This is a genomic window from Streptomyces sp. NPDC046557 (genome assembly GCF_040645975.1).
Classification (GTDB): domain Bacteria; phylum Actinomycetota; class Actinomycetes; order Streptomycetales; family Streptomycetaceae; genus Streptomyces.
Genome location: NZ_JBEYZH010000021.1, coordinates 56,256 through 100,947, shown reverse-complemented (window position 1 = coordinate 100,947; position 44,692 = coordinate 56,256). Strand labels below are relative to the sequence as shown.

Genomic DNA, 44,692 nt, shown 5'->3' with positions numbered 1-44,692 from the left:
GCTGCTCAAACACCTCATGCACACACCACTCCACCGGCACCTCGACCGACGAAGCCCACTCCCCCACCAACACACCACGATCCTCAGCCGGAAGAACGTCGGCGAGGGCCACCGGCCTGGTTGGGTCGGCGGTCACCGACTCCAGCAGCCGCAAGAACTGCCGACCGAGGCGCTCGATCGTCCCGGAGTCGAACAGAGCGGTCGCGTACCGCAGGTGTCCGCTCAGCGCGCCACCAGCGCTCTCCAGCAGCTCCAGGGTCAGGTCGAACTTGCTGGTGTGCGCTCCCGTGAGCACCTCGACGTCGAGACCGGGCAGGTCGAAGGCCGTGGCGCGGTCCTGCTGCAGGATGAAGTCAACCTGGAACAGCGGCGTCCGCGAGAGGTCGCGATCCGGCTGGAGCTCGTCGACCAGCAAGGCGAAAGGCGCCGCCTGGTGATCGAACGCGCTCATCAGGGTCGCGCCGGTACCGGCGATCAGTTCCTCGAACGAGGCGTTCGGGGCCCACTGCCCGCGGATGACGAGCGTGTTGATGCCGTAGCCGATGAGCTGCTGGAGCTCCGGACGGCCACGCCCGGAGACAGTCACGCCGACCGGGATGTCGGTGGAGCGGGTGTGCCGGGAGAGAAGGGCCTGGTAAGCGGTCAGGAGAACTGTGAACAGGGTGGTGTTGTGGCGCTTGGCGAGATCCCGCACGCGGTCGGCGAGGTCGGCCGGGACGGTGAGGGGCGTCAGGTCGCCCGCCCAGGAGCGCTCGACGGGACGCGGCCGGTCGGTCGGCAGCTCCAGGCTGGGCAGGTCGGCGAGCTGCTCGCGCCAGTACGCGAGGTGCTGCTCCATGACGTCGCCACTGAAGTGGCGGTTCTGCCATGCCGCATAGTCGGCGTACTGCACCGTAAGCGGTGCCAGCCGCACATCTGTGCCGGATGCGAAGGCCCGGTAGAGGGTGCTGAGCTCTTCAGCGAAAAGGCGCATCGACCAGGCATCGCAAGCGATGTGGTGGAAGGTGACCGTCAGGATGTGCTCCTGGTCGTCGCACTTCAGCAGCATGGCGCGAACGGGCCACTCCTGCTCCAGGTCGATGGAGACGGACACCTCCTTCTCGACGAGGCCACGCGCGTGGTCATCCCGTTCGGCCGGCGGCGTCGCGCTGAGATCAACGAGCGGCATTTCCAGGTGCCGGGGCGCGTCGACGACCTGGACGAGTCCGCTCTCCTCCAGGACGTAGCGACTGCGCAGGACCTCGTGGCGGCCGAGGATGTGCTCCAGGGACCGGCGCAGGACCTCGGCGTCCAGCGGCCCGCGCATCCTGAGCACCAGCGGCACGAGGTACTCGGGGCTGTCCGGCTGCATGCGGTTGAGGAGCCACATCTGCTGCTGCCCGAACGAGGTCCGCAGCGGCTTGTCGCGGTCAGCCGAGGGAAACGCGGCGCGGCCGGTTCCGGCCTTGTTCTTCCCGGTGCCACTCAGCCGGCGGCGTAGCAGTTCCGCGCGCAGCTCGTCCGTGATCTGGTCCCCACGGTGCCCGTTACCGTTGGCGCTCATGCTCCCTGCTCCCCCATCAGCTGCGCTTCGTTGAAAAGTTCGGTGTCGGACATCTGCTCGATCTCCGCCCTGACGTGGGCTTCGACCGCAGCGGCCAGCTGCTTGACCGTGGCGTGCTCGAAGATCGCCCGGACGGAGATGTCGATGTCGAATTCGTCCTGGATCCGTGAGGTCATCCGGATCGCCAGGATCGAGTGCCCGCCCAGCTCGAAGAAGCTGTCGTCGGGGTTGATCTGCTCCACCCCGAGGAGCTCCGCCCAGATGGCGCTGATGCGTTCCTCGATCGGGTCCGCGGGCGCCCGGTGTTCACTCGCCCCGCCCGGTTCCGGCAACGCGCGGTAGTCGGTCTTCCCGTTGGCGGTGAGCGGGATGCGGTCCAAAGCGACGAAGGCCGAGGGCACCATGTACTCGGGGAGGACGGCGGTCAGCTGCTCGCGCAGGTGCCTCGCCTCGATGGCCTTCCCGTCGGCCGGCACCACATAGGCCACGAGCGTCTTGTCACCGCTGCTCAGGACGCGTACCACCACGACCGCCTCGCGCACCTCGGCTTGCGCAGTGAGGACGGACTCGATCTCACCGAGCTCAACGCGGTAGCCGCGGATCTTCACCTGACTGTCCATGCGGCCGAGGAAGTCGATGCTTCCGTCGGGCAGGCGTACGGCCAGGTCCCCAGTGCGGTAGAGCCTCGATCCGGGAGGTCCGAACGGATCGGGAACGAACTTCTCAGCGGTCAGCCCGGGCCTGTGCAGGTAGCCGCGGGCCACCCCGGTACCGCCGACACACAGCTCACCGACCGTGCCGACCGGAACCAGCTGTCCCGCGGGGTCGAGGATGTGCGCGGTGGTGTTGGGCAGGGGTCCGCCCAACGGGACCGACTTGGTGTACGGGGCGGTGACCGGCTGGATGGTCGATCCGATCGAGCACTCGGTGGGACCGTACTCGTTGACCAGCCGGCCCGGGCCCAGGACATCGAGCCAGTGGTTGGCGAGCCGGGCCGGCAACGCCTCACCGGCGACCACGATCCAGTGCGCCAGCCCGGATTGCTGTTCCGGCGTGAGCTGATGCGCCAACAGGTCCAGGTGACCGGGGGTCAGCTTGAGGAAGCTGAACGGACCCGCTGCCAGCAGGGCCGGGCCGAGGTCGGCGAGGTCGATGTCCGAGGGCAGCACGTGCACGGGCCGGCCGGCGATCAGCGGGGTGTAGAGGTTCGTCGCGGGCAGGTCGAACGCGACCGAGGAGAAGAGTGCGGCTCCGCCGTCAGCATCACCGACGAGGTCCTCGGCGGCCCAGGCCAGATGGTTGGCCAGCCCTCGGTGCGTCACCATGACGCCCTTCGGCTTGCCCGTGGAACCCGACGTGTAGATGACGTAAGCCAGTTGCTCAGGGTCGATGGAGCGGCCCGGCGAGGTGCCGGGTTGGGCGTCGATCGCCTCCTTGTCGCGGTCCAGCCGGACCTGCTCGCACCCGGTCGCGTCGGCAACGGCGACCTGCGCAGTCGCCGAGTCGGTGATCAGGACACGAGCCGCGCTGTCCGAGAGGACATGTGCCAGCCGATCAGCCGGGTTGGCGGGGTCCATCGGGACGTACGCCGCACCGGTCTTCCACACGGCGAGCAGAGCAGTGACCAGGTCGACCCCCCGCTCCAGGCAGACGCCGACCAGGTCGTCCGGGCCCACGCCCGTCGCGCTGAGGAAGTGGGCCAGCTTGTTGGCCCGGAGGTCCAGCTCTCCGTAGGTGAGCCGACGGTCGTCCGTGATCAGCGCGGGAGCATCGGGTGCGGCGATCGCGCGTGCCTCAATGAGCTCGCTCACCGAAGTGTCGGGCCAGTCCGAGGCGGTGGCGTTCCATTCGCCGAGCAGCCGCTCGCGCTCCGGCGCCGGCATGATGTCGACGTCGGAGAGCCGGGCCCCGGGGTCGGCGACCGCCGATTCGAGCAGGCGGACCAGCTGGCCAGTCAGCCGCTCAACAGTGGTGTGGTCGAACAGAGCGGTGGCGTATTCGAGGGCGCCCACCCAGGTGCCGTCGGCCTCCGGGCGGATATAGAGGGTGAGATCAGTCTTGGACACCCGCCGGGCGTCCCGGAGGAGCTCGATGTCGCTCAGCTGCGGAAGCCCGGCCACCATGGACTCGTCGTGGAAGTTGAACGCCACCTGGTAAAGCGGGGTCCGGGACAGGTCCCGCTGAGGCCTGAGTTCGTCGACCAGCTGGTCGAAGGGGAGCTCCTGATGCGCGAAGGCGTCCCGGGTGACGTCCCGGACCCGCTCCAGCGCGGTGGCGAAGGGCAGGTCGCCGTCCAGGGTGCAGCGGAGCACGAGGGAGTTGAGGAAGAACCCGACGATCGGCTCGACCTCGGGCCTGGACCGCCCGGCCACGGGTGTTCCGATGGGTACGTCCCACTGCCCGCTGTAGCGGGCGATCAGGGTGCTGAAGGCGGTGAGCAGTGTCGTGAAGGGGGTGGCCTGATGCTGCTTGCCCAGCAGGGTGAGGGCGGAGGCCAGCCGGGCGGGGACGGTGAAGGCGACCGCACCACCGCTCGCGTCACGCCTGTCCGGGCGGGGCCGGTCGGTGGGCAGTTCGAGCGTGGGAACCCCGTCGAGCTCCTTGCGCCAGAACTCCAGTTCGCCCGTGAGCTGCGCACTCGTGCTCGACAGCCGCTGGCAGGCGGCGTAGTCGGCGTACTGGACGGACAGTGCGGGCAGTTCTGGAGTCCGGCCTTCGTGGAAGGCCGCGCAGAGCTGCCTCAGCTCGCGCTCCAGCAGCATCGTGGACCATCCGTCGCAGGCGATGTGGTGGATGGTCACGAGGAGCACCTGCTCCTCGCCGGCCACCCGGCCCAGCAGCGCCCGCCATACTCGGCCCGCGGCCAGATCGAACCCGGCCTGGAACTGTTCGGCGCAGTGGGCCGGAAGTTCCTCGCGCGAGCAATCGACGACGCGCAGCTCGACCGGGGTCGGCTGCTCCACCATCTGCGCCGGCTCTCCGTCGACGGTGACGTACCTGGTCCGGAGCGCCTCGTGCCGGACGGCCAGGGCATCCAAGCTCCGCTGGACCACTTCGGTGCCGAGGTGGGCGGGCAGACGCACCAGGAGCGGGGAGACCCACTCCGGGCTGTTGGGATCCATCCGGTCGATGACCCACAGCCGGCGCTGGCCCGAGGAGAGCGGCAGCGGCTCGTCGCGCGGGACCGGCACGAGCGGCGGGTGGGCGTCCGAGTCCTCCGAAAGCAGCGCCGCCTGCTCCCTGACCGTCACCGCCATGAACAGGTCGGCCAGCTGGACCTGCTTGCCAGTGCTCCGGTGTAGGCGGTCCGCGAGCTGAGTCAGGATCAGCGAATAGCCGCCCAGCTGGAAGAAGTTGTCGTCTACGCCGACGCGGTCCACCTCGAGGAGCTCGGACCAGACCCGGGCGACGGCGAGTTCGGCGTCCGTCACCGGTGCCACATAGGGCGGTCGCACGAGCACGCCGGCCACGCCCGGCGCGGGCGCGCCCTCGGAGGATACTGACCCGGCGCCCGCGTAGGGCTGCCCGGCGGCGGAAGGTCCGTCGATCGGGCCGAGGTACTCCAGCGAGCCGTTGTTCCGCCAGCGGACCAGATCACCGGTACGCAGCATCCGGCTGCCCGCCGGGCCGTAGGGGTCGGGAAGGAGCCGGTCGGCGGTCAGCGCCGGGCGCCGGTGGTAGCCGAGTGGCACCCCGGTTCCGGCAAGGTGGAGTTCTCCGGGAACACCGGGCGGGAGGGAGTCGCCGTATTCGTCCAGCACGAGGAGCCGCACCTGCTCGATGGGACGTCCCAGCAGTCGGTCCTGGTCGTCCTGGGCAGGGTCCACCTGCCGGGCCGAGGCCACGGTGAGGCCCCGGGTCGAGCCGTAGGTGTTCCACAGCTGTGCCCCGCCGGGCAGTACCGGCTGTCCGCCGGACCCGTCGGGGAGCGCATTATCGTGGCAGACCACCTCGCGCACCGAGGAACAGTCGTTCCAGTTCGGGTGACCCGAATACAGGCGGAGCTGCCTCGGGGTGACCGGAAGCACTGTGATGCGGTGCTCGGCGACGGTCCCGAGGACGACGGCCGCCTCGTCCTCGGCGGCCTGCGGAGCGACGACCACCGTGCCGCCGACGGCCAGCACGGCGAAGGCCGCCCAGCACCAGGTGTGCCCGTCTGCCTCGTCCGAGACCAGCACCCGGTCGGCGGCGGTCAGGCCGAGGCGCTGGATCGCCCAGGCGGCCTGGTTGCCGAGGGCCGCGTGGCCCACCACCAATGCGGTATCGCTGCCCGCGTAGTCGATGACCGCGGGCCGGTCTTCGGCCTCCCCGTGGTCCGGTGCCGCTACGTCGGAACCGACGGCCGCAGCCGGGAACGTCCGGGGATCCGTGTCCATGAGCACCTGGCGCACCCCGCCCGGTGGCAGGTCGAGCCCCTCGTGCGTGAGGATCAGCTCAGCCCCCGCGTCCTGCAGAGCCCATTCCAGCCGCCCCTCGGACGCACCGGGGTCCAGGGGGACCAGGGCCGCACCCGTCTTCCATACGGCGAGTGCGGCTGCCACGAGGCCGGCCCTGTGGGGGATGCAGGCGGCTACCCGGCCCTCTGGTCCGACCCCGAGCCCGGACAGGTGGCGTGCCAGTCGGTCGGACTGCTCGTCCAGCTGCCGGTAGGTCGTGACATGCGGGCCGTCCACAATGGCGGGCAGATCCGGGTCCTGGGTAACGCGCTTGCTGAAAAGGTGATGCAGAGGCGGACGCCGGACCACAGGTGCTCCTCGCGGATAGGTAGCCGTTGGAAGGTCGTGCGAACGGTCTCGCCTGGCCGATCGGCACACGACATGCCTCACACCACACAGCGGTCCCCGTACTGACCAAGATCCTTCGGCGCCTGTCTACAAGCGTCCTATATTGAGCCAACCCGGCACATCATCCATCGCGTCCTCTCGTGCCCTGAGGGGCCCGGACCCGTGTCCCGGGTCCGGGGCGCCCCGTCGTGGGCACAGCAGGCTCCGTCCCTCAAACGCGCTCGATGGCACCGGCTCGGAGCGGGACGACCTCGGCCAGCTCGTCGTCCGCTTCCTTCAGCCCGAACCGGTCGTGCAGGCGGCGCAGCGGAGCCGGAGCCCACCAGGCCGTACGTCCGAGGAGCGCCATGGTCGCCGGGACGAGCAGCATGCGCACGATGGTCGCGTCGAACAGGACGGCCAGGCTGAGTCCCAGGCCGATCTGCAGCACCGGGGAGTATCCGCCGAGCATGAAGGCGCCGAAGACGATCAAGATCAGCAGAGCGGCACAACTGACGATCCGGCCGCTCCGCTGGAGGCCCGTCACGACGGCCTCGCGAGAGTCCTCTCCGGCCAGCCAAGCCTCGCGCACCCGGGCCAGGATGAAGATCTCGTAGTCCATGGCGAGGCCGAAGGCGACTCCCACGATCAGCGGCGGGGCGACGAGGTTGAGCGCACCCAGCCCCTCGCTCCCGAACATCCCCGCCCCGTGGCCGTCCTGGAAGACCCAGGTGACCACTCCGAGCGAAGCACCGAGGCTGAGAGCTGTGGTGAGGATGGTCTTGACCGAGATGAGCAGCGAACCGGTGAAGGCGAACAGCAGCGCCAGGAGGCCTCCGACGACGATCAGAGTTGCCCACGGCAGGCCGGACATCAGCATCGCCTGGTAGTCCACCACTCGGGCGGCGGGACCGGACACAAGGAAGTCCAGATCGCCGCGATCAGCCCGGATGCGCTCGACCAGAGCCAGGGCGGTGGAGCCGTCGCTGGTCCCGGCCGGAGTCAGCTTCACCAGCGAACCACCTGAGGGCGACGGGCTGACCGAGGAGGAAAGCACTGCGGAGTCGTGCCGGATGCGCTCGGTGAAGGTGTCGTACTCCGGGCCGTGCCCCTGGACGAGGACGAGGACCGGGTCAGCCTGGGTTCCGACGGGGAAGTGCGCCGCGACGATCTCGAAGAACTGCCGAGACTCGCTCGACTTGGGCAGCGACCGTGCGTCACCGCTCGACGACTTCATGCCGAGTGCGGGAGCGGCCAGGAAGGCGAGCACAGCGGTGGTGGCCAGGGCCGTGATGACGGGGCGGGCCGTCGCGACTCGCGCGATCCGGCCGAAGGCCGAGCCGGCGCGCGGATTGGCGGGCTTGGCGGAGACCCGGTGCCCGAAGCGGGTGAGCAGCGCCGGCAGCAGGGTGAGGGCGGCGGCCATGTCGATGAACACCACCGCGGCGGTTGCCAGACCGATGCTGCGCAGGGCGGGGTTGTTGAAGACCGTGAGCCCAGCCAGGCAGACGGCGACGGTCAGGGCGGAGAAGGCGACCGTACGACCACCCCGCAGGACGGTCCGTCGGACGGCATCGTCCAGTTCCCCTCCCTTGGCCCGTTCCTCGCGGAAGCGGCTGACCATCAGCAGGGCGTAGTCGATGGCGAGCCCCAGTCCGAGCATGGTCGTCACTTGGAGCGCGTTGGAGTTGATGTCCGTCACGAAGCTGAGTCCGTACAGCACGAGGAGGCTGCCGCTGATGCCGCAGAAGGCGACGGCCAGGGGCAGGAACGCCGCGGTGACACCTGCGAACACCAGACCGAGGAGGAGCACCACCACCGGGAGCGAGTAGAGCTCCGCATTGGTGACGTCATTGTTTCCTGCGGCGTTCATCTCCTGGTTGACCAGCGGGCCTCCGCTGACCAGGACCTGAGGTGCGTCAATCGCCTTCAGCCGGTCCACGGACTGCTGAATCGCCTTGTCCGCGGCGTCGCCGTCCATGCCGTAGGGAAAGCCCACGTGGATGGTCAACGCCCTGCCGTCCGGCGCGACGGCCTGGGGCACCTGATAGGGATCGACGACGCTTCCGACGCCGTTGATCGCCTTGATATCGGTAACGGCCGAGGCGACCTGGCTCCGCAGAGTCGGCGAGTCCACGGATTCACCCGCGATGACGGCGGTGATGACATCATCCGGGCGGTAGAGCTCGTCGATGGCCTTGCCGCCCCGGTTGGACTCGCTTCCCGGAGCGGAGCTCCCACCACCGTTCATGCGGTTGAGCACCCCGCTGCCGATGGTGATCCCGATCAGCAGGATGGCGATCCAGCACAGGATGACCGCTATCGGGCGGCGGACGGTGAGGTTAGCCATGCCCCGGAGGACCGAGGGAGGACTGGATGCACGGGACATGTGCGCTCCTGATGTCGTTGAGTGGATTGGACATCAGAATTGCCTGCCGCCCGCGGCAACGGATCGCCGTCCAGAGGGATCTTTGTCTCTCCCCCGAGGGAGGGACTTCGGCGAATGGAGCCCCCCAGGAAACGACAGCAAAACGAACGGCGCCGACATGCCTGGGTATTCGTGACATGCCGAGCCGAACTCTGTCGGATGAAGGGGTGGCCTCTCAGGCTTCGCCCGGAATCACCGCTCCGGCTTCGTATGCGAAGGCAACGGCGCGCACTCGGTCCCGAAGGCCCAGCTTGCTGAGCAAATTGCTCACATGGCTCTTGACCGTATGGTCACTCACCTGCAGCTCTGCCGCGATTTCCCCGTTGGAGAGCCCTCGCGCGATCAGCCGCAGAATCTCCTGCTCCCGCTCGGTGAGCGTCCTGAGCCGCCGCGCGGCGGCCCGCGACTGAATCGCGGCAGGGGCATCGCCCGTGCCGTTCCTGCGCATGGTGAACTCGGCGATAAGGCGACGAGTGACCGAGGGTGCCAGCAGTGCCTCGCCGGCGGCAACCATCCGCACCGCGTGGATGAGGTCGTCCCTGCGCACGTCCTTCAGCAGGAAACCGCTGGCCCCCAGGTACAGCGCTTCATAGACATAGTCATCAATGTCGAACGTGGTCAGCATGACCACCTTGCAGTCGCTCTCAGCACACACCAAACGGGCGGCTTCGAGCCCGTCCATCACCGGCATGCGCACGTCCAGCAGCAACACGTCCGGCTTGTGGAGACGCACCGCTTCGACCGCCTCCGCACCGTCGGAGGCCTCCGCCACTACATCGATGTCCGGCTGAGCGTCCAGGATCATGCTGAACCCTGCTCTGACCAACTGTTGGTCGTCCGCTACGACGACGCTGATTCCCACAACGGATCTCCTTCTCCCTGCCCCGCCACTACCGCACGGGCAACTGTGCGGTGACTGTGAAGCCGCGGCCGTCCGTGCCGGGTCCGGTCGTGGCGCTGCCCCCACAGGAAGTCGCCCGCTCCCGTATCCCGATCAGACCACGGCCGCTCCTCACCCCGAGCGTCGATCCTAGGGGTCGGCGCCGTCCCGTACCGTCGTCCGCAATCACCAGGGTCAGCTCATCGGCGGTACGGGTCAGTCGCACCGTGACCGTCGCCGCCGTGGAGTGTTTCAGCACGTTCGTCAGCGCCTCCTGCGCAATCCGGTAGAGCGCAGCGTCCACGTCGGCGGGCAGGGTGCCGCTCGGATTGTTGTCCGTCAGTTCCACGGCGATGCCCGCCTGTCGGACTCCGTCGACCAGCTGGGGCAGCATGTGTGCACCGGGCTGCGGAGCGCGCTTCATCTCGTGCCCGTCCTCTTTGAGCACCCCCAGCATGCGCCGCAGTTGGGCCATCGCGTCCCGCCCCGACTCCGCGATGGCCTCGAACGCCGCAGTCGCGCGAGCCGGATCGCTGATGACCACCACCGGTCCGGCCTCCGCCTGGATCACCATCAGGGAGACCGCGTGGGCGAGGATGTCGTGCATGTCCCGGGCGATCCGCGCTCGCTCCTCCACGGTCGCCCGCGCCGCCTCAGTGGCGGCCTGACGCTCCAGCTGCCGCGAGCGCTCGGCTTCCCTCCGGACGAGGTTGCGCAGCTCCCGGACCACCGAGCCGAAGGCGAAGGAGCCGACAGTCAGCAGAACGTTGACCAGCATTCCGTTGACCGAGTGGGTGAACAGAATGTTCGCGACGACCATGGCTGACAGAGCGAGCCAGCGCTGCCAGTCCCGGGCCAGCGCGGCCACCGTGTAGATGCTGAGCACTGTGTACAGCGGGATCACCGGCTGGGCCGTGTGGGCCACCAGCGACATCAGCAGTGACGGAGCGGCCGACAGGAGGAAACTGGCGAAGGGCATCCGGCGGCGCCAGATGAGCGGAAGCCCGGTGGCGATGCCCAACAGATAGACCCACCAGTTCCAGCCCATGCTGTCCTGGGCGACGAACCACATCGAGGTCGCGACCGAAATCACGGCCAGCAAGGTGTCCAGTGCGCGGAGGTCGACTCCCTGGAGGCAGCGCTGCAGCGAATCGCCGAACGCAACGGCACGCGTCTGAAGTCTGGACAGTCTCTCCGGAGACTCGAACATGTCCCCGCGCCGCCCCTGCTGGTCTTCGCGCGCCAGCCAGGTCAGAGGCCACTGGGCAGCACGGCGCCCAGCGTGGTCACGCATTCGAGACCGTCACGCTACCCGTGTCGGTCTTCGCGATGATCTTACTGCTGGAGTCAGCCGCCTGGGGCACCTCTACGTGAACGTCACCACTCTCGGATCGCGCGTCCACTGCGTACTGACCGGCCGGCACGGCGATGCGCACGTCTCCCGTCGAGACCTTGGCAGAGACCGAGGACGGGCTCTTGACGAAGCCAGCAGTCACGTCGCCGGTGTCTGTGGTGAGCTGGACCTGCGGCGAGGAGAGGTCGGTTGCCTCGATCCTGCCTGTGCCGGTACGGGCCCCGATCCCCCCGGTCAGCTTGGAGAGGTTGATGTCCCCCGTCTCGCTGGTGACCTGCACGGCCGTCCCTGCCGGGACCTGCACCGTGTAGTCGACCCCGCACTTCGAGTCGGGGCACGTATAGCTCAGGGTGTACGTGCCGTCCACCAGGGAGTGCGAGGCCACGGGCTCGGCGGTCTGGTAGGAGTGCTTCTCCGTGACGCTGACAGAAGTGGCCTCACCGCTCACCTTGATGTCGCCGACAGTGCCCTTGATCACGAGGGTGCGCACAGGAGCGGTCTCTTCGTAGTTCACCGTCTTCGTCTTGTGCTCCTCTGCCGAGGAGCAGGCCGATAGCCCCACCATGGACAGTCCACACGCGGCGACAGTGATCAGCAGGCGGCGGTTCAGTTGGCGCATCTCGGTTCCTTCGTGAGAGGGGTCTTGACATCACAGAGCATGGCTTTCGCACCCTCGGCACCGCATCCCTCGCGAGAGGGGAGTCCTGGTCTCCCCCGCGCGGGGGAGACCAAGCTCCCCCGCATGGGGGAGAAGAGAGACTCCCCCGTGCGGGGGAGGCGAAGACTCCGCGTCCTGGATAGGCTTCTGATTGGCAATCAGCCATACTCGACCCTGTTGGCGCGGTGCAGCGCGGGTGAGCTGTGCGCCGTGGCCATCTTCGAATTGATTGCAGAACTATTGAGCGTCGGTGTCATTCCGGAACAGGGCCAGTGAGCCCGAGTTGCCGGCCGACTTCGTCCGGGCCGACCCAACCTCGCAGGGCTGCCTCCACGCCCATCTGAAATCTGCTCTTGGCCCTCAACTGGCTGGCGATACCCGCAGTCATCCGGCGGCTGGTGCGGACCGAGACACCAAGTCGTCGCGCGATAGCCTCGTCCGTGTGCCCTCGTGACAACAGTGTCAGGATTGCCTGCTGCTGACTCATCAGCTCGTCGGCATTCCCGGTGGAATGGATTCCGATGGGAGCCGCAGTCGACCAGAACTGCTCGAACAACTCGCAAAGCGCCGCGACGATTCCGCTGCCTTCCAGGACGAGAGCACCCTTGCGCGCGCTGGCCGGGTCCACCGGCATGATCGCAGTCTGGCGGTCATAGATCACCATATGGGGAGGCAGTGTGGGCGCTATCCGGACCTGCGCACCGGACCTCGCCAGCCATTGCATATGGTGCATCATGTCGCTATTTTTGGGAATGCTCCCCAGCCCTATGGAGCGGATTCGCACGCCCCGCTCCAGAGCAGTCTCCTCCACGGCCCTGATTGCTTCCGCGCTTACGACGCCCCACATGTCCGGCGAGACGAACTCCATGATTTCTGACTCGCAGCCCGCCACCAATGCCTCGATTTTCAGACGGATCGAATCCGGCCCATCGAGTTGTTCAAACAGGGGGATGTCGGAGGACGGGACAATCGACGCATACTCCGAGATGGCACCCTCGAGAGCGAGGCGGCTCGCTTCCAAGTCCCGCTGACTTTGCTGAACTTCGGATTCGCGGATGCGCAGCAGCGACGAGAGCCCGACTCTCGGGTCGGCCACCCGGAGAACGGCCGGGTTCTCCCGCGATGAGGTGACCAGTGACAACCGAGCGAGCTCGTCCATGCCCCTGCGAACCCTTGCATCGTCCCAGTCAACCTTCAGGGCGATTTCGGAAATTCCGGCAGTGGGGTTTCTTAGCATTTCTTTGTAGATGATGTCTGCATCTTCACCAACACCCAAAAGGGTGAGCATGATTTCCCCATTCAATGCTCGCGACCGCCTCACAGGTCCCGTACCTCACCCCTGGTCAGGTGTACGGGCCTGCGAAATACGCGCGCAGAGGCGGTCACGGTGTTCGTTAATCTGAAGGAGTCCAATCGGCGTGACGCCGAAGAACGGTCGGCGGCAGCATGTTGGACGATGTGGACCGACCGGACGGCGAGACCAAAGAGGTCGGCCGCGGACAGGAGCAAGGCCGTGGGCAGCACGCCACCGGGGGCCGACGGCCGCGTTGCGCCACCCGGGTCGATCGCCGGCGCGCAGCGGCACTGAGCACGCCACTGAGCCACGAGAACGCGGAACTCGAAGGCGATGCCGTGGCTGAGGCCGCGCCGAGCGAACGCAGTCCCGCCTACCGCGTCGGCGGCAGGACCTCACAAACGGATGCCGACAGCGGGCGGCCCGCGCCGTGGCCGCTCTCCGCGACGCCACCCTGCGCCCGATCCGGCCTTACGACTGGTCCCCGCCCACCTGCGCAACCGAGCATTGCCACACCCATCCCCCGCCGACTCATACCACCACCGCACCCCTTTGGACTCACATGGTGAGACGCAGAGGCGCCAGGACTCCCAGCAAACGAAGATCAATTGTTGCTTTAGCCGTCGCCGCAGGTCAACTCGAATTCAGCAAAATGCCCGGATTGTCACAAAAATGCATATTGAACCTATTTGTCCACTATATAAGACTTCTTGATGGCCGAAATGGGCAAACAAATGGCGCATAGGTGCCGTGATCGACGGTTTTCCAGGCCCTAATAGGACGACAGGATTCCGGATTCCAGGTCGAATTCCCCGGCACGCACCCGTAGTGACACAACCCCGTTCGGCAGGCTCAACGCCACCGCCGCGGCCCAGCGGTCAGCCACCGGGACATCGGCGAAACCCCAGCCCACCGGCTCGGCAGGGACCGGACCGGCTCCGGGCGCCACCGGATGGTCCGGGCCCGGGCCGACGTAGACGGAGTCCGCGCCCGCGGCGAGACCGATTCCGGTGGCCTTGAGGTAAGCCTCCTTGCGGACCCAGCAGCGCAGCGTCGCGGCTGCTGTCCGCGCGCTCGGAAGCTCCGCCAGGACGGCGCGCTCAGCGGGATGGAGCCGCGCTGCGATGTTCAGGCCCCTCGCCTCGTCGAAGGTCGCCCGCTGGGCGACATCGACGCCGACGGCGTCACGGGCGAGCGCGATCAGGGCCATCCCGCCTGTGTGCGAGAGGGAGAACTCGACCGGTCCGCCGCCCAGCGTCCGTGGCCGGCCGTGCGGGCCGCCGCATCCGGGGCAGGCTGCCCGGCCGAGAACGACCTTCCGGGCGGGCATGTCCAGAACCACTCCGAGTACGGTCCGCAGAGCCACGTGCGCGACGAGATAGAGCGCTCGGTCCACGTCCCGCCGGAAGGCGCCGGCCCTGGCGGACTCCTCGTCGTCCAGGATGCCCCGGGCCGCTTCGGCCGCCCGGGAGCTCGCCGGTGTCACCAGGACCCGCCATACCGTGACCTCGCCGATAGCCAGGTCCATCAGATCACCCGCTCCCTGTTGTCGGTGCGCGACAGCCTGCCAGCCGAGCCGGAAGTCGATCAAGGTCGGCGGGGCGTTCCCGGAGCCCTGATCCTCGATATGGCGGGGATATAGGTCCGGTCGGCAACGTCGCAGGGCGGGGGCTCGGAGATCCACTGACGCACCCCACCCCAGTCGGCTCTCGTGTCGCAACCGCCGCGAGCACGGTGCCGAAGGCCCAAGGGGCGACGCCCTGTTCTACCGGTCCGAAGGGACAGCCATGACCGCCTCTCCAGCTCGGTGGTTCCGTACGTACCGCGCCTCCCCGGAGGCAGCGGCCCTGCGTCTGGTGTGCTTCCCCCACGCCGGTGGCGCACCGACCACGTACCGGTCCTGGGCCGGCATCCTGCCTAGGGACATCGAGCTGCTTGCTGCCTGCTACCCGGGGCGGCAGGACCGGATCGGCGAGCCGTTCGCCACATCCGTCCACGCCATGGCAGACGAGATCTCCGACGCGCTGCGCGCCCTGGCGGACGTGCCGCTGGCCCTGTTCGGGCACAGCATGGGCGCGGTGGTCGCCCACGAGGTCGCACTACGCCTGCAGGAGTACGGGGTTTCGCCGGTACGAATCTTCCTTTCCGGCTCGGAAGCCCCGCACCTGCGTGAACGCTCCGAGTCACAGCCCGAGGACGACGCGGCCTTCCTGGCCGAGCTGCGCCAGCTCGGCCACTCCTCGCTGGCCGCCGTCGAGGACCCGCTCCTGCTGGAGCTGATACTGCCGAGCATCCGGTCGGACTACCGCCTGTCCGCGGCCTACCAGCCCTCGGCCGACTCCCCCAAGCACCGTGCCCCGCTGGTGGCATACACGGGTGCCGACGACGCGAACTGCACGACCAAGGACGTGGCCGCCTGGTCCGGTTACACGAGCGCCGCCTTCGAGACGCGTGTCTTCCCCGGCGACCACTTCTTCCTCCAGGACCAGGAACGGCAGCTGCTCGCGCACATCAGCGGGCACCTCCAGTCGGACCTGCGTCTGCGGCGGGTGCTCGACGCCGGACGCAGGACCAGGAACTGACCGCCAACAGGACCGCCCCACCCTGGGTCGACACGCTTTCGCACGCCGCCCTCATCGTAGAAAAGGACACCGCACCCATGCCCGTTGACCTGGTGAGTCGGCTGGTACAGCACGGCCATGAGACTCCCGACCGGGAAGCGGTGGTTTTCGTGCGCAACGGTGCCTCCGGCCTGCTGGAGGAGCCGCTGACCTACGGGGAACTCGACCGCAAGGCCCGCGCCGTGGCCTCCTGGCTCCGGGAGCGCTGCGCGATCGGGGATCGCGTCCTGATGCTGTACGGAACCGGCCCGGACTTCGTGACCGTTCTGGCCGGCTGCATGTACGCGGGTGTGGTCGCCGTGCCCGCGCCGCAGCCGAGCAGCCAGCGGGGCCACAGCTCCCGGTCGGACGGCATCGTGCGCGACGCGGATGTCCGTATGGTGCTGACCGACTCGGAGTACCACGGGACCGCGGCGGAGTTCCTGACCCGCGCCGAGCTTCAGGACGTCCCGTGCGTGGCCACTGACCGGCTCGACCTGCCGGACGCCCCCGACTGGCAGGTCGAGCCACCCACCGCCGACAAACCGGTGATCATCCAGTACACCTCGGGTTCGACCAGCGCACCGAAGGGTGTCGTCGTCACTTGGGGCTCGCTCACCCACAACATCAGCCTGATGACCCGTGCCTTCGCCGCCGACAGCGAAAGCCGCTCCTGCTCATGGCTCCCCGCGCACCACGACATGGGCCTGATCGGCATGCTCCTCACTCCGCTCTACCACGGCGCGGTCACCTATCAGCTCGCCCCCATGGACTTCCTTCGTCGGCCGCACCTCTGGTTGGAGCTCATAGGCCTCAAGCAGATCAAGACGGTGGTGGCTCCGAACTTCGCCTACGACCTCTGCACCCGCCGGGTGACCGACGCTCAGCTGGAAAAGCTGGATTTCAGAACCCTGACCAGTGCGGGAAACGGCGCGGAGCCGATCGACGCCGGGACGCTTCACCGCTTCGCCGAGCGCTTCGCCCCCGCCGGTTTCCGGCTCGACCACTTCAGCCCCTGCTACGGGATGGCGGAGACCACTCTCATCGTCGCCGGCACCCGGCCAGACGAGCCGCCGGTGGTGACCCGGGTCGACGGCGATGCCCTGGCAGCCAACGAATTCCGTCCGGTGTCGGCCGAGGCGCAGGGGCCGGAGCTGGTCAGCAGCGGGCGGGTCCACGATATGGACCTGCGGATCGTCGATCCCGACACCCGGGCCACCTTGCACGACGGCCGTATCGGCGAGATCTGGGTGCGGGGCGGCAGCATCGCGGCCGGCTACTGGCGCAACGAGCAGGCCACAGAGCAGACGTTCCACGCCGATACCGCCGATACCCCCGAGAGCGCACGCGGCTTCCTGCGCACCGGCGACATCGGCACCCTGTACGACGGCAGTCTCTACGTGACCGGCCGGATCAAGGATGTGCTGATCGTCAACGGCCGCAACCTCCACCCGCACGACATCGAGCGCGAGCTGCTCGCCCTGCACGAGGGCTTCCGCGGCCTGAGCGGCAGCGCCTGTTCGATTCCGGTCACCGGCGAGCAGATCGTCGTCATGCAGGAGATCCGCCGCCCCTCCGCCGAACCGGGTGAGCTCGCCGCCCTGACGAGCCGCCTGCGTGGAGAGCTGTCGGAACGCGTCGGCGTGCGGATACCCAACCTCGTGCTGCTGCGCCCGGGGCAGGTCCGCAAGACCACCAGCGGGAAGGTCCAGCACTCGCTGATGCGCGAGCTCTTCATCGGGGGTGGCCTGGAGGCGGTCTTTGAGGACCTGGACGCGGCGGCCGCCCGCCGCTACCGGAGCGAGGGGACCTCGGAATGACCACGCCCGCCACGGCCCACCCTTCCTACCGGCAGGCCGCCCTGCTCGATCACCGGCTGGGCGATCCGGATGACGACGGCCGGCTCTTCTCGTACGCGCGGTGCGGTGCGCTGGACGACCGGGAAGAGTTCCCGGTCGAGATCTGCCGCGAGCTCGACTTCCTCGGCCTTCCCGCGCTCTATGTCCCGGCCGCGTACGGCGGCGCGCTGCAGAGCTATGAGCAGGTACTGCAGCTGATGCGCGCGATCGCCCGACGGGACTTGACGGTCGCCATCGCGCACGGCAAGACCTTCCTCGGCGCCGTCTCGGTCTGGGTGGGCGCTACACGAGAGCAGGCCGAACACCTGGCCTCGCAGGTCATCAACGGCGCGGTGGTCTCCTGGGCACTGACGGAACGCGACCACGGCAGCGACCTGTTGGCGGGTGACGTCGTAGCCCGGCCGGGAGCCGACGGCTATACGGTCAGCGGCGAGAAGTGGCTGATCAACAACGCCAACCGGGGCCGGATCGTCTGCCTGCTGGCGCGGACCGGCGAGGCGGGCGGTGCCCGCGACCTGAGCCTGCTGCTGGTCGACAAGGAGCGGCTCGGCCGTCACGCTTACCGCCCGCTGCCCGCGGTGAAACTGCACGGCATCCGCGGCGCCGACATCAGCGGGGTGGCCTTCACCGATGCGCCGGTGCCGCGCTCGGCGCTGATCGGCGGCGAGGGTTCCGGTGCCGAGATCGTCCTCAAGAGCCTGCAACTGACCCGGATCCTCTGTGCCGCACTCTCGCTCGGTGCGGCGGACAACGCGCTCGGCCTGGCCGCCGGCTTCGCTCTCGAACGAGAGGCCTACGGCCGACGGCTGATCGAGCTGCCGCAGACCCGGCGGCTGCTCGCGCAGTCCTACGCCGACGTCCTGGCCGCCGAGGCCGTCACCCTGGTCTCGAGCCGCAGCATCCACAGCCTCACCGGTGAGCTCGCGACCGTATCGGCGGTCACCAAGTACGTGGTGCCCACGATGATCGACCAGGCCATCACCCGGCTCGGTACGGTCCTCGGCGCGCGGTCCCTGCTGGTCGGCCCCACCTACCAGCACGGCCGCTTCCAGAAGGTGCAGCGCGACCACCGGATCGTCGGCATCTTCGACGGCAACACGCTGGTCAACCTGCACTCGCTGGTCAACCACTTTCCCCTGCTGGCACGAAAGCTGCGGAAGAGGACGGGCGACGCCGAGGGGCTCGCGGCCGCGACGTCGTTGGACGCGCCACTGCCCGAGTTCGACCGAGACCAGCTCTCACTCGTACCGCGGACCGGCTCCAGCCTGGTGCAGAGGCTGGCCGACGCGGTGGCCGAGGTTTCCGCCCTCGCGGCGCGCGGCGCAGCCCCCTCGTCGCTGGCCCGCCGAGCGGAGGCTGTGGGCGCCGTGGCCGACGGTCTCGCGGTCGAGCTGGCCGCCCACCGGCCGACCGCCGTCGAGGTCCCGGCCTCCGCATTCGGGCTCGCCGAGAAATACGCGTACTGCTACGCGGCGTCGGCAGCCCTCCACCTCTGGCTGCGCAACCACGAGTCCCAGGACCACGACCGGGGACTGTGGGCTGACGGGCTCTGGCTGGAAGCCGTGTTGTCCCGACTGCTCTCGCGGCTGCGCCCCGGCCGACCGGATCCGGGTGACGACGTACTGGAGCGGCTGGTTCCGTTCCTGATCGAGCAGCAGGGCTCCGGCGTCCTGCCGTCGCTCCTGCACTACCCCCTTGTCAAAGGCAGCGCATGACCACCACGAACACGCCCCTTGCGCTCTACGCCGACCTCGACGTACCGACCCGCCTGGAGTCGCTCTTCGGCGATCCGGAGCAGCGCGACAATCCGCTCGGCTTCGAAGCCTTCCTGGCCGCCGATGACAGGGGCGACCTGCTGTCCGCCGGCGAACGGGTCCTGGATGCCTACGGGCTGGGCTCCGAGTTCGTCCCGCGCAGGCTCGGGGGGCGGATGGAGCGGGCGGACCAACTGGCCCGCGTGCTCCGTCCGCTGTTCCGCCGGGACGGCTCGCTCGCGCTGGGCCACGGGGCGAGCAACCTGGTCGGCTCGGTGAACGTGTGGTCGGAAGGCAGCGCGCAGCAGCAGCGCTGGCTGGCCGACGTGTTGTGCCGCAACGGGCGGATCGCCGCGGCGTACACCGACATGTCCACCGGGAACGACGTGACCCGCACCGCGTTCCGGGCCGAGGTCAGTCGGGACAGGCTTGTGCTCAACGGGCGCAAGGAGATCATCAACAACCTGGCCCGGGCCGAAGCCGTCACCGTACTGGCGCGGACGAGCGACGCGCCGGGCAGCCGCAGCCATTCCATGGTCCTGGTCGACATGGCCTCAGCGCCCCGTGACCGGCTGCGCTTCCTGCCGCGCTACCGCACCTCAGGGGTGCGCTCCATGTACCTGGGCGGTCTGGAGTTCCGGGACTGCCCGCTGCCGGTGACGTCGGTGGCCGGCGGAGTCGGCGAGGCCATGGAGACCATCCTGCGAGCCTTCCAGGTCACTCGGGCGGTCCTGCCGGCCGCCGGGCTGGGAGCCGTGGACCAGCAGCTTCGCACGGTCACCGGTTTCGCGGTCGGACGGCGGTTGTATCACCGTTCGGTGGCCGACCTGCCGCACGCCCGCTCGGTGCTCACCGGCGCCTTCCTCGATCTGCTGATCGCCGACTCCTTCGCCACCACGGTCTGCCGTGCGCTGCACCTGCTGCCCCGTCAAAGCAGTGTCTACGCGGCCGCGGTCAAGTACCTCGTCCCGTCGCTGTTCCGGGACACCGTCGACTCGCTGGCGGTCGTACTGGGCGCGCGCTCGTTCCTGCGTGAGGGCCCCCACGGCATCTTCCAGAAGCATGCGCGGGACCTTCCGGTCGCCTCGCTGGTGCATGCGGGCGGCACGGTGTGCCAGGCCACAGTCATCCCGCAGCTGCCGCGGCTGGCCCGCAACAGCTGGATGTCCGGAGCAGCGGCACCTCGAGAGGTGTTCCACCTGGCTGGGTCGCTGCCGGAGTTGGACTTCGAGCAGCTCGGTGTCACGGCCGGGCGAACGGATCCGCTGATGTCCGCGCTGGAGGAGGCCGGCGCGCAACTGAGCGGGGAGCCGGTGCTCGGTGCGCTGTGCGCCCAGCTGCTGGAGGAGCTGGGCAACCTCAAGGCGGACTGCGACGCACTCGCGCCCCGTGATCGGACACCGCTGGCCGGGCCGGTGAGCTTCGAGATCGCCGAGCGGTACGCACTGCTGCTGGCGGCCGCCAGCTGCCTGGGCGTGTGGCTGTGGAATCCAAACAATCCGAGTGCCTTTCTCCGCGAGCCCGCCTGGCTGACCGGCGCGCTCTCCCGGCTGACCGGGCGGCTGGGCTGTCCGCCGGTGCCGGGTGCGGATGCCGGAGATCCAAAGGTCTTCGCCGAGTTGATCGACCGCTATGAGAACGGCAATGGCTTCGACCTGATCGGCCGTCGACTTGCCTGACGTGGGAGAAACAGTGACGGGTACGTACGTGCGAGTCGAGATCGAAGGGCCGGTGGCTACCATCCGGCTCAACCGGCCCGTGTTCAGCGGTGTCGACCCGCGCCTGCCCGAGGAGATGGCCTCGGCGGCAGCCGCGGTCGGCCAAGACGACGCGGTACGCGCCGTGATCCTCTACGGCAACCGCCGCGTCTTCGCGACCGGCGCCGATCTGCGCGAGATGGCCGACCGTCCTCCGGCCGCCGCGGACGCTCACACCCGGCTGCTGCACGCCGGATTCAACGCCATCGCGGAGATACCGAAACCGGTATTGGCCGCGATCGCCGGTTATGCGCTCGGCGGCGGACTGGAACTGGCGCTCTGCGCGGACTACCGGCTGGCCGGTGAGGGCGCGGTCCTCGGTCTGCCGGAGATCGGCCTCGGGATCATTCCGGGCACCGGTGGGACTCAGCGCCTGCCTCGGCTGATCGGCGCGGGGCAGGCAAAGAAGCTGATCTTCACGGGTCGCCGGCTGACCGCCGCCGAGGCACTCGCCATCGGTGTGGTGGACGAGGTCGTCCCCGACGCCGACGTCCGCTCGGCGGCCCAGCTTCTGGCCGAGCAGTTCGCGAACGGTCCGACGGCCGCACTGGCGGCCGCCAAACGGGCCGTCGACGGGGGTGTCGGCCTGCCGATCAGCCTCGGCCTGGACCTCGAACGGGAACAGTTCGCCGCGCTCTTCAACACCGAGGACCTCCGTCATGGGTTCCGCGCTGCACTGGACGGCCGGCCGCCCGCCTTCCTCGGCCACTAGCCCGACGCCCACACCGGAGCCGCCGGCCATCCGGAGTTAAGGACCACCATGCCCAGCCGCCATCCGCTCTCGCACGCCCAGCAGGCCCTCTGGTTCCTGCGCCGGGTCGCACCCACCAGCGGTGTCTACAACACCGGGGTCGCCCTGGAGATCCGCTCCGCAGTCGATCTGTCCCGGCTCGATCGCGCCATCTCCGAAATGGTCGCCCGGCACGAGCTGGCCCGCTCGACCTTCGACGAACCGGACGGGGAGCCGGTCCGGCTGCTGCACGGCCACCGGCTCGCCGACCTGGATGTCCGGGAGCTCCCGCAGGCCGATGACCCGTCGTTGAGCCGCGCCGTCCGCGCGGAGCTCATCGCCCCGTTCGCGCTGGAACAGAGCGGCGCCTTCCGCTTCACCCTGCTGCGACGGAGCGCCACCAATTCCGTCCTGCTGATCGCCGGTCACCACATCGCCACCGATGCCACGTCCAACTGGCTGATGCTGCGCGACGTCATGCAGGTCTACCGGGGGCTGACCGAGGGCGAGGAGCACCGGCTCACCTCACCCGTCGGGTCGTACGACGAGTACGTGACCAAGGAGCGCGCCCTGCTCGCGTCCCCGCGCGGCGCTCGGCTGGAGCGCTATTGGCACGAGCTCTGCGAGAACGCGCTACCGGTCACGATCCCCACCGACCGTTCGCGGCCGACCACCCCGAGCAATGCCGGCCGGACCTACCATCTCCAACTCGGTGAGGACCGGCTGGGTCCCCTGCGGGAGACGGCCCGGGCCGCCGGAGTGTCCCTGTTCTCCTTCCTGCTCGGCACGTTCCAGAGCCTGCTCCACCGCTACACCAGGCAGAACGGCTTCCTGGTGGGCTGCCCGACGACGACCAGGATGAGCCCCGCGATGCGCGAGGTGGTCGGCAACTTTATCAACACGCTCGTCTTCCGAGGTGACTTCACTCCCACGACCACCTTCCGCGACGCGGCCCTCGCCGCCGATCAGCAGGTGAAGAACGGCATCGCACGGGTCGGCTACCCGTTCGAGCTGCTCACCCGTACGGCCAATCGCCCGCGCACCAGCGCCGGTTCCTCGCTCTGCCGGGTCACCTTCAACATGATCGGCACGGCCACACCGGACCCGCTGCTGCGCCTGCTGCTCGACGGTGCCGGAGACGGCAAGCCGGTTCCGTTCGCAGACCTGCTGCTCGCACCGTACGAACTCCCTCAGGCAGAGGGCCAGCTGGACCTCGCGGTGAGCGTCAGGCAGAGCACCGAATCACTGGCCGTCGACTTCCGCTACGACGTGGACCTCTTCGACCCGGACACCATCGAGCGGTTCGCCAGGTACTTCGTACGCGCCGTCGACGCCGCCGTCGCGGACCCCGACCGTCCCGTCTCCCGCCTCCGTCTGGTGGAAGGTGCCGAGCTGGCAGGGCTCCTCGGACTCGGCGCGGGTGGCAGTGTCCATGACTGAGATCACCCACCGCGGGGTGCGCGCGGCCGGCCGGCGGGTACACATCGCCGAGGCCGGGCGCGGCCCTCTCGTACTGCTGCTGCACGGGTTCCCCGAGACCTCGTACTCCTGGCGCAGCCAGCTGACCGCGCTGGCGGAGGCCGGCTACCACGCTGTCGCGCCGGACATGCGCGGTTACGGCCGGACCGAGCGCCCCGCGGACGTCGGCGAGTACACCATCCACCACCTGGTGGGTGACGTGGTCGCGCTGATCGGCGCCCTCGGGGCCGATCAGGCCGTCGTGGCCGGACACGACTGGGGGGCCCAAGTCGCCTGGCACACCGCGCTGATGCGGCCCGACCTGGTCCGCGGCGTCGTCGGGCTGAGTATTCCGTACCGGCCCCGTCCGGGGCTCCCCCCCCTGCCGGCGATGCGCCGCGCCTACGGTGACCGCTTCTACATGTTGTGGTTCCAGCAGCCCTGCATCGCCGACCGCGAGTTGACGCGCGACGTATCGGGCTCGCTGCGACGCCTGTTCGCGGGCACCTCGGGCACGGCACCCGCCTTCGAGGTGGTGGTCCCGGAGGGCGGCGGCTTCCTCGACCTCTACCCGGCGGATGCGGAGCTGCCCGAGTGGCTCACCGAGGACGATCTCACCGTATACGCCCGCGAGTTTACGGAGACCGGCTTCACCGGCGGCCTCAACTGGTACCGCAACCTCGGTGCCAACTGGGAACTGACCGCCCCGCTCAACCGCGCCAAGGTGACCGTCCCGGCTCTGTACATCGCGGGCGACCACGACTTCGTCATCCGCGGACTCGACCACGAGCGGCTCGACAGCGAGCTGCGTCGCGCCGTTCCGGAACTGCGGGAAACCCGCCTGCTGCCGGGGTGCGGCCACTGGACCCAGCAGGAGCGACCGGCCGAGGTCTCGGCCGCGCTGATCAATTTCATCCAATCCCTCCGTCCGACAAGCACAACGAAGGAAGTTCATCCATGAGCCTGACCACCCGAGACCTCGCGACCTGGCTGACCGACAAGATCGCCTACTACCTGGAGATGCCCGTCGAGGACATCAAGCCCGACGTCAAGCTGGTCGAGTACGGCCTGGAGTCCGTCTACGCGCTCGCCCTGTGCGGCGATGTGGAGGACGAGTTCGGCATCGAGGTCGAACCGACCCTCGCCTGGGACTACCCGACCGTCGACGCGCTGGTCGGACTGCTCCAGGAGCGACTGTCCACCGCCCCTGTCGCCGACTGACCCAGCGAGGAGGACGATCACATGCGTGCTGCCATTACCCGTGCGGGGGCTCTCGTCATCGAAGAAGTCCCCGACCCGGTGCCGCAGGCCGGCCAGGTGCTGGTCCGTACCCTGGCCTGCGGAATCTGCGGTTCCGACCTGCACGCCCTCGGCGACCCCGAGGCTTTCACCACTGTCATGCGCCGCTCGGGCGGGACCCCGTACGACATCAGCAACGGAGTGGTGCTCGGCCACGAATTTGCAGCCGAGATCGTGGACTACGGCCCGGGCACCCTTCGTGCCCTCCCCGTGGGCACCGTGGTCTGCGGCCCGCCGATCGGCTTCGGACCGCAGGGCAGCGGGATCGTCGGCTACACGCCGGCGTTCCCGGGCGGTTTCGGTGAGTACATGATCCTTTCCGAGGCCTTCACCCTGCCGGTGCCGGGCGGCCTGGATCCACGGACGGCTGCGCTCACCGAACCGTTCTCGGTGGCGACCCGGGCCGTGCGCCGGGCCGACCTCTCATCGGGTGAGGTCACCGTCGTACTCGGCCTCGGCCCGATCGGTCTGGCCATCGTCGCCGTGCTGAAGGCCCGCGGGCACGGCCCGGTGGTCGCCGTCGACTTCTCCGCCAAGCGCCGTGCGCTGGCCGAGCAGCTCGGCGCCGACATCCTGATCGATCCGGCAATGGAGTCCCCCTACGAGCGGTGGACCTCGCTCGGGGTGATCCCCGGCACGATGGACCGGATGGCGGCCGAGTACCGGGGACTGCGGACCACCGAGGTGGTCCTCTTCGAATGCGTCGGCGCTCCGGGCATGCTCAACCAGGTGGTGGCCGGTGCACCGGCCGGCGCGAAGATCGTGCTGGTCGGCGTCTGCCTTCGGCCGGACACCGTCGACTCGGGCCTGCTGGCCAACAAGGAGCTTGACATCCGCGGTTCCTTCGGCGGCAGCCCGACCGAGTACCGGCATACCCTGCGCGATATCGCGGACGGCAGGATCGACGCGGGCGCGATCATCACCGGCACGACCGGCCTGAGCGGTCTGTCCGACGCCATCACCGAACTGGCCAAACCGGATCACCACGCCAAGATCGTCATCGATCCATCGCTGGACCACTGAGCCCGGACCCGGTGACTATGCGTCACCCACATTGGAGGACAAGTGACCGATGAACCACCGACTTCGCAAGCGATCTACCATCAACTGCTCGGCCTATTCCACCGTCGTGACATTCCCTTCCGGCTGATCGACCATCCGCCGGAGGGCCAGACCGTCCGCGCGAGCGAGCTGCGGGGCCACAAGCTCTCCGCCGCCGCCAAGTGCATGGTGGTCACCGTCGTCGACGCGGAGATCAGGCGCCGACACGTGCTCGCAGTCATACCCGGTGACCGCCGTGTGAAGCTGAAACAGGTGGCCCGAGTCTGCGGCGGCCGGAAGGCCCAGTTCGCCGAGCAAAGCATCGCCGAGGAGCTCGGCGGGACGGTGAGCGGGACGATCACCCCGTTCTCCTTCCATCCCGAGATCACCGTGGTGGCCGACCCCGCACTCTTCGAGGAACGCGAGCTCTTCTTCAACGCCGCTCGGCTTGACCGATCGTTCGCGATCCTCGCTGAGGACTACCGGCGGCTGGCAGAACCCCAGGTGGCCTCCATCACCTGAACGGTATTGCGCACATCGCGTGCAGACCGTGCGCATCGACCGGCGGAGTGTTCCGCCGCCCGGAGACCACCAGCGCCCACCACCAGCGACGACCCGCTGCTCCCTGCCCTGCCCACCGGCTACCACCGGGCCCACCGCACAACCGCGCCGCCGTCCCCCACAAGGGGCCTGCGGTGGGCGCGTCGGCATTCGCGCCGTGGCCACACTCTGCCGTTGCAGCATCCTGACGCCTGCATGCACCGGCTCCCCTGCCGTTGGCATCCAGAATCAGATTGACCCGTACGGATGGCAGTAGACGCCATCCAATGCAACCAATCGGGTCGTCGGCAGACAACAGGGGGAAGCAGTGGAGCTACGCGTTCTTGGTCCAGTAGAGGCTCGCGACGACGAGGGAAGAGCCATCGACCTCCCGGGCACCAAGGTGCAGACCGTGCTGGCGACCCTGGTCCTCGAAGCGGGACGCACTGTCTCCGACGAACACCTGAGCAACATGCTCTGGGCGTGGGAGCCCCCGACCACGATGAACGCGCAGATCTACACCTATGTCTCCCGGCTACGAAAACGGCTCGGCCCTCAGGTGAAGCTGATCCGCCAGCCGCGCGGATATCGGCTGTATGCGAGTGACGCCGCCATTGATCTCACCGCGTTCGCCAGGGCGGCCGATCGGGGCCGCGCAGCCCTGGCCCGACAGGGTTACGCCGAGGCCGCCAAGGGCTTGCGGACCGCGCTCGACCTGTTCCGCGGCCTCGCGCTCGGCAACGTGACCGACTTCTTGGCTGACGCCGAACGGCCGCGCCTGGAAGAGATGCGGTTGGCCACCCTGGAGGACTGGATCGAGGCCGAGCTGGCCCTCGGCCGGCACCATGGGCTGGTACCCGACCTCACGAGCCTGATCGCCGAGCACCCCATGCGCGAGCGGATGCGCGCACAGCTGATGACGGCGCTCTACCGCTGCGACCGTCAGGTCGATGCGCTGGCGGTCTTCGACGCTGGGCGTCGGATCCTGGCAGAGGAGCTGGGCATCGATCCGGGCGCCACCCTGGCAAGAGCGCACCAGGCCGTACTGAAGGGCAGCTTTCCCCCCGTGGTGCCGCGCCGCATCGAAGCCGTCATGCCGGCGCCCGTGCCGGCGATGCTGCCGCCCGACCTCCCGGAGTTCGTCGGCCGGCGCGCAGAACTGGCCTGGCTGAGACAGCAGTTGAAGCCGCAGGCTATCGTCCGGCCCCGGCGGGCCTTCCTCACCGGAATGGCCGGTGTCGGCAAGTCGGCTCTCGCGCTGCACGCCGCCCACTCATTGCGGGAGCAGTTCCCCGACGGCCAGCTCTATGCGGACCTGTGCCTCGCCAACGGCGACGCCAAGCCCCCGGCCGAGATCTTGACCTGCTTCCTGCACGCCCTCGGCGTCGACCCCGCCGACCGCAAGGACAGCCTCGACGACCTCGTCCGGCTCTACCGCACACACAGCACGGGGCGCCGGATGCTGGTGGTACTGGACAACGCCGATGTCCAGAGCCAGCTCGCCTCACTGCTGCCGAACAACGTCGAGGCTGCGGTCATCGTCACCAGCCGGCGCCATCTGTCCGGGGCGTCGGGGCGTGACACCGCGGTTCTCGCCCCGTTCGCCGAGGAGGAGGCGATGCAGCTGCTCGCCGCCCTCGTCGAGCCGGACCGGATCGCCGTTGATCTCAATGCCGCGGAGGAAGTGCTGCGCTTCTGCGCCGGCCTGCCCCTCGCCGTACGGATCGCCGCCATCCGGCTCGCCGCCCGGCCTGACTGGCCCACTGCCCGGTTGGCCACCCGGCTGGCCAACCCGGACACCAGGCTCAATGAGCTGAGCTTCGGCGTGTTGGGCGTTCGGGATGCCATCCTGGGGTCGTTCCGAGACGTGAGCGGCGAACACCAGCGGGCGCTCGCCGCGCTGACCGCTTTCGGCACCGAGGCGTTTCCGGCCCAGGCCGCTGCCCGAAGGCTAAGGATCTCGGAGACAGCCGCTGAGCAGACCTTGGGGGAATTGGTCGACGCCCGGCTGTTGGAGTCGGTCGAGACCGGCCAGCCCGGCCACACCTCGTACCGCCTTCACGAACTGGTTCTGTTGACCATCCTCGACCTGCCCGGGATGGCCGAAGCACGCTACACAGCCCCCTGGCACGGGCTCGCGCGGGCCGTGGTCAACCTCCGGTCGACCGGCTGAGACCCGGTCCGAAATCGGGCTCCGGCGTACCGGTCATCCTGGACCGACCTCGACCGGGACTCCCTCACCATGGCGGAGCAGCTCGTCCAGGGTGGCTGGGACCGACCGCGCCGTACGGGGCTGGCCCGGGTGAATACAGGGCTCGTCTTCACCCGGACGCACGGATCCTGGCTGCACCCTGGCGAGGTGACCGACTCTTCGAGTGGCTCATCGCAGCGCCGGGGTTGCCGCCGATCCGGCTGCACGACCTCCGGCATGGGGCAGCCAAAAGCTCATGCTGGCCGCCGGCATCGACATCAAGATCGTGTCCGACACCCTCGGGCGCAGCGACACCCGATCACGCGCGACTTCTACCAGAGCGTGCTCCCCCCACGTCCGCAAGAGCGCCGCCGAGGCCACCACCAAGCTGGTCCCCCTGCAGCGCAAGTCCGAGGAGGACAAGGCCCGTACGGCCGCGAAGAAGGCCAAACGCCGAGAAGGCGAAGGCCAAGGGGAAGAAGAAGGGCCAGTCCAAGAAGGGTGCCCGTAAAGGCTGACGGCCGCTCCGCTCACGCAGCCCTCACGCACGGGGTTCCGATCCCCCGCCGCCGCCTGCCCGCATAGGTAAAGGGCATGAAAAAGCCCCAGGTCACGGCGAGTGAGTCCTGGGGCTAATCCGAGCCGCCTTCGGGATTCGAACCCGAGACCTACGCATTACGAGTGCGTTGCTCTGGCCAACTGAGCTAAGGCGGCACCGCTGGTTCGACAAGAAACCCCCCGGAGAGGTGCTCTCATCAGCAGCGGCGCCAAGTCTACAGGGTTGAACGGGGTGCCCCGAACCGGGTTCCGGGGAGGGGGGCGGGGGCGGGCGGAGGGGGTCAGCAGCGCTTGGCCGGGGGTGGGGGGGTGCCGTCCAGGAGGTAGCGGTTGATCGCCGTGTCGACGCAGTCGCTGCCGCGCCCGTACGCCGTGTGGCCGTCGCCGTCGTAGGTCAGCAGGGTGCCCGAGTCGAGCTGCTCCGCGAGGCCCTGCGCCCACTTGTACGGGGTCGCGGGGTCACGGGTGGTGCCGACGACCACGATCGGCGCGGCGCCCTTCGCGGTCAGTCGGCCCGCCGTGCCGGTGGCCTTGACCGGCCAGTACGCGCAGTTCAGCGAAGCCCAGGCCAGGCCCGCCCCGAAGACCGGCGATGCCTTCTCGAAGGACGGCAGCGCGGCCTCGACCGCCGTCGGGCCGTCAAAGGCCGGGGGCTGGTCCAGGCAGTTCACGGCGGCGTTCGCGAACATCAGGTTCGCGTACCTGCCGTCCGGCTCCCGCTCGTAGTAGCTGTCCGCCAGCGTCAGCAGGCCCGAGCCGTCACCGGCCAGCGCCGCCGCGAGCGCCTCGCGCAGCTGCGGCCACGCGCTCTCGTCGTACAGTGCCGCGATGACCCCGGTCGTCGCCAGCGCCTCCCCGAGCGGCCGCTTCGCGTCGCCCGTGGGCAGGGGCCGGCCGTCGACCTTGCGGAAGAACTCCTTCAGCCGCTCGGCCACCGCGTCCGGGGCGCCTTGGCCGAGGGGGCAGTCGGGGTGCTTCGCGCAGTCCTTCGCGAAGGAGCGGAAGGCCGTCTCGAAGCCCGCCGTCTGGTCCCGGTTCATCTCCAGCGCGGACCGGGAGGGGTCCATCGCACCGTCCAGGACCAGTCGGCCCACACGACCGGGGAACAGGTTCGCGTAGGTCGCGCCCAGGAAGGTGCCGTACGAGGCTCCGACATACGTCAGCTTCTGGTCGCCCAGCACCGCCCGCAGCATGTCCATGTCCCGGGCCGCGTCGACGGTCGAGACGTGCGGCAGGATCCGAGGCGAGTGCGCCTCGCAGCCCGCCGCGAACTCCTTGAACGCCGCCACCAGCAGCGCCTGCTCCCCCTTGTCGTCCGGCGTCTGGTCCACCTGCGTGAACTTGTCCATCGCCGGTCCGGTCAGGCACTCGACGGGGGTGCTGCGGTCCACCCCGCGCGGGTCGAAGGACACCATGTCGTACCGGGCGCGCACCGCCGCCGGGTAGCCGATGCCCGCGTACCCCTGGAGGTACCCGATGCCCGAACCGCCGGGGCCGCCCGGGTTGACCACCAGCGAACCGAGCCGCTTGCCGGGGCCCGTCGCCACCCGGCGGGACACCGCCAGGTCGATCGCCCGAGCCGAATCGGGAGTTCCCGGGTCCGCGTAGTCCAAAGGGGCCTTCATCGTGGTGCACTGGAAACCGGGCACACCACAGTCGCGCCAGCTCAGCTTCTGCTCGTAGTACGCGCGCAGCGCCGCCGGTACGGGGCCCGGTTCGGCGGGGGACGCGGAGGCCCGCGGCTCGCCCAGTCCGCTGGAGGTGCACCCGGAGAGCAGCAGCCCGGCAGCTGCGATCACGGTTCCGGTGGTACGCAGCAGGCGACTGGTGTCCATGCGGCGAGCCTACGACTGTCCGGCGCCCCGGACGGCCCGGCCGGGGCCGTCGCAGCCGGCCGCGCCCGCCGACCGACCCGCCCCTCCCAGGGGGAAGGGGACCCGCCGACGGGGGCGGCCGGACCCCTCGTACGGGTGAACACCTCAACCGGGTCGTCGTGCTCAGCCCGCCCGCAGCGCCATCGTCATGGCCTCCACCGCGAGGAGCGGAGCCACGTTCCGGTCGAGGGCGTCCCGGCACGCGATGATCGCCTCGATGCGCCGCAGGGTGCGCTCGGGTCCCGAGGCGCGGGCGATCCGGTCCAGGTCCGCCCGTATCTCCTCGTTCGCGATGGCCAGGTTCGAGCCGAGTTGTAGGGCCAACACGTCCCGGTAGAAGCCGGTGAGGTCGATGAGCGCCAGGTCGAGGCTGTCGCGCTGGGTCCGGGTGCGACGGCGCTTCTGCCGGTCCTCCAACTCCTTCATCACGCCCGCCGTGCCGCGCGGCATACGGCTGCCCGCGCCCGCTCCGGCGCCGAGCGCCACCCGCAGCTCCTCGGTCTCCTTGGTGTCAACCTCCTCCGCCATCTGCTTGGCGTCCTCAGCGGCGGCGTCGACGAGTTCCTGGGCCGCTTTCAGGCAGCCGCCCACATCGTCCACGCGCAGCGGGAGGCGCAGCACGGCGGCGCGACGCGACCGGGCGGCTTCGTCGGTCGCCAGGCGGCGGGCCCGGCCGATGTGCCCCTGGGTCGCCCGGGCGGCGGCCGCGGCGACGGCCGGTTCGATGCCGTCGCGCCGCACCAGTACATCGGCGACGGCGGACACCGGCGGGGTGCGCAGCGTCAGGTGCCGGCAGCGGGACCGGATGGTGGGCAGCACGTCCTCCAGGGAGGGCGCGCACAGCAGCCACACCGTCCGCGGGGCGGGCTCCTCGACGGCCTTGAGCAGGACGTTCCCCGCGCCCTCGGTGAGCCGGTCGGCATCCTCCAGGACGATGACCTGCCAGCGTCCGACAGCCGGCGAGAGCTGGGCCCGGCGCACCAGTTCCCGGGTCTCCTTCACACCGATGGACAGCAGGTCGGTGCGGACGACCTCCACATCGGCGTGGGTACCGATGAGGCTGGTGTGGCAGCCGTCGCAGAAGCCGCAGCCCGGCTCTCCCCCGAGGGCGCGGTCGGGGCTGGTGCACTGGAGTGCGGCCGCGAAGGCGCGGGCGGCGGTGGACCGGCCGGAGCCGGGCGGGCCGGTGAACAGCCAGGCGTGGGTCATCTTGGACGCGGCCGGGGGCGGCACTCCGTCCGAGACGGCCGTGACCAGGGCGTCCGCGTCACGGGCGGCGGCGGCGAGTTGCGCCTGCACCCGATCCTGTCCCACCAGGTCGTCCCAAACGGGCATCCCGCCCACCACCCTTCCGTGTCCGTGTGTGCGTACGTGCTCCACATTGTGGCGGTCGCCACTGACAATTCGGCCCGGACCGGCCCGGACCGGCCCCGCTCAGCGCCGGCGGCGCGGGCGGTCGTCGTCCTCGTCGTCCGGACGGGGTCCCAGCAGTTCGTCGGCCAAGGTCGGCAGATCGTCCAGCGGGGTGGTCTCCGCCCACTCCGCGGGCTGCCGGCGCGGCCGGCCGTGCTCGTCCAGGGCGGGGAGCTCGCGCGTCACGTCGTTCCCCCCGTCCCGGAACATGCCCGGCGGCACCCGGTCGGCCGGACGCTCCTGCGAGTGACGGGCCGTGGGACGCGACGCCGACGGGGCCGGCGGGACAGAGGGGGCCGAGGGGGCTGCCGGACCCGCGGGGGTACGTCCCCGCCCGGCGGGCCGGTCCTGACGCGGGTCCTCGGGGCCTTGCCGCGGGTCCTCGGGACGGACCGGCGGCAGGACGGAGGTCTCGGCCATCGGGTCGACCTTCGGCACCGGAACCGTCTGCGTGACGTCGTCCGGCTGGACGACCCGCTTGACCACCGGCGTCTCGATCGTGACGGCGTCGTCAGGATGCGGCCGGGGGGAGCGCGGCTCCGGCTCCTTGCGCATGGACACCGCAGGCGCCTCGGCGACCTCTGGGGCAGGAGCGGGGGCCGGGTCCGGTCGCGGCGCCGGCTCGGCGGCCGCCCGCGCGGCGGCTTCGGCGGCAGCCGCGGCGGCCGATGCCTCCGCGAGCCGACGAGCCTCCTCGGCCCGCAGCAGCGCTTCCTCCGCCCGTCGCTGCTTCTCCAGCCGACGCGCCTCCGCTTCGGCCCGCAGCCGGGCCTCCTCCTCCGCCTGCTTGCGCAGCCGCTCCGCCTCCACGGCGCGCGCCTTCTCCTCGGCTTCCGCACGCAGCCGCGCGGCCTCGGCCCGGACGCGGGTCTCCTCCTCGGCGCGCAGCCGCTCCTCCTCCGCCTTACGGGCGGCCTCGGCTTCGGCCTTGATCCGGGCGGCCTCGGCCTCGCGGGCCAGGCGGACCTCCTCCTCGGCCCGCAGCCGGGCCTCCTCAGCCTTGCGCGCCGCCTCTTCCTCCGCCTTGCGCCTGGCCTCTTCCTCGGCGAGCCGCCGGGCCTCGGCCCGGGCGGCGATCTCGGCCTCGGAGAGCGGGAGCATGCGGTCCAGCCGGTGCCGTACGACCGTGGTCACCGAAGCCGGGTCCTGGCCGGCATCGACCACCAGGTAGCGCCCCGGGTCGGAGGCGGCCAAGGTCAAGAACCCCGCCCGCACCCGCTGGTGGAACTCCGTCGGCTCCGACTCCAGCCGGTCAGGTGCCTCCGTGAACCGCTCCCGGGCCGTCTCCGGCGACACGTCGAGCAGCACGGTCAGGTTCGGCACCAGCCCGCTCGTGGCCCAGCGGGAGATACGGGCGATCTCGGTCGGCGACAGGTCGCGGCCGGCGCCCTGGTAGGCCACCGAGGAGTCGATGTAGCGGTCGGTGATGACCACCGCGCCGCGTTCCAGCGCGGGCCGGACCACCGTGTCCACGTGCTCCGCCCGGTCGGCGGCGTACAGCAGCGCCTCGGCCCGGTTCGACAGCCCGGCGGAGGAGACGTCCAGCAGGATGGAACGGAGCCGCTTGCCGACCGGCGTGGCGCCGGGCTCACGCGTCACGACGACCTCGTGGCCCTTGCCCCGTATCCAGTCGGCCAACGCTTCCACCTGGGTGGACTTGCCGGCGCCGTCGCCGCCCTCCAAGGCGATGAAGAACCCGGTCGCCGCCGGCGCCTGGAGCGGCTCTCCGCCCCGCAGCGCCTCGCGCAGGTCACGGCGCAGCGGCACACCGGAGCGGTCGTCGGCCTTGGCCAGGACCACCGCGGCGACCGGCAGCAGCAGCGCGCCGACCGACATCAGGGTGAAGGCGGCGCCCCCGTGGGCGAAGACCACCTGGCCGCCGCCCAGCCGGTGCGGCCCGATGGCCGCGGCGAGCAGGGGCGCCACGACGGCCCCGGTCCCGACGGCCACCCGGACGACGGCCTGGAGGTGCTCGGTGACCCGGGCCCGGCGGAACTCCTCGGTCTCCTGGTCGAGCAGGGTGTGCCCGGTACTCGCGGCCGCCCCGGCGGCCAGCCCGGCCGCCAGCGAAAGGAACAGGACGGTCGCCGTGTCCGGGACCAGCCCGGTCAACAGCAGCGCCAGCCCCGTCACCGCGATGGCGAGCGCCAGCAGTCGGCGCCGCGACAGCCCCGGCAGCACCTTGCCGGCCTGCGCGGCCCGGATTCCGAGGCCGGTCCCGCCGACCAGTGCGAGGACCAGCAGGGCGTACGAGGTAGGGCCCCCACCGAGGTCGAAGGCGTGCAGCACCGCCACGGAGGCGGCGCAGGCCACGGCTCCGGCGACGGCGGCGCACGCCGTGACGAGCAGCGCGATGGCCCCCGTACGCCCCTTCTCCGTCCGGTCCCCCGCCTTGGGGGCCCGCAGACCCTCCAGCGGCGACCTCGGACGCGGGGTCCTCGTATCGGGCAGTACCAGGGGCAGCAGCAGGGACACGGACGCGGCGAACAGCCCGGCGGCGACGTACGAGGCCAGCGCCGACTCGTTCTCGGCGAACCACTCCACGCCCAGGCCGAGGGCCCGACCTATCAGGGTCGCGACGAGCAGGACGGCCGCGGCGGCGGGCATCGCGACGAATCCCGTACGCAGCGTCAGGCGCCGCAGCGTGTCGAGGTGGTCGGGCAGCGGCCGTACGGTCGCTCCCTCGGGCGGCGGCGCGGGCAGCAGGCCGGGGGCGGCGCTCTCCTTCGCGAGTGTCCACAGCCGCTCTGCGACACCGGAGACGAAGACGGTGGCCAGCAGCGCGGTCACGGCTTGCGTCGCGATCCAGTCCAGCCAGAGCGGGGCGACGACGAACAGGGCTATCCGCACCCCGTCGGCGCCGACCATCGTCCATCGGCGGTCCAGCCCACCGCCGGGGGCGGTCAGCTTGGACAGCGGGCCGAGGAGCACGGCGCCGAACAGCAGCGTGGCCAGGATCCGGACCCCGAAGACTGCGGCGACCGCGAAGGCGGCACCTCGGTAGCCGCCGCCGAACGCCTCCTCGGAGACGGTCGCCTGGAGCGTCAGCAACACGAGCACCAGCAGGGCGAGGGCATCTCCGATGCCGCTCACGAGCTGGGCGCTCCACAGCCGGCGCAGCCGGGGTGTGCGCAGCAGGGCGCGCACCGCTCGCTCGCGGGAGTCCGCTGCTAGGGCTTCGTCGTAGGTGGGGTCCTCGGGGGCGGTCACGACCGGTGGCTGCTCGGCTCGCGTCATCCGCCCAGCCTATCCGTAACGCCGAGCGACTGCCGGGGGCCTGTGGACAACCCGCGACCGACCCCCTGAAGCCCTGGTCCGTGCCGCTTTGTACCGCGAAACCGACCGGGCCCGGAGAAACGACCGGACCCCGGCGCCGCAGCACCGGGGTCCGTCCACACACTTCTCCGAGTGACCTGGAGGCTACTCGTCCGTCGACGCCGGCGCCGTCACGGCCGCCTTCTTCGCCGGGGCCTTCTTCGCGGCCGCCGTCGTCTTCTTCGCCGCCGTCGTCTTCTTGGCGGCAGAGGTCTTGGTCGCGGCCGTCTTCGTCGCCGCGGCCTTCTTCGCGGGGGCCTTCTTGGCCGGTGCCTTCTTCGCCGGGGCCTTCTTGTCCGTCTTCTTCGCCGGCCCCTTGGCCCGCTTCTCCGCGAGCAGCTCGTAACCCCGCTCCGGTGTGATCGTCTCGACGTCGTCGTCCCGCCGCAGCGTCGCATTCGTCTCGCCGTCCGTCACGTACGGCCCGAACCGGCCGTCCTTGACGACCACCGGCTTCTCGCTCACCGGGTCCGTACCCAGCTCCTTGAGCGGCGGCTTGGCCGCGGCCCGCCCGCGCTGCTTCGGCTGCGCGTAGATCGCGAGGGCCTCGTCCAGGGTGATCGAGAACAGCTGGTCCTCGGTCTCCAGCGACCGGGAATCCGTGCCCTTCTTCAGGTACGGGCCGTAGCGCCCGTTCTGCGCGGTGATCTCCACGCCCTCCGCGTCCACGCCGACGACCCGCGGCAGGGACATCAGCTTCAGCGCGTCGTCCAGCGTCACCGTGTCCAGGGACATCGACTTGAACAGCGAGGCCGTCCGCGGCTTCACCGCGTTCTTGCCCGTCTTCGGCGTGCCCTCGGGCAGGATCTCCGTCACGTACGGCCCGTAGCGACCGTCCTTCGCGACGATCTGGTTCCCGCTCACCGGGTCGGCGCCCAGCTCGAACTCGCCGCTCGGCTTCGCGAAGAGCTCCTCCGCGTAGTCCGTCGTCAGCTCGTCGGGGGCGAGGTCGTCGGGGACGTCCGCCCGCTGGTGGCCCTCGGCGTCCTTCTCACCGCGCTCCACGTACGGCCCGTAGCGGCCGACGCGCAGCACGATGTCGTCGCCCACGGGGAACGAGGAGATCTCGCGGGCGTCGATCGCGCCCAGGTCGGTGACCAGCTCCTTGAGACCGCCGAGGTGGTCGCCGTCGGCCGGTACGACCTCCGACGCGTCCTCCGCACCGAAGTAGAACCGCTTCAGCCACGGAACGGACTGGGCCTCGCCCCGCGCGATGCGGTCGAGGTCGTCCTCCATCTTCGCGGTGAAGTCGTAGTCGACGAGCCGCCCGAAGTGCGTCTCCAGCAGGTTGACGACGGCGAACGACAGGAAGGACGGGACGAGCGCCGTGCCCTTCTTGAAGACGTAGCCGCGGTCCAGGATCGTGCCGATGATCGACGCGTACGTCGACGGACGGCCGATCTCCCGCTCTTCCAGCTCCTTGACCAGCGACGCCTCGGTGTAACGAGCCGGCGGCTTGGTCGAGTGGCCGTCCGCCGTGATCTCCTCGGCCGACAACGCGTCGCCCTCGGCCACCTGCGGGAGCCGCTTCTCGCGGTCGTCCAGCTCCGCGTTCGGGTCGTCCGCACCCTCGACGTACGCCTTCATGAAGCCGTGGAAGGTGATCGTCTTACCGGAGGCGCTGAACTCGGCGTCGCGGCCGTCCGAGGCCCGTCCGCCGATCTTCACGGTCACCGAGTTGCCGACCGCGTCCTTCATCTGGGAAGCGACGGTCCGCTTCCAGATCAGCTCGTACAGGCGGAACTGGTCGCCGGTCAGGCCCGTCTCGGCAGGGGTGCGGAAACGATCACCCGAAGGTCGGATCGCCTCGTGCGCCTCCTGGGCGTTCTTGACCTTGCCCGCGTAGACGCGGGGCTTCTCCGGCAGGTAGTCGGCCCCGTAGAGCTGCGTGACCTGCGCCCGCGCCGCCGACACGGCGGTGTCGGAAAGCGTGGTGGAGTCCGTACGCATGTAGGTGATGAAGCCGTTCTCGTACAGCTTCTGCGCCACCTGCATGGTCGCCTTCGCACCGAAGCCGAGCTTGCGCGACGCTTCCTGCTGGAGGGTCGTCGTGCGGAACGGGGCGTACGGGGAGCGTCGGTACGGCTTGGACTCGACCGAGCGGACGGCGAACGACGTCTCGGCGAGCGCGGCGGCCAAGGCCCGCGCGTTCGCCTCGTCGAGGTGCAGGACCTCGCTCTTGAGCTGCCCGTTCGAGCCGAAATCACGGCCCTGCGCGACGCGCTTGCCGTCGACCGAGTTCAGGCGGGCCACCAGGGTGGAGGGGTCCGACGGGTCACCGGCGCGGCCGGTGCCGAAGGTCCCGGTCAGGTCCCAGTACTCGGCGGAACGGAAGGCGATGCGCTCGCGCTCCCGCTCGACGACGAGGCGGGTGGCCACCGACTGGACGCGGCCCGCCGACAGCTTCGGCATGACCTTCTTCCACAGGACCGGCGAGACCTCGTAGCCGTAGAGGCGGTCGAGGATGCGGCGGGTCTCCTGCGCGTCGACCATGCGCTGGTTCAGCTCGCGCGGGTTGGCGACGGCGTCGCGGATCGCGTCCTTGGTGATCTCGTGGAAGACCATCCGGTGGACGGGAACCTTGGGCTTGAGGACTTCCTGGAGGTGCCACGCGATGGCTTCGCCCTCGCGGTCCTCATCGGTGGCGAGGAAGAGTTCGTCGGACTCGGCCAGCAGCTCCTTGAGCTTCCTGACCTGGGCCTTCTTGTCCGCGTTGACGACATAGATCGGCTGGAAATCGTGCTCGACGTCGACGCCGAGACGGCGGACCTCGCCGGTGTACTTGTCGGGAACCTCGGCCGCGCCGCTGGGGAGGTCGCGGATGTGCCCGACGCTCGCCTCGACGACGTATCCCGGGCCGAGGTAGCCCTTGATCGTCTTCGCCTTGGCAGGGGACTCGACGATGACGAGTCGGCGGCCGCCCTTTGCGGTCTCGCTAGTCGGGGACAACTTGGCTCTTCTCTCCGGTCGGCACTCGGTCGCGGTACGGCGACGCTGCGGAGTGTGACGGTACAACCCGCCCCCGTGTCAAACGGCACAAGCCCGCAACGGCCACTCGAACGGTAACCCGACAAGTGCCACTTCTGCCGCCCGGATACCGCGCCGGGCCCTTGGCGATCACCGGGCTGAGTGGCCCGGGGGCCGTCTGGCCCCGCTCCGCGAGCACACCCCGACCCGTCCGCCGGCGGCATCCGTGCCCTGGTCAACGGCCTGTCCCCATGTCTCCCGCCGGGCCGGCTCACGGGCGGTTCGGGGGCCGGTTCGAGGGGCGGTTCACGGGGCGGCGCGCGGGGCGGTTCACGACACGGCGCACACGGGCCGCGGCATCGCGTCCCGTCGCGCCGGCGAGTCCGCCTCAGGCCGCCGTGACCGCGCTCCAGCGGCGGTACGGCCCCGGTGGGGCACCGGCGCCGCCCGGGCACGGCCCCGGCACGGCCCGGCCGGGGCGCACTGCCGGGACCACCGGCGCGCGGCTCTCGGCGCAAGCCCCCCGCCACGCTCCGCGCGGCCGCCCGACTACCGCCTCGCTGAGGTCCGGCTACCGTCCGGGGGCGGCGACGGGCTCCAGGAAGCCCTGCTCCACCAGCATCCGGATCGCCTCCGGAGTACGGTCGCGCAACACGATCGGATCTTCCTGCATCAGCTGTGCGATCGCGTCCAGGATCCGACCGGCGCTGAGTGAGCCGTCACACACCCCGGCGAAGCCCGCGCCGACCGTGTCGACCTTGGTGGCCCGACGCATCCCGCGGTTCTGCCGCAGCACCACGTGCTCCGGGTCCTCCGCCCCGGGCGCGCCCACCTGCTCCTGCACGACCTCCTCGGCCAGCGCGAAGTACCCCGCCAGCAGGGCGGCGTCATCGTGCTCGCGCAAGAAGTCCTGGCGGGCGAAGTGCGCCAGGACCGTCTCGCCGAGCGGCTGCTCCACGGAGTGCGGCCACTCCTCCACGACGATCGAGGGCTCGGCCGCGTCCGTCCGGCGCAGGGTGATCCAGCCGAATCCGACCACCTTGGTCTTGCGGGCCTCGAACTCGTCGAGCCAGTCCTCGTACCGTCGCGCGTACTCGGCGGGGTCGGTGCGGTGGTCGCCGGCGTCCCGCAGCCACAGTTCGGCGTACTGCGTCACGTCCTGCACGTCCCGCTGCACGATCCACGCGTCGCAGCCGCGCGGCACCCAGGACCGCAGCCGGTCGCGCCAGTCCTCGCCCTCCACGTGCTGCCAGTTCCCGAGGAACTGGGCGTACCCGCCCGGGTTGAGCCGGGCGCCGGCCTCCTGGACCAGGGTCCGGCACAGGTCGTCGCCGCCCATCCCGCCGTCCCGGTACGTCAACCGCGCGCCGGGAGAGATCACGAAGGGCGGGTTCGACACGATCAGGTCGTACGTGGCGTCCCCGACCGGCTCGAAGAGCGACCCCGCGAGCAACTCGGCCTCCGGCGCCCCGGAGAGCGCCAGCGTCAGCCGGGTGAATTCCAGGGCCCTGGGGTTGACGTCGGTGGCGGTGACCCGCGTCGCGTGCTGGGCGGCGTGCAGGGCCTGGATCCCCGATCCCGTGCCGAGGTCCAGGGCGGACCCGACGGGGATGCGGACGGTGATCCCGGCCAGCGTGGTGGACGCGCCGCCCACGCCGAGCACCACCCCCTCCTCGCGGCTGCCGATCCCGCCGGCGCCGCCCACGGCGCAGCCCAGGTCGGAAACGATGAACCAGTCCTCCCCGTCGGGCCCGCCGTACGGACGCACGTCGACGGTGGCGCGGACGGTGTCCTCGCCGTCGGCGGCCTGGGCCGGCCGTAGCCAGCCGTCGGCGAGGGCCGCCCCGACGGGCAGCGCGGCTTCGGCCCGCGCCGCGGGCACCGGCTGCTGGAGCAGGAAGAGCCGGACCAAGGTGGCGAGGGGGGCTTCGGCGTGGTCCCGGGTGGCGCGCAGGGCCGGCACCGTCTCGCTGCGGGCCAGCGCGGCGTAGGCGGGGGCGCCGAGCAGGTCGAGCAGCCCATCGGCGGTGAAGCCTGCGGCCAGCAGGGCGGTGCGGAGCTCGGCGGCGCGGTCGGGCGAGGGGAGGCTGGTGGTACTCACCCGCCCATTGTGGCCGGTGACTCCGACAATGCGTGTGCCGCGCGGCCGTGTAGCGGCGGTGAGGGTGCCGGCCGGGCCGATGCCCGGGGGACGCCGAGGGGCGGTGGTGCGTCCGACGCCCCGCGAGACACCCGGCTACGGGAGTGGGGCGGGGCGGGGCCGATGCCAGGGGTGCACCCGGCGACCGCAGTTGCCGACGCCGTGCCGCCCGACACCCGGCCGACCGGGTCGACGTACGACGGACAACCCGGGACCCGCCGCCACCGCGCCGACCCGCCCCGCGGGCACTACTTCGCCGACGCGCTCGCCGACGTCTGGACCTGGCAGCCCTTCTGGCCGTTCATCGCCTTGTCCAGGCCGCCCGACTTCAGCCGGTCCAGCGCCTCCTTGCCGCCCTGCGTCGCGGTCTCCAGGCCACCGGCGACGTCCTTGAGCCCGTCGGCGAACTTCGTCTGGTCCTTGACGTCGAGGGCGTCCATCTTGACCTTCAGGTCGGCGTAGCCCTTCGACGTCGACTCGAAGCCCTTCACCGCCGTGGTCTGGGTCTCCGCGCCGTTCTTGACGGGCGGAACCCCCGCCGCCGACAGGGCGGCCCCCATCGACTTGTACGAGTCGGACATGACCTGGAAGGCGGCCGAGTCGGTCTTCTGGACCTCCTCCGGCTTGCTGCTCTCCGTGGCCACCCGCTTGATGTCGACGTTGGCGGCCTCGATCTTCGTGAGCTCGGGCTGCCAGGCGTCACAGACCTTCTTGGCCCACGCGTCGGCCTTCTTGTCACCGTCGTCCCCGCCGCACCCGGACAGCACGAGCATCAGTACCGCACCGCCGGACACCGCGGTCGCAAACTTCTTGTTCACCGGATTGGTCCCTTCGAAGGCTCTCGGCCCGGAAGATACACGCCGGCCAACGGGTGACACGCAAAGGCGGACGGACGGCGCGTCAGTCCGCGCCGCCCGTCCGCCGTTCGGGCGTACCTTCGATCCCGGTCGGCCCGGGGCTCGTCAGCGCACCGGAGAGGGCCGCTCAGAGCCCTTTCAGGGGCCGATGAGGCTCCGTCAGGAGACCGTCGCCGCGTCCGCGGACGGCTGCGCCACCCGCTCCGCCGCGCCGCTGTCCGTGTCGTCGCCGACCGCGATGCCGCGCCGCTTCGAGACATACACCGCGGTGACGATGACGGCGATGGCGAGGGCCGCGACGATCGCCCGCACCGTCGCGCTGGTGTCCGCGCCGTAACTGAACTGCACGACCGCGGGGGCGATCAGCAGCGCCACCAGGTTCATGACCTTGAGCAGCGGGTTGATGGCCGGGCCGGCGGTGTCCTTGAACGGGTCGCCGACAGTGTCGCCGATCACGGTCGCGGCGTGTGCCTCGCTGCCCTTACCGCCGTGGTGACCGTCCTCGACCAGCTTCTTCGCGTTGTCCCACGCGCCGCCGGAGTTGGCGAGGAAGACGGCCATCAACGTGCCCGTGCCGATGGCGCCGGCGAGGAACGAGCCGAGCGCGCCGACGCCCAGCGAGAACCCGACCGCGATCGGGGTGAGGACCGCGAGCAGGCCGGGCGTGGCGAGTTCGCGCAGCGCGTCCTTGGTGCAGATGTCGACGACGCGGCCGTACTCGGGCTTCTCCGAGTAGTCCATGATCCCGGGGTGCTCGCGGAACTGCCGGCGCACCTCGTAGACGACGGCGCCGGCGGAGCGGGAGACGGCGTTGATGGCCAGTCCGGAGAACAGGAACACGACGGCCGCGCCGAGGATCAGACCGACCAGGTTGTTGGGCTGGGCGATGTCCAGGCTGAGGTTCATCTCCCCGGCCTTGGCACCGACCTCCTTCACGGCGGTCGCGATGGCGTCGTTGTACGAGCCGAACAGCGCTGCCGCCGCCAGGACCGCCGTGGCGATCGCGATGCCCTTGGTGATGGCCTTGGTGGTGTTGCCGACGGCGTCCAGGTCGGTGAGCACCTGCGCGCCCGCGCCCTGCACGTCGCCCGACATCTCGGCGATGCCCTGGGCGTTGTCGGAGACCGGTCCGAAGGTGTCCATGGCGACGATGACGCCGACCGTGGTCAGCAGGCCGGTACCGGCCAGGGCCACCGCGAAGAGCGCCAGGGTGATCGACGCGCCGCCGAGCAGGAACGCCCCGTAGACGGCGAGGGCGATGAGCAGCGCGGTGTAGACGGCGGATTCCAGGCCGACCGAGATGCCGGCGAGGACGACGGTGGCCGCGCCGGTCAGGGAGGACTTGCCGATGTCCCGGACGGGACGGCGGTTGGTCTCGGTGAAGTAGCCGGTCAGCTGCTGGATCAGGGCCGCGAGCACGATGCCGATGGCGACGGCGACGACGGCCAGGATGCGCGGGTCGCCGCTGTGGTTGGTGATCGCGGCGTTCTCGACGCCGACGAGCTCCTTGTAGGTGGCCGGCAGGTACACGTAGACGGCGACCGCGACCAGTGCCAGGGAGATCACCGCGGAGATGAAGAACCCGCGGTTGATCGCGGCCATGCCGCTGCGGTCCGAGCGGCGCGGGGAGACCGCGAAGATGCCGATCATGGCGGTGACGACGCCGATCGCGGGAACGATCAGCGGGAAGGCCAGGCCCAGGTCGCCGAAGGCGGCCTTGCCGAGGATGAGCGCGGCCACGAGGGTGACGGCGTAGGACTCGAAGAGGTCGGCCGCCATCCCGGCGCAGTCGCCGACGTTGTCGCCCACATTGTCGGCGATGGTCGCGGCATTACGCGGGTCGTCCTCCGGAATGCCTTGCTCGACCTTGCCGACCAGGTCGGCGCCGACGTCGGCGGCCTTGGTGAAGATGCCGCCGCCCACGCGCATGAACATCGCGATGAGGGCGGCGCCGAGGCCGAAGCCCTCCAGGACCTTGGGTGCGTCGGCGGCGTAGACGAGCACGACGCACGAGGCGCCGAGCAGGCCGAGGCCGACCGTGAACATGCCGACCACGCCGCCGGTGCGGAAGGCGATCCGCATCGCCTTGTGGGACACCTCGGTCAGGTCCTTGGCGGGTCCGCCCTCGACGGGGGTGGCCTCGCGGGCGGCGGCGGCGACGCGGACGTTGGCGCGGACGGCCAGCCGCATGCCGATGTAGCCGGTGGCGGCCGAGAAGAGGGCGCCGACGAGGAAGAAGGCGGACCGGCCGGCCCGCTGGGACCAGTCGTCGGCGGGGAGCAGGAAGAGCAGGAAGAAGACGACGACGGCGAAGACGCCGAGCGTGCGCAGCTGCCGGCCGAGGTAGGCGTTGGCGCCTTCCTGAACGGCGGCGGCGATCTTCTTCATGCTGTCGGTGCCCTCGTCGGCGGCGAGCACCTGGCGGACCAGGATCTGCGCGACGACGAGTGCGGCGAGTGCGACCGCGGCGATCACGATGACGATGAGGCGATTGTCATCGGTGAGCACTGCGGCTGCCAGATCGGACTTGCCGATCGGCGCGTTGGGGGTGAAGAGCCCCGTCATTCGTCCTCCTTGACGTGATGAGCTCAAGATGTGGACGGATTGTAGGGAGCGCGACCTGATCAAAACAGTGGGCGGGAAACGGAATTGGCCTGCTCTCGCCCCTCACCAATAGATCGCGTCACCCCATTACCCCCGAAAGTAGTAATGGGACAAAGGCATTGACGATTGATCATTAATCGATCGCCGATCTGATCATTCAGCCGGATATTCACGACGCCTCGCCCACACCTCGCCCACGCCTCGCGTACGGCTCGCTCCGAAAAACGGAAAAGGCCCTGCTCAGCAGGGCCTTGATAAAGATCAGACGATACGATGGCATGCGCACCCGGCACCACCCCGGCGGCTCGGCACCCCCCGCCCTGGAGCCCAAGGCCCAACGCCACCACCCACGGCCCCCGCCCCGGCGAGACCGAGACGCGCACCACGAGGAGACGGCCGACACCGCCCGGGCAACGCGGAACCCGCCGCGGCGGGCTCGGAACGCCCGACGGGACCTCGGCAGGGGCTCGGCTGGGCTGCTAAAGGGCGCGGCAAAGCGACGGCAGGGTCACACCAGGACCGCACCAGGACCGCGCCAGGACCACGACGTGGCGACGGCAGCGCTACGGCAAGGCGGAGACCCGTGCCACCGGCCAGGTCATCCGAATGGTCCCGCCCGCTTCGCCGCTGGTCACCTCGACGTCGTCGACGAGCCCGCTGATGACGGCCAGGCCCATCTCGTCCTCGCCCTCGATGTCGGGGTCCAGGACGGCTTCGATCCCCGGCACGGCTTCCGCCGGACCGCCGGCAGGCCCGGGCACCTCGTCGCCGACCTCGATGGAGAACAGTTTCTCCTCCTCGGTCAGCACGACGCG

28 protein-coding genes and 1 tRNA gene (1 of these 29 running past the window's edge) are annotated in these 44,692 nt (G+C 70.1%); 12 read left to right on the top strand and 17 right to left on the bottom strand.

The window, feature by feature from the left end; translation table 11 throughout:
* The 8 genes from ABZ934_RS26785 to ABZ934_RS26750 form a co-directional block, all read right to left on the bottom strand.
* Positions 1 to 1,543: condensation domain-containing protein (locus ABZ934_RS26785; RefSeq protein ID WP_361317946.1), on the bottom strand; the 1,543-nt coding region annotated here is incomplete at its 3' end.
* Complete coding sequence (locus tag ABZ934_RS26780) at positions 1,540 to 6,288, bottom strand: amino acid adenylation domain-containing protein (RefSeq protein WP_361317945.1); 4,749 nt, start codon at positions 6,286 to 6,288, stop codon at positions 1,540 to 1,542. The genes ABZ934_RS26785 and ABZ934_RS26780, both read right to left, overlap by 4 nt.
* Before the next feature lie 250 nt (positions 6,289 to 6,538).
* Entirely contained in the window at positions 6,539 to 8,656 is a 2,118-nt protein-coding gene (locus ABZ934_RS26775) for an MMPL family transporter (protein ID WP_361317943.1), read from the bottom strand.
* Between the two features lie 253 nt (positions 8,657 to 8,909).
* Entirely contained in the window at positions 8,910 to 9,596 is a 687-nt protein-coding gene (locus ABZ934_RS26770) for a response regulator transcription factor (protein ID WP_361317941.1), read from the bottom strand.
* Positions 9,597 to 9,624: 28 nt separating this feature from the next.
* Positions 9,625 to 10,908 (bottom strand): sensor histidine kinase, encoded by a 1,284-nt coding sequence (locus ABZ934_RS26765; protein ID WP_361317939.1) that lies wholly within the window; start codon positions 10,906 to 10,908, stop codon positions 9,625 to 9,627.
* The gene (locus tag ABZ934_RS26760; protein WP_361317937.1) at positions 10,901 to 11,587 is read right to left on the bottom strand and encodes a DUF4097 family beta strand repeat-containing protein; all 687 of its coding nucleotides are present in this window, start codon (positions 11,585 to 11,587) and stop codon (positions 10,901 to 10,903) included. The genes ABZ934_RS26765 and ABZ934_RS26760 overlap by 8 nt, the downstream gene beginning before the upstream one ends.
* 292 nt (positions 11,588 to 11,879) lie before the next feature.
* Positions 11,880 to 12,914, bottom strand: a complete 1,035-nt coding sequence (locus tag ABZ934_RS26755; protein WP_361317935.1) for a LuxR family transcriptional regulator — start codon at positions 12,912 to 12,914, stop codon at positions 11,880 to 11,882.
* Between the two features lie 778 nt (positions 12,915 to 13,692).
* Positions 13,693 to 14,448 carry a 4'-phosphopantetheinyl transferase superfamily protein gene (locus ABZ934_RS26750; protein WP_361317933.1) on the bottom strand — a complete coding sequence of 252 codons (756 nt, stop codon included), beginning with the start codon at positions 14,446 to 14,448 and terminating at the stop codon, positions 13,693 to 13,695.
* A gap of 259 nt (positions 14,449 to 14,707) precedes the next feature.
* Between ABZ934_RS26750 and ABZ934_RS26745 the strand changes: the two genes are divergently transcribed.
* The 12 genes from ABZ934_RS26745 to ABZ934_RS26690 all read left to right on the top strand — a co-directional run bounded on the left by ABZ934_RS26745 (position 14,708) and on the right by ABZ934_RS26690 (position 28,660).
* Positions 14,708 to 15,502 (top strand): alpha/beta fold hydrolase, encoded by a 795-nt coding sequence (locus tag ABZ934_RS26745; RefSeq protein ID WP_361317931.1) that lies wholly within the window; start codon positions 14,708 to 14,710, stop codon positions 15,500 to 15,502.
* A 77-nt stretch (positions 15,503 to 15,579) separates the two neighbouring features.
* Positions 15,580 to 17,340 (top strand): fatty acyl-AMP ligase, encoded by a 1,761-nt coding sequence (locus ABZ934_RS26740; protein WP_361317929.1) that lies wholly within the window; start codon positions 15,580 to 15,582, stop codon positions 17,338 to 17,340.
* The gene (locus ABZ934_RS26735) at positions 17,337 to 19,094 is read left to right on the top strand and encodes an acyl-CoA dehydrogenase family protein (RefSeq protein ID WP_361317927.1); all 1,758 of its coding nucleotides are present in this window, start codon (positions 17,337 to 17,339) and stop codon (positions 19,092 to 19,094) included. The genes ABZ934_RS26740 and ABZ934_RS26735 overlap by 4 nt, the downstream gene beginning before the upstream one ends.
* A complete protein-coding gene (locus ABZ934_RS26730; RefSeq protein WP_361317925.1) occupies positions 19,091 to 20,812 on the top strand; it encodes an acyl-CoA dehydrogenase in 1,722 nt (573 codons plus the stop codon). Before ABZ934_RS26735 ends, ABZ934_RS26730 begins: the two co-directional genes overlap by 4 nt.
* A 52-nt stretch (positions 20,813 to 20,864) precedes the next feature.
* Complete coding sequence (locus ABZ934_RS26725; RefSeq protein WP_361317923.1) at positions 20,865 to 21,602, top strand: enoyl-CoA hydratase-related protein; 738 nt, start codon at positions 20,865 to 20,867, stop codon at positions 21,600 to 21,602.
* Between the two features lie 48 nt (positions 21,603 to 21,650).
* Complete coding sequence (locus ABZ934_RS26720; RefSeq protein ID WP_361317921.1) at positions 21,651 to 23,060, top strand: condensation domain-containing protein; 1,410 nt, start codon at positions 21,651 to 21,653, stop codon at positions 23,058 to 23,060.
* Entirely contained in the window at positions 23,053 to 24,039 is a 987-nt protein-coding gene (locus ABZ934_RS26715) for an alpha/beta hydrolase (protein WP_361317919.1), read from the top strand. The genes ABZ934_RS26720 and ABZ934_RS26715 overlap by 8 nt, the downstream gene beginning before the upstream one ends.
* Positions 24,036 to 24,299: an acyl carrier protein gene (locus ABZ934_RS26710; RefSeq protein WP_361317917.1), complete on the top strand. Its 264-nt coding sequence runs from the start codon at positions 24,036 to 24,038 to the stop codon at positions 24,297 to 24,299. Before ABZ934_RS26715 ends, ABZ934_RS26710 begins: the two co-directional genes overlap by 4 nt.
* A gap of 21 nt (positions 24,300 to 24,320) precedes the next feature.
* Positions 24,321 to 25,400: a zinc-binding dehydrogenase gene (locus tag ABZ934_RS26705; RefSeq protein WP_361317915.1), complete on the top strand. Its 1,080-nt coding sequence runs from the start codon at positions 24,321 to 24,323 to the stop codon at positions 25,398 to 25,400.
* Positions 25,401 to 25,442: 42 nt separating this feature from the next.
* Positions 25,443 to 25,940 carry a YbaK/EbsC family protein gene (locus ABZ934_RS26700; protein WP_361317913.1) on the top strand — a complete coding sequence of 166 codons (498 nt, stop codon included), beginning with the start codon at positions 25,443 to 25,445 and terminating at the stop codon, positions 25,938 to 25,940.
* Positions 25,941 to 26,370: 430 nt separating this feature from the next.
* Positions 26,371 to 28,131 (top strand): BTAD domain-containing putative transcriptional regulator, encoded by a 1,761-nt coding sequence (locus ABZ934_RS26695; RefSeq protein WP_361317911.1) that lies wholly within the window; start codon positions 26,371 to 26,373, stop codon positions 28,129 to 28,131.
* 274 nt (positions 28,132 to 28,405) lie between these two features.
* Positions 28,406 to 28,660 carry a hypothetical protein gene (locus ABZ934_RS26690; RefSeq protein WP_361317909.1) on the top strand — a complete coding sequence of 85 codons (255 nt, stop codon included), beginning with the start codon at positions 28,406 to 28,408 and terminating at the stop codon, positions 28,658 to 28,660.
* 129 nt (positions 28,661 to 28,789) lie between these two features.
* Here ABZ934_RS26690 and ABZ934_RS26685 read toward each other — a convergent pair.
* The 9 genes from ABZ934_RS26685 to ABZ934_RS26645 form a co-directional block, all read right to left on the bottom strand.
* Positions 28,790 to 28,863 (bottom strand) — tRNA-Thr (locus tag ABZ934_RS26685).
* Positions 28,864 to 28,988: 125 nt separating this feature from the next.
* Entirely contained in the window at positions 28,989 to 30,542 is a 1,554-nt protein-coding gene (locus ABZ934_RS26680) for an alpha/beta hydrolase (protein WP_361317907.1), read from the bottom strand.
* Positions 30,543 to 30,704: 162 nt separating this feature from the next.
* Positions 30,705 to 31,916 (bottom strand): DNA polymerase III subunit delta', encoded by a 1,212-nt coding sequence (locus ABZ934_RS26675; protein WP_361317905.1) that lies wholly within the window; start codon positions 31,914 to 31,916, stop codon positions 30,705 to 30,707.
* A 99-nt stretch (positions 31,917 to 32,015) separates the two neighbouring features.
* The gene (gene tmk / locus ABZ934_RS26670; protein ID WP_361317903.1) at positions 32,016 to 35,231 is read right to left on the bottom strand and encodes a dTMP kinase; all 3,216 of its coding nucleotides are present in this window, start codon (positions 35,229 to 35,231) and stop codon (positions 32,016 to 32,018) included.
* Between the two features lie 183 nt (positions 35,232 to 35,414).
* Entirely contained in the window at positions 35,415 to 38,258 is a 2,844-nt protein-coding gene (gene topA, locus ABZ934_RS26665; protein ID WP_361317901.1) for a type I DNA topoisomerase, read from the bottom strand.
* 589 nt (positions 38,259 to 38,847) lie between these two features.
* Positions 38,848 to 40,377: a methyltransferase gene (locus ABZ934_RS26660; protein ID WP_361317899.1), complete on the bottom strand. Its 1,530-nt coding sequence runs from the start codon at positions 40,375 to 40,377 to the stop codon at positions 38,848 to 38,850.
* 287 nt (positions 40,378 to 40,664) lie between these two features.
* Positions 40,665 to 41,234: a small secreted protein gene (locus ABZ934_RS26655; RefSeq protein ID WP_361317897.1), complete on the bottom strand. Its 570-nt coding sequence runs from the start codon at positions 41,232 to 41,234 to the stop codon at positions 40,665 to 40,667.
* 198 nt (positions 41,235 to 41,432) lie between these two features.
* Positions 41,433 to 43,838, bottom strand: a complete 2,406-nt coding sequence (locus ABZ934_RS26650; protein WP_361317895.1) for a sodium-translocating pyrophosphatase — start codon at positions 43,836 to 43,838, stop codon at positions 41,433 to 41,435.
* A gap of 602 nt (positions 43,839 to 44,440) precedes the next feature.
* On the bottom strand, positions 44,441 to 44,692 hold the 3' portion of the coding sequence (locus ABZ934_RS26645) for an ATP-binding protein (protein WP_361317893.1). Its footprint extends 189 nt past the window's final position; the window shows 252 of its 441 coding nt (coding positions 190-441); its start codon lies beyond the right edge, outside the window; it ends in the stop codon at positions 44,441 to 44,443.

What these genes read in the sequence shown, in the direction of transcription:
- ABZ934_RS26775 (WP_361317943.1), bottom strand. Translation starts at nt 8,656, where the DNA reads ATGGCTAACCTCACCGTCCGCCGCCCGATAGCGGTCATCCTGTGCTGG.
- ABZ934_RS26765 (WP_361317939.1), bottom strand. Translation starts at nt 10,908, where the DNA reads ATGCGTGACCACGCTGGGCGCCGTGCTGCCCAGTGGCCTCTGACCTGG.
- ABZ934_RS26760 (WP_361317937.1), bottom strand. Translation starts at nt 11,587, where the DNA reads ATGCGCCAACTGAACCGCCGCCTGCTGATCACTGTCGCCGCGTGTGGA.
- ABZ934_RS26755 (WP_361317935.1), bottom strand. Translation starts at nt 12,914, where the DNA reads ATGCTCACCCTTTTGGGTGTTGGTGAAGATGCAGACATCATCTACAAA.
- ABZ934_RS26750 (WP_361317933.1), bottom strand. Translation starts at nt 14,448, where the DNA reads ATGGACCTGGCTATCGGCGAGGTCACGGTATGGCGGGTCCTGGTGACA.
- ABZ934_RS26745 (WP_361317931.1), top strand. Translation starts at nt 14,708, where the DNA reads ATGACCGCCTCTCCAGCTCGGTGGTTCCGTACGTACCGCGCCTCCCCG.
- ABZ934_RS26740 (WP_361317929.1), top strand. Translation starts at nt 15,580, where the DNA reads ATGCCCGTTGACCTGGTGAGTCGGCTGGTACAGCACGGCCATGAGACT.
- ABZ934_RS26735 (WP_361317927.1), top strand. Translation starts at nt 17,337, where the DNA reads ATGACCACGCCCGCCACGGCCCACCCTTCCTACCGGCAGGCCGCCCTG.
- ABZ934_RS26730 (WP_361317925.1), top strand. Translation starts at nt 19,091, where the DNA reads ATGACCACCACGAACACGCCCCTTGCGCTCTACGCCGACCTCGACGTA.
- ABZ934_RS26720 (WP_361317921.1), top strand. Translation starts at nt 21,651, where the DNA reads ATGCCCAGCCGCCATCCGCTCTCGCACGCCCAGCAGGCCCTCTGGTTC.
- ABZ934_RS26715 (WP_361317919.1), top strand. Translation starts at nt 23,053, where the DNA reads ATGACTGAGATCACCCACCGCGGGGTGCGCGCGGCCGGCCGGCGGGTA.
- ABZ934_RS26710 (WP_361317917.1), top strand. Translation starts at nt 24,036, where the DNA reads ATGAGCCTGACCACCCGAGACCTCGCGACCTGGCTGACCGACAAGATC.
- ABZ934_RS26705 (WP_361317915.1), top strand. Translation starts at nt 24,321, where the DNA reads ATGCGTGCTGCCATTACCCGTGCGGGGGCTCTCGTCATCGAAGAAGTC.
- ABZ934_RS26690 (WP_361317909.1), top strand. Translation starts at nt 28,406, where the DNA reads ATGCTGGCCGCCGGCATCGACATCAAGATCGTGTCCGACACCCTCGGG.
- ABZ934_RS26680 (WP_361317907.1), bottom strand. Translation starts at nt 30,542, where the DNA reads ATGGACACCAGTCGCCTGCTGCGTACCACCGGAACCGTGATCGCAGCT.
- ABZ934_RS26675 (WP_361317905.1), bottom strand. Translation starts at nt 31,916, where the DNA reads ATGCCCGTTTGGGACGACCTGGTGGGACAGGATCGGGTGCAGGCGCAA.
- tmk (WP_361317903.1), bottom strand. Translation starts at nt 35,231, where the DNA reads ATGACGCGAGCCGAGCAGCCACCGGTCGTGACCGCCCCCGAGGACCCC.
- ABZ934_RS26650 (WP_361317895.1), bottom strand. Translation starts at nt 43,838, where the DNA reads ATGACGGGGCTCTTCACCCCCAACGCGCCGATCGGCAAGTCCGATCTG.